This window comes from Pseudomonas veronii, assembly GCF_001439695.1.
GTDB lineage: Bacteria > Pseudomonadota > Gammaproteobacteria > Pseudomonadales > Pseudomonadaceae > Aquipseudomonas > Aquipseudomonas veronii.
The window spans coordinates 1-56,034 of record NZ_JYLL01000014.1; the positions used below are offsets into that span (position 1 = coordinate 1).

Annotated in this window: 56 protein-coding genes and 3 pseudogenes (1 of these 59 only partly in view); 15 read left to right on the forward strand and 44 right to left on the reverse strand. The window is 56.9% G+C overall.

The features are described from left to right. The 4 genes from TU80_RS17710 to TU80_RS17725 all read left to right on the forward strand — a co-directional run. The coding region (locus TU80_RS17710) for an alkaline phosphatase D family protein (protein ID WP_057005068.1) at positions 1-1,281 on the forward strand (1,281 nt) is incomplete at its 5' end. Between the two features lie 449 nt (positions 1,282-1,730). After that, complete coding sequence (locus TU80_RS17715) at positions 1,731-4,109, forward strand: ABC-three component system protein (RefSeq protein ID WP_169796390.1); 2,379 nt, start codon at positions 1,731-1,733, stop codon at positions 4,107-4,109. Further along, a complete protein-coding gene (locus TU80_RS17720) occupies positions 4,102-4,668 on the forward strand; it encodes a hypothetical protein (RefSeq protein WP_057005009.1) in 567 nt (188 codons plus the stop codon). Before TU80_RS17715 ends, TU80_RS17720 begins: the two co-directional genes overlap by 8 nt. Further along, complete coding sequence (locus TU80_RS17725; protein ID WP_057005010.1) at positions 4,661-7,432, forward strand: AAA family ATPase; 2,772 nt, start codon at positions 4,661-4,663, stop codon at positions 7,430-7,432. Before TU80_RS17720 ends, TU80_RS17725 begins: the two co-directional genes overlap by 8 nt. Before the next feature lie 240 nt (positions 7,433-7,672). On the opposite strand, the pseudogene TU80_RS32710 reads toward TU80_RS17725, so the two are convergent. Continuing rightward, positions 7,673-7,849: pseudogene (locus TU80_RS32710) on the reverse strand (IncC plasmid conjugative DNA transfer DtrJ family protein); the annotation flags it as partial. After that, positions 7,846-9,570, reverse strand: a complete 1,725-nt coding sequence (gene mobH, locus TU80_RS17730) for a MobH family relaxase (protein ID WP_057005011.1) — start codon at positions 9,568-9,570, stop codon at positions 7,846-7,848. The gene mobH and the pseudogene TU80_RS32710, both read right to left, overlap by 4 nt. A 221-nt stretch (positions 9,571-9,791) precedes the next feature. Between mobH and TU80_RS17735 the strand changes: the two genes are divergently transcribed. Next, positions 9,792-9,986 (forward strand): DUF7740 domain-containing protein, encoded by a 195-nt coding sequence (locus TU80_RS17735; RefSeq protein WP_020300924.1) that lies wholly within the window; start codon positions 9,792-9,794, stop codon positions 9,984-9,986. 139 nt (positions 9,987-10,125) lie between these two features. Here TU80_RS17735 and TU80_RS17740 read toward each other — a convergent pair whose 3' ends face one another. Then, on the reverse strand, positions 10,126-11,088 hold the full coding sequence (locus TU80_RS17740) for an ArdC family protein (protein ID WP_057005012.1): 963 nt from the start codon (positions 11,086-11,088) through the stop codon (positions 10,126-10,128). 135 nt (positions 11,089-11,223) lie between these two features. Then, complete coding sequence (locus TU80_RS17745) at positions 11,224-11,553, reverse strand: hypothetical protein (RefSeq protein WP_057005013.1); 330 nt, start codon at positions 11,551-11,553, stop codon at positions 11,224-11,226. A 457-nt stretch (positions 11,554-12,010) separates the two neighbouring features. Here TU80_RS17745 and TU80_RS31720 point away from each other — a divergent pair, with 457 nt between their 5' ends. Beyond that, a complete protein-coding gene (locus TU80_RS31720; protein WP_082643856.1) occupies positions 12,011-12,376 on the forward strand; it encodes a DUF3742 family protein in 366 nt (121 codons plus the stop codon). 8 nt (positions 12,377-12,384) lie between these two features. Here TU80_RS31720 and TU80_RS17750 read toward each other — a convergent pair whose 3' ends face one another. The 5 genes from TU80_RS17750 to TU80_RS17770 all read right to left on the reverse strand — a co-directional run bounded on the left by TU80_RS17750 (position 12,385) and on the right by TU80_RS17770 (position 16,959). After that, positions 12,385-13,941, reverse strand: a complete 1,557-nt coding sequence (locus TU80_RS17750) for a conjugal transfer protein TraG N-terminal domain-containing protein (protein WP_057005014.1) — start codon at positions 13,939-13,941, stop codon at positions 12,385-12,387. A 10-nt stretch (positions 13,942-13,951) separates the two neighbouring features. Continuing rightward, positions 13,952-14,260 (reverse strand): hypothetical protein, encoded by a 309-nt coding sequence (locus TU80_RS17755; RefSeq protein WP_057005015.1) that lies wholly within the window; start codon positions 14,258-14,260, stop codon positions 13,952-13,954. A 3-nt stretch (positions 14,261-14,263) separates the two neighbouring features. Then, positions 14,264-15,646, reverse strand: coding sequence for an integrating conjugative element protein (locus TU80_RS17760; protein WP_032903621.1), 1,383 nt, complete (start codon positions 15,644-15,646; stop codon positions 14,264-14,266). Next, positions 15,643-16,599 carry a TIGR03756 family integrating conjugative element protein gene (locus tag TU80_RS17765; protein ID WP_032903622.1) on the reverse strand — a complete coding sequence of 319 codons (957 nt, stop codon included), beginning with the start codon at positions 16,597-16,599 and terminating at the stop codon, positions 15,643-15,645. The genes TU80_RS17760 and TU80_RS17765 overlap by 4 nt, the downstream gene beginning before the upstream one ends. Positions 16,600-16,704: 105 nt before the next feature. Next, a complete protein-coding gene (locus tag TU80_RS17770) occupies positions 16,705-16,959 on the reverse strand; it encodes a helix-turn-helix domain-containing protein (protein ID WP_020300913.1) in 255 nt (84 codons plus the stop codon). A gap of 169 nt (positions 16,960-17,128) precedes the next feature. On the opposite strand from TU80_RS17770, the gene TU80_RS31725 reads away from it, so the two are divergent. The 3 genes from TU80_RS31725 (at position 17,129) to TU80_RS17780 (ending at position 18,731) form a co-directional block, all read left to right on the forward strand. After that, positions 17,129-17,386 (forward strand): LasR-specific antiactivator QslA, encoded by a 258-nt coding sequence (locus TU80_RS31725; RefSeq protein ID WP_076964374.1) that lies wholly within the window; start codon positions 17,129-17,131, stop codon positions 17,384-17,386. Between the two features lie 365 nt (positions 17,387-17,751). Next, positions 17,752-18,000, forward strand: a complete 249-nt coding sequence (locus TU80_RS17775) for a hypothetical protein (RefSeq protein ID WP_020300912.1) — start codon at positions 17,752-17,754, stop codon at positions 17,998-18,000. Continuing rightward, on the forward strand, positions 17,997-18,731 hold the full coding sequence (locus TU80_RS17780) for an ATPase (protein WP_020300911.1): 735 nt from the start codon (positions 17,997-17,999) through the stop codon (positions 18,729-18,731). The genes TU80_RS17775 and TU80_RS17780 overlap by 4 nt, the downstream gene beginning before the upstream one ends. Positions 18,732-18,768: 37 nt before the next feature. Here the strand turns inward: TU80_RS17780 and TU80_RS17785 are convergent, their stop codons facing one another. Genes TU80_RS17785 through TU80_RS17825 form a run of 9 tightly spaced genes read right to left on the reverse strand, consistent with a single transcriptional unit; the run spans position 18,769 to position 26,239 of the window. After that, a complete protein-coding gene (locus TU80_RS17785; RefSeq protein ID WP_020300910.1) occupies positions 18,769-21,522 on the reverse strand; it encodes a conjugative transfer ATPase in 2,754 nt (917 codons plus the stop codon). Continuing rightward, entirely contained in the window at positions 21,522-21,938 is a 417-nt protein-coding gene (locus TU80_RS17790) for a TIGR03751 family conjugal transfer lipoprotein (protein ID WP_032903625.1), read from the reverse strand. The genes TU80_RS17785 and TU80_RS17790 overlap by 1 nt, the downstream gene beginning before the upstream one ends. Beyond that, positions 21,901-23,421 (reverse strand): TIGR03752 family integrating conjugative element protein, encoded by a 1,521-nt coding sequence (locus tag TU80_RS17795; RefSeq protein ID WP_020300908.1) that lies wholly within the window; start codon positions 23,419-23,421, stop codon positions 21,901-21,903. Before TU80_RS17795 ends, TU80_RS17790 begins: the two co-directional genes overlap by 38 nt. Next, entirely contained in the window at positions 23,411-24,223 is an 813-nt protein-coding gene (locus TU80_RS17800) for a TIGR03749 family integrating conjugative element protein (RefSeq protein WP_020300907.1), read from the reverse strand. The genes TU80_RS17795 and TU80_RS17800 overlap by 11 nt, the downstream gene beginning before the upstream one ends. After that, positions 24,220-24,861 (reverse strand): PFL_4703 family integrating conjugative element protein, encoded by a 642-nt coding sequence (locus tag TU80_RS17805; protein WP_020300906.1) that lies wholly within the window; start codon positions 24,859-24,861, stop codon positions 24,220-24,222. The genes TU80_RS17800 and TU80_RS17805 overlap by 4 nt, the downstream gene beginning before the upstream one ends. Continuing rightward, complete coding sequence (locus tag TU80_RS17810; protein ID WP_020300905.1) at positions 24,858-25,271, reverse strand: TIGR03750 family conjugal transfer protein; 414 nt, start codon at positions 25,269-25,271, stop codon at positions 24,858-24,860. Before TU80_RS17810 ends, TU80_RS17805 begins: the two co-directional genes overlap by 4 nt. 7 nt (positions 25,272-25,278) lie before the next feature. Then, positions 25,279-25,650 carry a TIGR03745 family integrating conjugative element membrane protein gene (locus TU80_RS17815; RefSeq protein ID WP_020300904.1) on the reverse strand — a complete coding sequence of 124 codons (372 nt, stop codon included), beginning with the start codon at positions 25,648-25,650 and terminating at the stop codon, positions 25,279-25,281. 17 nt (positions 25,651-25,667) lie between these two features. After that, complete coding sequence (locus TU80_RS17820; RefSeq protein WP_020300903.1) at positions 25,668-25,907, reverse strand: TIGR03758 family integrating conjugative element protein; 240 nt, start codon at positions 25,905-25,907, stop codon at positions 25,668-25,670. Then, positions 25,904-26,239, reverse strand: a complete 336-nt coding sequence (locus tag TU80_RS17825) for an integrative conjugative element protein, RAQPRD family (protein WP_020300902.1) — start codon at positions 26,237-26,239, stop codon at positions 25,904-25,906. Before TU80_RS17825 ends, TU80_RS17820 begins: the two co-directional genes overlap by 4 nt. Before the next feature lie 299 nt (positions 26,240-26,538). On the opposite strand from TU80_RS17825, the gene TU80_RS17830 reads away from it, so the two are divergent. Continuing rightward, positions 26,539-27,120, forward strand: coding sequence for a hypothetical protein (locus TU80_RS17830; RefSeq protein WP_020300901.1), 582 nt, complete (start codon positions 26,539-26,541; stop codon positions 27,118-27,120). A 20-nt stretch (positions 27,121-27,140) separates the two neighbouring features. Here the strand turns inward: TU80_RS17830 and TU80_RS17835 are convergent, their stop codons facing one another. The 24 genes and pseudogenes from TU80_RS17835 to istA form a co-directional block, all read right to left on the reverse strand. Further along, on the reverse strand, positions 27,141-27,872 hold the full coding sequence (locus TU80_RS17835) for a TIGR03747 family integrating conjugative element membrane protein (RefSeq protein WP_020300900.1): 732 nt from the start codon (positions 27,870-27,872) through the stop codon (positions 27,141-27,143). A gap of 90 nt (positions 27,873-27,962) precedes the next feature. After that, positions 27,963-30,068, reverse strand: coding sequence for a type IV conjugative transfer system coupling protein TraD (gene traD / locus TU80_RS17840; protein WP_020300899.1), 2,106 nt, complete (start codon positions 30,066-30,068; stop codon positions 27,963-27,965). Positions 30,069-30,076: 8 nt separating this feature from the next. Then, entirely contained in the window at positions 30,077-30,592 is a 516-nt protein-coding gene (locus tag TU80_RS17845) for an integrating conjugative element protein (RefSeq protein WP_020300898.1), read from the reverse strand. Further along, positions 30,589-31,137, reverse strand: a complete 549-nt coding sequence (locus TU80_RS17850) for a lysozyme family protein (RefSeq protein WP_020300897.1) — start codon at positions 31,135-31,137, stop codon at positions 30,589-30,591. The genes TU80_RS17845 and TU80_RS17850 overlap by 4 nt, the downstream gene beginning before the upstream one ends. Continuing rightward, the gene (locus tag TU80_RS17855; RefSeq protein WP_032903628.1) at positions 31,119-31,838 is read right to left on the reverse strand and encodes a TIGR03759 family integrating conjugative element protein; all 720 of its coding nucleotides are present in this window, start codon (positions 31,836-31,838) and stop codon (positions 31,119-31,121) included. The genes TU80_RS17850 and TU80_RS17855 overlap by 19 nt, the downstream gene beginning before the upstream one ends. 9 nt (positions 31,839-31,847) lie before the next feature. Beyond that, a complete protein-coding gene (locus tag TU80_RS17860; RefSeq protein WP_020300895.1) occupies positions 31,848-32,519 on the reverse strand; it encodes a hypothetical protein in 672 nt (223 codons plus the stop codon). After that, positions 32,516-33,058, reverse strand: a complete 543-nt coding sequence (pilL2, locus tag TU80_RS17865; RefSeq protein ID WP_057005016.1) for a PFGI-1 class ICE element type IV pilus protein PilL2 — start codon at positions 33,056-33,058, stop codon at positions 32,516-32,518. The genes TU80_RS17860 and pilL2 overlap by 4 nt, the downstream gene beginning before the upstream one ends. Before the next feature lie 106 nt (positions 33,059-33,164). Continuing rightward, positions 33,165-33,920 (reverse strand): DUF5983 family protein, encoded by a 756-nt coding sequence (locus TU80_RS17870; RefSeq protein WP_020300893.1) that lies wholly within the window; start codon positions 33,918-33,920, stop codon positions 33,165-33,167. A gap of 52 nt (positions 33,921-33,972) precedes the next feature. After that, a pseudogene (radC, locus tag TU80_RS17875) lies at positions 33,973-34,353 on the reverse strand (RadC family protein); the annotation flags it as partial. Between the two features lie 215 nt (positions 34,354-34,568). Then, positions 34,569-34,826 (reverse strand): hypothetical protein, encoded by a 258-nt coding sequence (locus tag TU80_RS33460; RefSeq protein ID WP_032903653.1) that lies wholly within the window; start codon positions 34,824-34,826, stop codon positions 34,569-34,571. 70 nt (positions 34,827-34,896) lie between these two features. Then, complete coding sequence (locus TU80_RS17880; RefSeq protein WP_020300891.1) at positions 34,897-35,478, reverse strand: STY4534 family ICE replication protein; 582 nt, start codon at positions 35,476-35,478, stop codon at positions 34,897-34,899. A gap of 897 nt (positions 35,479-36,375) precedes the next feature. Then, entirely contained in the window at positions 36,376-38,343 is a 1,968-nt protein-coding gene (locus TU80_RS17885; RefSeq protein WP_020300890.1) for a DNA topoisomerase III, read from the reverse strand. Positions 38,344-38,568: 225 nt separating this feature from the next. After that, positions 38,569-39,039: a single-stranded DNA-binding protein gene (locus TU80_RS31735; RefSeq protein WP_020300889.1), complete on the reverse strand. Its 471-nt coding sequence runs from the start codon at positions 39,037-39,039 to the stop codon at positions 38,569-38,571. Next, the gene (locus tag TU80_RS17900) at positions 39,036-39,554 is read right to left on the reverse strand and encodes a DUF3158 family protein (RefSeq protein ID WP_032903630.1); all 519 of its coding nucleotides are present in this window, start codon (positions 39,552-39,554) and stop codon (positions 39,036-39,038) included. Before TU80_RS17900 ends, TU80_RS31735 begins: the two co-directional genes overlap by 4 nt. Then, positions 39,551-40,306, reverse strand: coding sequence for a PFL_4669 family integrating conjugative element protein (locus TU80_RS17905; protein WP_020300887.1), 756 nt, complete (start codon positions 40,304-40,306; stop codon positions 39,551-39,553). Before TU80_RS17905 ends, TU80_RS17900 begins: the two co-directional genes overlap by 4 nt. Before the next feature lie 264 nt (positions 40,307-40,570). Further along, positions 40,571-41,761 (reverse strand): STY4528 family pathogenicity island replication protein, encoded by a 1,191-nt coding sequence (locus tag TU80_RS17910; protein WP_020300886.1) that lies wholly within the window; start codon positions 41,759-41,761, stop codon positions 40,571-40,573. Further along, entirely contained in the window at positions 41,758-42,306 is a 549-nt protein-coding gene (locus tag TU80_RS17915) for a DUF2857 domain-containing protein (protein ID WP_057005019.1), read from the reverse strand. Before TU80_RS17915 ends, TU80_RS17910 begins: the two co-directional genes overlap by 4 nt. Then, a complete protein-coding gene (locus TU80_RS17920) occupies positions 42,303-43,889 on the reverse strand; it encodes a ParB family protein (protein ID WP_020300884.1) in 1,587 nt (528 codons plus the stop codon). The genes TU80_RS17915 and TU80_RS17920 overlap by 4 nt, the downstream gene beginning before the upstream one ends. Positions 43,890-43,903: 14 nt before the next feature. After that, the gene (locus TU80_RS31740) at positions 43,904-44,113 is read right to left on the reverse strand and encodes a hypothetical protein (protein ID WP_076964377.1); all 210 of its coding nucleotides are present in this window, start codon (positions 44,111-44,113) and stop codon (positions 43,904-43,906) included. Between the two features lie 85 nt (positions 44,114-44,198). Beyond that, positions 44,199-45,041: a ParA family protein gene (locus TU80_RS17930; protein ID WP_020300883.1), complete on the reverse strand. Its 843-nt coding sequence runs from the start codon at positions 45,039-45,041 to the stop codon at positions 44,199-44,201. A gap of 4 nt (positions 45,042-45,045) precedes the next feature. Further along, positions 45,046-45,276: an AlpA family transcriptional regulator gene (locus TU80_RS17935; RefSeq protein ID WP_020300882.1), complete on the reverse strand. Its 231-nt coding sequence runs from the start codon at positions 45,274-45,276 to the stop codon at positions 45,046-45,048. A gap of 115 nt (positions 45,277-45,391) precedes the next feature. Further along, on the reverse strand, positions 45,392-46,144 hold the full coding sequence (locus TU80_RS17940; RefSeq protein ID WP_032903637.1) for a hypothetical protein: 753 nt from the start codon (positions 46,142-46,144) through the stop codon (positions 45,392-45,394). Positions 46,145-46,413: 269 nt separating this feature from the next. Next, positions 46,414-47,217, reverse strand: a complete 804-nt coding sequence (gene istB / locus TU80_RS17945) for an IS21-like element helper ATPase IstB (RefSeq protein ID WP_057005020.1) — start codon at positions 47,215-47,217, stop codon at positions 46,414-46,416. Continuing rightward, entirely contained in the window at positions 47,210-48,709 is a 1,500-nt protein-coding gene (istA, locus tag TU80_RS17950) for an IS21 family transposase (protein WP_134939202.1), read from the reverse strand. Before istA ends, istB begins: the two co-directional genes overlap by 8 nt. Positions 48,710-48,806: 97 nt before the next feature. On the opposite strand from istA, the pseudogene TU80_RS31745 reads away from it, so the two are divergent. The 3 genes and pseudogenes from TU80_RS31745 to TU80_RS17955 all read left to right on the forward strand — a co-directional run. Beyond that, a pseudogene (locus tag TU80_RS31745) lies at positions 48,807-49,335 on the forward strand (IS3 family transposase); the annotation flags it as partial. A 228-nt stretch (positions 49,336-49,563) separates the two neighbouring features. Further along, positions 49,564-49,749 (forward strand): acyl-CoA dehydrogenase C-terminal domain-containing protein, encoded by a 186-nt coding sequence (locus tag TU80_RS33725; protein ID WP_076961359.1) that lies wholly within the window; start codon positions 49,564-49,566, stop codon positions 49,747-49,749. Positions 49,750-49,812: 63 nt separating this feature from the next. Further along, entirely contained in the window at positions 49,813-51,465 is a 1,653-nt protein-coding gene (locus TU80_RS17955) for a methyl-accepting chemotaxis protein (protein WP_057005022.1), read from the forward strand. Here the strand turns inward: TU80_RS17955 and TU80_RS17960 are convergent. After that, complete coding sequence (locus TU80_RS17960) at positions 51,453-52,979, reverse strand: DHA2 family efflux MFS transporter permease subunit (protein ID WP_057005023.1); 1,527 nt, start codon at positions 52,977-52,979, stop codon at positions 51,453-51,455. The genes TU80_RS17955 and TU80_RS17960 overlap by 13 nt on opposite strands. Beyond that, the gene (locus TU80_RS17965; RefSeq protein WP_057005024.1) at positions 52,972-54,153 is read right to left on the reverse strand and encodes an HlyD family secretion protein; all 1,182 of its coding nucleotides are present in this window, start codon (positions 54,151-54,153) and stop codon (positions 52,972-52,974) included. Before TU80_RS17965 ends, TU80_RS17960 begins: the two co-directional genes overlap by 8 nt. A 376-nt stretch (positions 54,154-54,529) precedes the next feature. On the opposite strand from TU80_RS17965, the gene TU80_RS17970 reads away from it, so the two are divergent. Continuing rightward, positions 54,530-55,471 (forward strand): Rieske 2Fe-2S domain-containing protein, encoded by a 942-nt coding sequence (locus tag TU80_RS17970; protein WP_057005025.1) that lies wholly within the window; start codon positions 54,530-54,532, stop codon positions 55,469-55,471. A 17-nt stretch (positions 55,472-55,488) separates the two neighbouring features. Beyond that, a protein-coding gene (locus TU80_RS17975) for an aromatic ring-hydroxylating oxygenase subunit alpha (protein WP_057005026.1) crosses the window boundary here: on the forward strand, positions 55,489-56,034 show its 5' portion. The gene runs 483 nt beyond the window's last position; only the first 546 of its 1,029 coding nucleotides appear in the window; the start codon lies at positions 55,489-55,491; the stop codon falls past the right edge of the window.

Consider the following 56,034-nt stretch of genomic DNA (forward strand, 5'->3'; position numbering starts at 1 on the left):
CCTGGACATGCCTGGCCCAGGACTCGCGCCGCGCGTGCATCGTTTCCATGTGAATCCCCTGCTGAAAAATACAGAGGATGCGGGCAGGGGTGCTCGAGGAGAAGGTGGGCGGGCTGGACGCTTACGGAGAAAGAAATCGAGTCCTACTATTTCGGGCTCTATGCTAATCGTTGGCTGCCAGATACGCGGCGTGACTGGGGGCACCCCAAGCCGAATCTTGATGCAGCTGATGCGATGGCGAGAATCCCTACAGTGATGATGTGGGACGACCATGACATCTTCGACGGTTGGGGGTCCTACAGTCCGGCTATGCAGCACTGCGAGTTGTTCCAGGTGCTGATGCGTCATGCGCGCAAGGCTTTCTGGGTGTTTCAGTTGCAGCATGCCCTTGATGATTTGCCGCCATTGCAATTGCTCCAACGTGCAAACGTTTCCCAGCAGGACCCACAGTATGAGCCGGTGCAATGGAGTGCTCGATTAAATGGAGATCGATTGGCCTTGCCGCTCTTGGATGGTCAGCCGGGCTTTAGTTTCGGCTATCACTTGGGGCCGGTATCGTTGTTTGTTGCTGATCTGCGCACTGAGCGTTCACGTACCCAAGTACTGGGGGCCGATACCTGGACTGCTATGCAGGCTTGGCTCAACACGCTCCGTGACGGTAAGCCTGCTCATCCGGGAAGCAAATGTCAGCACTTAATCTTCATGTCCTCGGTTCCGGTCGCGCACCCCAAATTGTCGCTGGCTGAAGGGTTGCTCGATACGTTTGGGCAGGATCATGTGCTCGACAGTAATGCTGATGACCTTAAGGATCATTGGTCGCACGGGGATCACGAGGGGGAGCGTAAGCGACTCCTGGAGTCGCTGACTCGTATTGCTGAGCAGAGAATGCTGCGTGTATCCATTGCTTCCGGGGACGTGCATGTCGCGGCGTGGGGCAGTTGCTATCGTCGGGATATTCCACCGACGTCGAACTGGGCGCAGATTCAGCAATTTACTTCGTCAGGTGTGGTGCATCCGTCGTTAATTGGAGTGGCCGAACGGCTTTTTCTTCAGCTGCTGAACCACACAGCCAGCAAGGTCCAGTCTATCGATGTGCAGCACTGTGTCGAGATGATGTTGTTCCCGGGTTTTAATCGCTATGTGATGCCATCCCGGAATTGGTTGGCGTTTGAGTTGGACATGGGAGGCGAGACCGGTTGCAAGCTGTGGGCGACCTGGCGTTGTGAAACTGAGGCAGGTTTTTCCAACCATCTGCAAGCGGTGCATCCGGCTCAGAAATAGAGCTCCTCATTTGCATAGCAGTTATATCTCTCATGATGGCGATGCTCTGTAAGCGTCTGACGTACTTTCCCCTCTGTCGTCCCAGAGGTGCTGTACAGTCGAAGACAAGTGCATTGGTGCTAAGGGGCCTCGCCCTCAATTGACGTTGTCGCTCTAGGATAGGTCTCGCACATGCAGTCAGGCGGGATTAAAGCGACAAGCGAACATGCGATCGTCTGGTAAGCTCTGATGCTCCCGTTTACTATGATGCCAGTTTGGCATCGCTCCTCCCTAAAGCCATGCTGCCGGGACATGGGGGTGCATTGGTAAATGGGAGGGAACCCGCTGCCGGCGCTCAGTCGCGTCCGATCTCCTCCTGAAGAAAAAACCTGGTTGTCAGGCCGCAAGGCCTGATCAGCGCGAGTCGTGGAAGTTCACGGCATGGCCGATTCGATGCGTGGAGCAAGATTTTGACGATTCCTGATGAGATATGCTTTGACGAAGAGCATGAAGACAAGCTTCGAGAGAGTAACTCCAATACGCCAGATGTCTTTGCTTTCGACTGTGGTCAGCTTCCTTTTGAATCAATGGGCGACCATCATTTCGAGTTGCTGCTCGCTGATATTTACCGCGATAACGTTGGTGAGAAAGACTTCGATTGGTATGACGAAGCTCGGCGCCTAAACGATGGTGCTGACCAAGGGCGTGACGTCATTCTTTTTAAAGACTCTGTCCCGGTAGGTGTAATTCAGTGTAAGCGTTTGAAGTCAATCGTAAAGCGAGATGCAATCATCCAGGAAATATGCAAGTTTTTCCTGTATGCACATATTCGGCCTCAAATCGCGTCTCCAAAAGGTACGCCTTTTAGATATATATTGGCTGTTGCGGATGGCGCGGCGATTGATCTCACGGAACTCCTTGTTAACAAAGGGCGGCAGCGATTCATCGATCTTCGTGATGTCTTCGAGAGAAAAGCACTAGCAGCATGGAAAGCTTCGGAAACGCTCAAAAAACATCCGAGTTTGAAGGATCTCAAGAAGGCGCAGCTATGCGATCTAATCTGGGAACGGATCGATGACCTTCACACAAGCCTTCACAAGAAGGACGACTTGTCGAGTTTAGTTGCTAGGCATCCTATAATAAAGTCCACCTACTTTAGATTGGAGTCAGATGCTGCTCGCATCACTCAGGAAATAAAAAATCTATTTGAAGGTCGTGGGGTTAGTTTCGTCAGCCAGGATGAGAAATTCGTAAAGTCCATTAGAACTGAGTATTTTGATTCTGACTTCGGTGATCACAAAAGCTTCAACATCTCTCTGATCCAGGGCGCTGAACTGCTACCTTTTCTTCGAGGTATGCTATGCCCGTTGAATGGAACTATAAAGACCAAATTTGGCTCTCGACCGGTGGTCGTAACGGCTGGAGCACAGGCGGCTATTCCCGCGGACTGGGATGAAATTGATCGTTTAGTCAAAGATTACCCTTACTCTCTTATTTTGTTTTTGGGGTGTGGCGAGGTTGGAGGTGAGCAATTAATCGCTTGGCGGGCGTCTGACGATTTCATATCAATTGATCCTAACTTGCCAGCTGCTGAAAACCGCTTCAAAGGCGGCTGGTGCTGGGTTTCGGATCCAGACCAAGGGACATACAAATGTTATGTTTTGGTCGAAAATGAAACCGGCGATCCCACGTTGGATCACGGCAGTATGTCGCTTCGGCTTGCCTTCAAGGACGTCATTATCTGGCCAACCTTGGGTAATGATTTCACTAACCCGCTGACAAACTCACGCTCTCAATTGCGAAGACTCATCGCAAGCCACAGCGAAGACTCAGCAAATCGCCAAAATTTAGTCTTAGCCTCTCAGCATGTGGCCAGTGTGAGCAGCGTGCTTAAAGCTGCTTCCGACTACTACGGTCAACGAGCTTCTGCGGTGATTGGGATCGCCACGGCCAATAGTGCAAAACTGGCAAAATGTGATGCTCACATGTGGAGCGTCACCGGAATATTCCCGGGGACCGACAATGGGCTTTCTACCCGGTCTTCATTGCGCTTGATCGATCCCGCCGGCAGAGTCATGCGCCGCAGCTCCAGCGGTTTGCTTATGTTCTGTTTGGACTGGACTGCAGAGCCGATTCTCAAGCTCGTAAAAACTCAACGCCTGGTCGCGGGCCAAATCGTTGATGAGCTATCTCCAGAGTCATTGGAGTTTCATGAGCTTTTTGATCGGCATCCTCCCATAGACGGCTATCTCCCGGCGGTGCTTAACGAACGAAATAGTCTCAATGCGCTAGTGCAAAATGGTGTGCTCACGGACTGCAAAGGATTTAGCTATCGGGCGTGCTATGGGACAAGAACAGATAAAGAATTCTCGCCAGAGGATTTGTCTGCTGCAGGAGAGAGCGTTATGCGCTCCATTGATGCATTGAGTTTCATAAATCTTTCGCCGTTGAGTCAATGGTCGGTAGTGACTCGTCATGATGCACATATTAGCTACAGTGATCCCGTATTGGGGGAGGTAAGCATAATGGCGTGGTCGAGCTCTGATTATGCTGTTCGTGATATGGAGGCGCAGCTTTTCGAATGGGCGAGGCAGCCTAGTGCTCACCCCAGTTTGATTGTGTTTGCCGAAGGTAGGGGGAGTATAAAAGTACCTAAGCCTAGTCATGGTCGATATGACATCACCGTCACACCGCCAGTGCACCGCTCATTTACTGATACGGTGGTTCCTCGAAGTGTTTATCTTTTTGACTTGAGGAAAGTCGAGGATCAGTGCCTTCCAGATGCCGATCAAACAGCAGAGGAATTCATGGAGGCTATTATGCAGCGCAGGAATGAAATAGATGCTTAATCAATTGTTGGAAATCATGAACGAAAGAGCTTCGGATGCTCAATTTCAACCTGTGCCTGTTGAGCAATTCATGGTTGGTGACGATCAGAAGTGGACTGACGGTAAAGCTCCTGGTCAACTCGGCTATTGGGAGTCTGAGTTCGCCTCGGTACTTTTGGTTGACCTGACGAATAAGTCGGTATCCGACGTTGAGCGAATGGCCAAGCGTGCTGAAAACTATTTAGACGCGCGTATCCTGCAGCGTGAAAGGAAAAAGCCTGTAGTTGATGGTTACCTTGTGATGGCTGTATCTCCAAGCGAAGAGATACAAGGTTTTATTCTGACAATTGAAAGAAATACATTGTTTGTGCGCAAGCATGTTGTCGTTCAGGGTGACTCTAAATGGGAACGATGTGAGCGAATTACTCCGATAGGCCTGAGTCGATCGGAAACTCCCCCGGTCAGCCCGCCTTACACTCCGGATGATATGGACGCGAAGGGGTTGTTGGACGCGCTAGAAAACATGGGTAGTAAAGATCTTGCTAAGCTTCACGGAAAGGAGTGGAATCTCAATGAATAATCTCCCAATCAAATTCCTCTCTGTAGAGGTCAATAACTTTAGAGGCATTCCAGGCCAACTCGTAATCCCCTTGGACGCTCCCCTGACGGTGATTTATGCAGCCAACGGTACGGGCAAAAGTACGATCTGCTATGCGCTAGAATGGCTGATTACTGGAGAAGTAGAAGATCTAGATAGCGAACATATCAAATGTGAGTGGGGGGAGGGTGAACCACGTGTCTCTGCCACTTGCCTCATAGGGGGTATTCCCCATGAGATGAAACGGGAAAAAGGTGCCTTCTGGCTGTCCAGAGACGGAGGAAAATTCGTTAAATGCAGCGAAGAAAAGCTGCTCTCTCTGCTCACTCCTGAGTCGATCTCTGGAAGGACGACATATGCGGCCAAAAAGGCAAAGCGTGGCTGGCTACGTAATAGCCGCTGGTTGTATTCGAATTCCCTTTCGTTGCTCATCGATAATAATCGTGCTGAAGACAGGCAGCAGATTTTTGCTGACATTCTAGGCTTTGGGCACATCACCAGTACCCTTCGCGACCTGAAGGATTACAGAGGGGCATTGCCCAGTACAAGAGGGCTTCAGGATAATATTCAGCGCCTCAGTAATGACATTGAAGAAACTGAGCGCAGACTAAAGGAGAGTGTTCCAGGTAGTTCTAAAGCAATCTCCAATCTGAAAGTCGTAAGTGATCGCTTCGGCCTTTTGTCAAGTGGTGCTAATTTTGTCAGTGAACTGCGAGAAGCCAAATTGCGGGTGCGCATGTTTGAGCAGCGTGCACAGTCGCGTTTCCAAGGCCTGACAGATTTGCAGAGCCAATGGGATAATTATCATGCATCACTGAAGCAGGTCGAGGTTCTTCGTCGCTCTATCACTGAGCTCACCACTGAAAATTTGAGCCTTACGGAGCAGCAAAGAAGCAATGCTGATGCATTGAGTATTGCGAATATAAAATACGGTGATGGCGAGCGCTCGGTAGCCTGGGCTAAAGAAAAACTGGCGATTTTCAATAAGTGGCAGTCCATTGTTTCGGTTTCCAGTATTTCTGAGTACTTCGCACAAGAGCCAATTACCCAGTCATCACTATTTGGAAATTTCGTTGAGCTTAGCTGGGTAAAAACGAAACAGATTGAGTGGCGTAACTCTCTAGACGTTTTAGTGGAAAATTCGGATAAAATCCACAAGCTGGTGCAGGAGCAGCGACGCTTAGAGGCAAGTTATGTATATCCGCCTGTGGATCTACAAGGTGCTGTCAATGCTGAAAAGATCGCGAGCGAGGAGTTGATCCGTCAGAGCGCTAATTTTAATGCGTATGCCAATACAGCTGAGCGGTTAAGAGAGTTAGGCATTGAGTTGCTTAATTCTACCGATAGCCAGCATTGTCCTCTTTGTACTCACGACTGGAAAGACTCAAAACGTCTGCGAGATTCAGTTGCCGCCAGTGTGAGTTTGACTCCGGTATTGAACGAAGCTTCTGAGAAGCTCAATGTTGCTAGAGCCAATGCTAAAATAACGAGTGCGGCGCTTGCTAAGACAAAAGCTGAGCAATTCGCCCATGAGCAGTACGTCAATCAGCTATCTACATTAAAAAATGAACTTTCCTCGTTTGAGGGGAAAACTAATTATTTAAATATTATGCAAAAGCCAGACTTCTCGTCTCTGGACGTGAAGGATCTTGCATACCTGAAAGAGCGCATTTCGGCGGCGATTGATCTGGCGGGCATATTTGATGAGCTGCAAGAGCTTGAGAAATTTTTCTCTTTAATCCCAAGGGTGGACTGCGCTGCTCGTATTGAAGATGTGAAGAATGCTATAGAGAAATACTCGTCATACTATCAGGCCCAAATGGATGAGTTCAGCCCTGAGCGAATTAGACTTGATAAGATCGTGAAAGATCTGTCGGCTGCGATCAAGGAAAAGACAGCACAGATTAACTCCTATGCTGCTAGTGTGTCAGCTATGTCTGCATCCATCGATCAATTTACCAGGCTTTGGTCTGAATCCGTCGAAGGCGCTGACATTAGTCAAGAACGGCGCCTCGCTGTGCTTGAGGAGGTCGAGCTTCATCGTCGGCAGGCGAGTGACTATAAGGCATTGCTGGATGAGTGTGATATTGTGGCGAATATTGACTCTGACGCTAGTGCACTCAAAAAGCTCCACGAGGAACGCACCAGGTTCCAAGCAATGTTGGACGTGGGAACAAAATACATTCTTGATGCTGATCGAACCATTGAGCAATATGCGTCTCATGTAAAATCGCTGACCTCTGCAAGTTTGGATGTCCTGCTGGCCCCAGCCGGCGAACTGTTCTCGCGCATGCATGCGAACGAGGTTTACAAGGGGTTAGGGGTATCGCAGGGTACGGATCATTTCCACTGGACAGCTTTCGCGGATGGGCGCGAAGATGGACTCGATGCGGAAAGCAAGTTCAGCCAAGGTCAACGACAAGATCTTGCGCTTTCGCTGTACCTTGCACGTGCTCGTAATACCGGCGGGAGCTTCTTCCTAGACGAGCCTATAGCCCACTTGGATGATCTAAATCGGGTCGCGATGCTGGATATCTTCCGGCTTGTAGCCACTTCAATGCCAAATGTGAATCTTGTACTTACGACCGCGAGTGAATCCTTGGCCCGCCACATGGCTCAAAAGTTTTCAAGCATTAGCGATAGGCACCTGCTAAACATGATTCACTTAGAAGGGAATCCTCGTACTGGTGTAGAAATGTCAGTGGTAACCAATATATCTAAATCTGTTATTGTTTCAGCGGAATAGGTTTTCGCTTTGATAGTCAAAGGCCCTGTTGAGTTCGGCGGGGTCATTTATAGATGGGTGACTTGATGCTGGCCGTGCAGGGCGTGGAAGCTCAAAAGTTTACTATTGGTCTAACACGTTCATCAACGTCCAGCTGCGCCACCTTATCCTCGGCCGCCTTAGCAAGTTTCTCAAAACCATGATCTTTCCCTTGTGCTGCTCGGTTGAGAGGTGGCTTGGATGAGCTAAGCTTCATAGCTTTTAGCTTGCTTGCAGAGTGTAAAAATGGAACGTCAGTCTGAGATTTCTCATCTTTCCGATGAACAGGTTGAGGACCATACAGCCGAGCAATGTTACGCACGGTAGCAGCACCCAGTTGGGGTTAAGCGACCATGGCAGGGAAAGGTAGATCACCCAGGGACTGATGAGCGTCGTTAGCCATCATCAAGCGCGAGAAAAGGGTTATCTGGCGGTATCGATTCTAAAATTGATGTCGGCTCCGAAATCAAATACCCCTTCAAGGTCGTTTTCTTCCTGGGACCTTGCACTTTGCACGCCCAGATGTTCAAGCCGTTGCCATGCTTCCTGTGGATCTTCAGTTTTTCGAACTGCTTCTGCACCCAGCGCCATTCTTCAAGTTGTTGATCGGTCCCCTGAGAGAGGCCAGGAAACTCCTGCGCGTAGCGTTGGAAGAGACCAGGCGTGACCAGAAATACGCTGCCACTCACCGTGTGGATTTTGGCCTTGCTGTCATTGATGATCAGCTTGTGACTCAGGATGCCTTCCCTGACCCAATTCAGGAATGCCTTACCTAGGTCTTCCGACGAGGGACTCGGGATTTCGAGAGTGTTTGGTGATGATCCGTCACTGACCTCAGACTCTTCCAAATCGAATATATCCAACAGCGTGCCGAGATAGTCGTCGTCTTCTTTAGTCATGGGATCTGTCGGCGAAGAGCTGTGACGCGATCCTGTACTGACAGTCTTAGGTGCTGGTGGTGATGCCGAAACGTCATTCGAGTGACCATCGGGTGCAACGTTCACCGTTCCGCTGAAAGCTTCAGGCCGGTCTTCGTTCGCCCAAATCAACGCCGGTTGAAGGCGCAGAAAGGTAAAGCTCTGCTGCCAGTTTCCCTGCGTGACAAGTGCGGTCCAGATGGCTTTGCCTTCTGGCGTGGACTCAACCAATCCATGCGATTGCAGTTCGTCGAACACAGCAATGTTGGACGACGGAATGCCTTCTATCGCTTGTGAAAGCAAATAAGCTCGGAGTTTGTCCGTGACTGCCTTACTAACCAACCACAGGGAGTCCTGGGTCAGCCATCCCGCGGCCCCTGGCTGGTTGAGTTTCAGCTCGTGCTGAACGAGATGACGCAGTCCGCTGATCAAGTGATGTTGCAGCGTATGAATCGGCGCTTGCAACGCCTTGCTTGGGTTGCCACCGATGTTCTGTGCGGTGGAGACCCGGTCGGCTTGAATCACCAACTCGCCCAGCACGCCGGCGCGTTCATACTGGCCGGCTAGGACATACAGCAGACTCGCCCACAGCGGCGGAAAGCCACTCAGCCAATCGAGGATCGGTCGGTTGAGAATCTGGGTGTAGAGCAAGCCTGCGGCGGCGCCGTGCAGGTGATAGTCGCGACCTTTGAGGTAGCGAAAGCGGTAGGGCTGATCCAGGGGACCCTGCCAAGGATGCCAAACACGGCCATCCTGGCGTTCGACTAGCAGGTCCACGGCGATCTTGCCGATGTCATGCAGAAGGGCACCATAAGCAATACCCGCCGACCAGGCATCGGTCTGGGCGGCTTGGTCTTCGGGCGCAGCGCCGGTTGGCAGCAGATACGACTGACGCAGTTTCAAACTGCAAGCGACCAGTTCCAGTCCATGGTCGAGCATGCCGCCAAGGTAAGCATGGTGGTGCGTCTCGCTGGCAGGCAGTTGCTGGACCTGTTCGGCGTAGCGATGGATCGGATTTATATAGAGCTGGGTGAACTGCGCGTGGGAGAGGGCGGTGTACTGCCAGATGCGGTCGAGCAACTGGCGGCGGTGTTCCGCGGCTAACAAACTGTGAGCCGACTCGATGGGCAGGTAACCTTCGGCGACGTTGACGGTCGGTGGCGGAGGGGGCTTCTGCCTTTTGCGGCGAAACAGGCTGAGCATCGTGATCTCCGGGAAGTGGCTGGGTCATTGGCCTTTTAGCCTTTTCGGATAGCGCTCTTACCCTTGAGTGCCCATTCCCTTCCAACCCTTACCCGTCCTTTTGGCTCGTGTCCCTTTGTGAGGCAATCGGAATATGGATACTGCTAGGCATCGTTTTGTTGGGGGTAGTACGGAAAAGACAAGAGTCGGTACACTGCGGTGCATCTTTTTTGGGTCTTGCCATGAACCTCACTGACGCCACGCTCGTGCTGCTGCTCGCGGCACGTATCCATGGGACCGACGAAGCCGTCAGGGCTTCGGCGAAGAGCGTGGTCAAGAAGTTGCCGCGCAGTAAACGCGATCTGATCTACAAGGTGATCGACAGCCGGAGTCCGCTCGAGCTGGTGGATTTTCTGGCGCAGAACCTGGATACATAACGGCATGCTGCGGGTGTGCGCCCCTCTCTTGTTCTTTGCGTGAGGGCCCGCCGTATGATTCCGTCTGTTTTCTGGAAACAAAAAAAAGGGCTCAACTCGCGTTGGGCCCTGTGAAGCGTTTGCAGCGGTGAGGTAACGATCAAGCTCCATCGTTCATGCATAGTGAGTCATCCAAGACCGCTTGCTTCAGTTGCTGCTCCAGGTTGAGTACATACTCCGAGGCGCTTCGGGCCTGGCCACTGGCGCGGAAGATCGCGCGTTTGTCAGCCTTGAGCAGGCTGAGCCAGGAGTCGATGTAACCCTCGTGCCGCAGCTCTCCCTGTATACCGGTGTAGGCACATAAGAACGCAGCGCCCATTTCGGCGATCAACTCCTCAAACGCGTAGCTTGGCGAGCCGAACGAACAGGGTGACGTCACGCCTTCGCGCTGCAACCGAGAGTGATGCCCGGTCCAGTGTGTCAGCTCGTGAAGTGCGGTGGCGTAGTACCCACCTTCATCGTGAAATTGCGCTTTTGTCGGCAGTTGGATGAGATCCCTGATCGGGTGGTAAAAGGCTTCGTCGGCAGATCGATGAACGATGTGTGCGCCTGAACTTAACAGCAGATTTTCCGCAGCACTGTTGGCCAGGAAGGGATCGGTCGGGTCCGTATCGAGCAAGGTTTCGTTGAACGTTTCGAGCCCCTCCGTTTGCTCGATGTTGAACAGAAAATGCGTCCTGAGAATGCCAAAGTGAGCGACCTTGGGTTGACCGTTCTCATCGAGGACCGGTTGGCCTGACTCGGTCTGTTCCTCGCGCTCCATCGGCTTGTAGAGCACCGCTAGGGCACTGTGCTCACCCTTACGGATGTGCCCGCCGGCCTTTTTGGCTTGATTGAAGGTCAGCCAACGATCTTGAGTGAATCCCTGCGACCTCGCCTCGGCCCAGAGCAACGGTAAGTTGATCCCCGAGTAGGGGCGACGCGTGATGGCGTTAATGGGGAAGGGTTGATGGTGACCGACGTCAGCTGAGCCACTTGAGGACCAGGGTTTGATCCAGGGGGCAACGCCTTGGTCCAACGCGGTAACGATCTTGTCAGTCACGTCTTGGTAGATATCGCGCATGGCATTTTCCTCGAGAGAAAACGGAGGAACGCCTTGCCCGTCGGGGAGGGTTCCCCGGTGGGTGATGGTTGGATTGATGCAGGGCTTGCATGCCGTCTGAGTGTGGATCGGGGTGGTGAGTACGACCGTGTGCGTTTAGCGTTGATGTTCTCCTGCAAGCGCTATCAGTAAGGCGTTAGGCTGGCCTGGCTCGAGGAGCAGGCTTAGGCTCAGTTGCAGCAACGGGTTTTGGCGTGGATGACCCGTTGACGCGATGTGGGCTACCTCGAACAGCACATAGGGCTCGTGTGGAGAGGCCAGGTGTGCCTCGAAGGCTGCGCGCAATACGTGGCTCAGCCGATCGACCTGCAGCTTCTCAGGATGACCTGAGCGCTCGAGCAGTACCGCGTTTTGCCAAGCAGCGGGGGTGAACACAATAGGAAGCTGAAGGGTGTTCAGGGCTTTGGGTGTTAGCGAGTCGGACATGGTGTGCCTCCGTTGAAAGCGCGAAGAAACCTGTCCCGTGCGGGAGATAATTTCCCCGCGGTGGGTTGAAGAAAAACAAGAAGTTTTGTCTGGCGAGCGGAGCTCGGAAGACGCTCAGGAGAGCAGTAGGCGTTCATCACCGTAGAAACGGTGACCGTGAGAGCTACCGAACGCTAATCGCACTTGGGGAAGAACCATCACCGAAGTGACGTAGCCTTGAAGGTTCTGGCTGCCTGGGTAGGGTACTGTCGATAACAGCGATCCGTACTTTGTATTTAGCGGAGCGATTTATACGGGTCAACCTACGAAGAGAAGCTGTGTCACGAAGTTTGTCTTCTGTCTTCCAGTGGAGATTTTTTGGCTGGGCAAGCTGATAAACGGTCAAGCACGGACAGTTTTCAGTAGTAGGCTGTTACTCCTGTCTCAATCATGAAAACGCTCAGAAGAGGGCGAGACCATGCCGACTCAGAACCCTGTTAAGAATTCACGTGCCCACCGCTGGGCGTACGCCTGTGGCATGTCGGTAAAGCGTGGTTATCGCAAATTGAAAGCGTTTGAGTACCGCCTGGCTGAGCGTGCGGTGACGGCAGGTATGCCCGCAGGTAAATTAGTTGTTCGCGGGAGCTTTCTGATTGCCCAATTGGCGCTGCTCGGAGCATTTCTTTTTGTTAGCTTCTGGTTGTTTGTGCTGATGTGCACATTCGTCGCATTAGCAGCTATCCCAGTTCAAGATTCAGACACTCCAGATATTGATGATCTCGATGATCCAATGCATAGGACGTCTTGGCCTGAGCGGTACGATAAATGGGGTTCACTGAAGTAACCTTGTGGTTATTTTGAGCCCGATTTACCTGAAATAATTCTTGCTCCGCTCATCAACTGAGAGGTCCCGCTAGAGCTCGCTGTCTGCGCAGCCTGGGTTCCCCGGCTGAGCATTCCTTCTACACCTGAACCTACGCTATACCCAGCCCAGCTCATAGCGGCTAGAAAAACCATCGGCAGCACAATGAACATCGCCCCCATCACATACTCAATTACTTGCGCCGTAACTGTCCCCTCCATGAAGCCGGATGTGGGCAGCGATAACAGCACTTGATTGGACGCCGAAACCTGGTTGTACAAGGCATCGAGCATGCTGGAGTCGACCCAGCGGGCGAGTTCCCACCAGAAGCTGAGCATGTGTAAGGTGAACAGCGCGAACGTCACCGTCATGACGGTCTTCAACTGGTAGGTACTGACCAGCAGAATCAGCGGCAAACTGATGATGACGCCCATGATCAGGAAGGCTTGCACCATCGGTAAGGCGGCGCGCAGTGCATTCATCGCCGGGAAGTTGCTGAAGGAACCCAGTGCCAACCCGGTATTGGTGGCCAGATTATTGAGCCCCTGATTGATAGAGCCGCCACGAGCGCTGGAGCCATAGTCCTGGTACACCTGTCCGGGCGACATGGACATCGATTGCTGACGCGGGCTGACCTGCTCACGCAGGGTGGCATCCTCGATCTCGTTGCTCGAACGACCAGTCAACCAACCTTTCAGTTGAGTCAGCAGCGAGGGATCGACCTGCTGGATCAAACGCTCGCGCAACCCAACACCGCTATCACTCCACCACTGCTTGCAGGTGGGGTAACCTGCGCCATTCTCCAGCCGAGGTAAGGAAACATCTCGGCTTCCGTCATACGGCCAGCTGACGCGCGGTGTGTGTGAGCGATCCGTATCGTAGTAGCCAGGCGTATCAAGAAAATAGCTTGAGCCGATCCAGGACGCGTCGTGACTTTGTACCTTGTCCAACTGGGGACGGTTGGTAAACAGCCGGGAGCGAGAATAGCCATAGCAGTCGCGGGTGAAGTCGGCGACTTCCTGCAGCAGTACCTGGCTGTCGATGCGCGAACTGTCGATCTCCATGCGCATCTGCCGGATATCCGGTGCACAGGGGATGGCAGCGGTGGCCGCAGCGGTCACCCCTTTACTCAAGGCATGCACCAGAAACCACCAGATCGGTACGTTGGCGGAACGTTCGCCGATGGTATTGAAGGTGGCACTCCAGGCGGTTTCCGCCGGCTTGGCCACACTGACACCGCAGCGCTGGCTCGCCGCATCGTCGAACGCCATTGACGAGAGGCTCAGCGGAAAGACCGGTGCGCAGCCGAACAACACAACGATGTAGGCCAGCCACAGCCGGTTTTCAATCCGCGGCACCGAGAGCAGGCCCTTGTTGCCTTCATCCGCGCCTTGCTGACGGGCCGACAACCATTCTTGCAAAATGATTGCGCCAAAGGGCGCGGCGAACAGTCCGGTGTCGGACAGGACGCTCCAGAGGCCGTTGTTGATGATCCAGGCCAGCAGGGAGAGGTAAAACTCCAGGTAGCTGTTGGTGCTCATGAGCATAGTGGTGACCTCACAGTCGGGTGAACTCGACGACGGTCAAGAGCACGAGCCCTAATGTCCCGATGTGCTTCACACGCAGTCGATCCTGTGGTCGATGTCGGTAGCGCCGAAGCAGATCCCACCAGAGCGCAAAGAGGGCGCCGTAGAGCAGGGCACGCCACCACCGTAGATAGGACCGTGCGGATTCGAATGCCTGCTGCCAGGCCTCGAAACTACCCAACGCAGTGCGGCCGATCCAGGCGACCAGTGCAGCGGTCAGGATCATCACTGCGGCAATCCCCAGACTCGAAAGCAAAGTGAATAGCGGTGAGCGTTTCATGGCTCACTTGCGCCTGGCGTCAGCGTCATTGAGTCGGCCCGGCTCAGGGTCGCCTTGCTCGACGGTGCGCGAAGCATCAGCACCGCCGGCATGCCGATCGAGCACTAGGCTGGCGGTATTGGTGGCCAGCATCTGCCGGACCTGCAGTTCGGTCTGCAGCAGGCGGATTTCGCGCTCCAGAGCGTCGATGTTTTTCGTCAAGGCGGTTTGGGCCGGCTCGGCGGAGGCGATGTTCGGTTCGTGACTGCCCGCCAACAGGGTGCGCAGTAGCAGCAACGCTTTGTCGAGCACACTGGACAAGGCCGTCTCACTGGCCAGGCGCCGTGCCAACAGATCCTGGTCGGGATCGTCGCGCAGGGCTTCGACCACGCCACGGGTTACCGGCAGCATTGGGCTGGAGGCTTTAGCCAGATTGTCAGGGGTAGGCGGCAGTGAGCCAGACAGCAGCCCTTGCAGGGCCTTGAGGCGTTCGCTGTAGGCCTCCTGGATCAGCGGCGTCAGTCCGCTGCCAGCGGTCGCACGCAGGGTTTCGCAGGTATCGCAGGTCGTGACTTCAGTTTCGCCCAGCACGCGAACGGCCCATTCGGATTCCTCCTGGGGCGAAGCCCAGGTCTGGCAAATGGCCCCACCCAGGCAATCGCTATTACTAATCGAGGCATTGTCATCCATCGACCGGTTATGCAGCAGGTTGTAGCCCGCGCGCACTACGTCGGCGGTCACCCGAATGGGCGTCTGCCCATCACCGCCAGCCTTCGAGCCGCCGACCCAGGACACCCCCTTGTTGCCGTTATGGGCCTCGGTGTTTTTCACCGCGGCCACCGCATCACCGCCGGTTTGCTCCAGATTGCCCTGCATCTCCTGGTTCTTGGCCAGCGCGCCCCAGCCGGCTTGACCGACCTTGTCCGCCATCTTCTCGGCCATGGCCTGGCAGGTCAGCTTCGAGCGGTCGAAGTCGATACGCCCCTGCATCACCCCGTTGCTCAACAACTCATAGAGGCCGGGGTTGGCGCGTTGGATGATCAACGCCGGCAGCGACATCACGGCTTGGGTCGCGTTCTGCACGATGCTGCCCATGATCTGCTGGAAACCTTCGGTGACGCCGTTCAGCTGGTTTTGCAGGGTGTTGGTGAGGCTCATGTTTCCGCACATCATGTTCGCCCGCCATGACCCGCCGACACCGAGACCACTGGGTCGGTAGAGCGAGCTCGGTGAGCCGACTGCCGAGCCGCCACCAATGGTGTACATCACTCGGTCGTCGAGTACTTCACCTTGAGTACCCAGACGGTAATCGCCCTCGGCGGCGTAGGCATGTGTGGCAATGGCGAGCAGTCCACAGAGCAACAGACTCATCGTGCCCAACCAGGGCCGCGCGAGAAGCCGACTCATGAAGCACCTCCTTCGAAGTCGATGCTGAACAGGAAGGTCTGTCCCTCACGTTTGCAGCAGCTATAGGGACGCCACAGCGACCAGGCGTAGCCGCCATCCGCGCTCTGTACCGGATCGCTGGGGAAGATGGCGCACGTGGGCTGCACCTGGGGGTAGAGCAATTGCCATTTGTGGGTCGAAGCGTCGTTTTCAACGATCGGGCCAGGCGGCCAGTAGCCGTCGCGTTTGGCGGGCGTGAGTGGTAAGTACACATGCGGCTGCCAGTTGTGGGTAATCACATCGCCGGCGCGTTGCGCCATGACTGCGGCCGCCTTGAAATCGTCGGGCTGTACCAGAAAGCCCTGCCGGGGATAAACGTTGCCCCACATGTTTCCCGAGACCTGACGACCAATTTCACGGATCCCCGGCATGAGCGATTCGGGGTAGAAACTTTCTGGGATGCCATGGCGCCAGGCCAGTGAGTCCAGGGTACTCAGGTAGTAAGGCATTAATGCAGTTGCACCGCTGGCGCAGGCATAGCCGGATTGCGAAGCCAATTGCGTTGCGACCCAGCCACCGGGGTGGCCGATGCCATCAACGTTCTTGAATCGAGGCAGGTTGTCGCGGCGGGCGTTCGGCGTGATCAGGTTGCCGCCACCTTCTGCACCGCTGATGGGAGCGGAGAGGGTGGTCATCTCGGTCCAGGGGTTATTGCCGGTGGTGGCGTAGCTCGAGACGACCAGTTCAGGAATGAAATGACGAACCTTGGTCGAGGTTTTGACTGTGCAGCCGAAGGGCGTGCAGAGTAGCCAGAAACAAATGCCGACGACCCTGTATTCGAGACAGTTTGGCGAAAGCACGGAGGAGGTGATGCTGACGGTGTCCAGCGCCATGCTTGGGCCGCACGCCAGCAGAATGCTTAGCGCCAAGGGCCTTAGTTTTGTGGGCGGAAGTGACGAGCAGGCAACAGGCATTATCCAGGCTCTCGGTGTATGGCCTGGGCAGGTTCGGTTAGGGACTGAAGACTGTCAGTGGGAATTATGAAGGCGGATCTATCGGATTTGTGAGGCGTGGGTCTATTATTTGACGTGAAGGGAGCTGCGCAGGGTATCGGCGTCTACAAGTAGTTGATCTGTGGTGATTTCGAAAATATTGGCGAGTTTGCACAGGACCAACAGCGAGGGGTTGCCCGCGCATCGTTCGATTTGGCTGACGTAGGTGCGATCCACCTCGGCCATGAGCGCCAGCTGCTCCTGGGTAAGGTTCTTTACGCGCCGCATCCAGCGGATGTTCTCCGCCAGTTGCAGACGAAGTTGTTCGTAGTCTTGAGTCATGCGCGCAAATTGCGCCTTGAGGGACTCTCAATCCACGGGATATAGTCTACATTGGCATTCAACTAGGCCATTTGGTGTTCATGCCTGGTATCGAGCGTTCATTTGGTGTCGTTACGCTTTTCGAAGCTGCGCCCAGCATCTAACAATAAATCAGAAATTTAGGGTGTGTATGGACCAAAACTACATTTCAATTCCTGCGGCGGATGGTTGCCCAAGTCTTCTGACACCTTGGGGCAGCGAATTTTCGCCGATGATCGAGCGTGGTGTGCAATGTGCCCAGGCTTGGCTTGAGGCAACGACCGATATTCCTTTGTGGTGGGAACTGGCGCAAACGCGCAAGACCTTTCCTGTCGGTGACTGCCAAGATGCCTTCGAAGCCGGTTTTCTGTTGAGAATTCAGCAACGGCTTCGGAGCGTGTCACAGTAACCCTGTTGCTTATGGGCGATTGCATCGTCTTGATCGCCCGTTTGCACTCAACCTGGCTGCATCGACACAGACCACGCAGTTTAAGAACGATTGCCGCTTCGCTGGCGCGTTTTTTCCACCGGCTGAACAACTCGGTGGGGGATTGTGCTTCCCTTATTTGGGCGCTGCACCAAGGGCGGCACTTGCTTCAAATGCCACCGGTCATGCATCGAACGTGAAAATCTCTTGAAAGGTATGGTTCCAGACGCCATTCCTCTAGAATGAAGGCTGACAGAAGTAGCTTTCGCCCTGTTACAAACAGGTTTACGTAGCTAAGATTCTGATTAAGTGCAGATTCTGCACGCTCTGAGAACGTGGAGCGCGATATGAAAGCCAAACGAGTGTTGAGTGACGATCTGGTGAGCCGACTGGAGGATAAGATCCCGGTCATGGCTGAAGGCGCCATCAATACCGCCTATATCAACGCCCTGGCTGCCGGCCGCAGTGTGATGGAAGTCATGAACGGCATGCTTGTTGAAACGACTGCTGACGGTAAGCACAAAGTCATTCGGGTGGCCAAGCCCAAGCACAAAGTGACTCTGGGTGGCGTCATTAAGGTGCGCCGTTGCTCATGACTGTCCCTCGGTTGAGGGTCTTTGCTGGACCCAACGGCTCCGGCAAGAGCACGATGAAGAGTGCCATCCCTTCCCACCTGATCGGTATCTACATTAACCCGGATGAAATCGAGAAGGCTGCCAAAGACAGCGGTCGTCTGGAGTTCAGTGATTTTCAACTGGAAGTTGAGGGTGATGAGGTCCTCGGTTTCATTAGGGAGCATCGGCTGGTCAGGTCTGCCCGGCTCGATGAGGAGGCGACCAACATAGGCTTTAGCAGCAACGGCCTGAATTTCCAGACGGTCGCGATGAACTCCTATTTTGCCTCCGTGCTCTCTGACTTCATCCGGAACAAGCTCCTCGAAGACCAGCTGTCTTTCACCTTCGAAACGGTGATGTCTAGCGACGACAAAATCGCTTTTATGCTCAAGGCAAGAGAGTCTGGATACCGAACCTACCTGTACTTTGTGGCAACTGAAGACCCTGACATCAATATCAACAGGGTCAGGAACCGTGTCGCGGCAGGTGGGCACCCAGTTCCCACAGAAAAAATTGTACAGCGCTACGGCCGTTGCCTGAGCCTGCTGCCTGTGGCTATTGCTGCTTCGGACCGGGCCTACATCTTCGATAACTCCGGTGCCGATCTGGTGCTGCTGGCCGAAGTTACGGATGGGACGGACCTTGAGTTCAAGGTTGATGAGGTCCCTGACTGGTTCATGGATGCCTACGTTGAAAAGGTGTCCAACGGCTAGCTGCCGGATTGGCCAAGCTGGGAGCGCCACACCTCCCTTATATGGGCTCTATTCCTCGTGCGCTATCGATCCGTTCAGCTACCCGGTAAGCCGCTTCCAACTCCGAACAGCCATTCTCCTGCATCAGTGTCCAGCGTTCGGCTTTTTCCTCGGGCTCTGTCATGGCCAAAGCGAGGTAAAGACTGGGTGGCACGGCTCGAAACAGCGTCTCGAGCTTTTTCGACAGCACCACTCCCTCGGTGTATTTCCCCGGCTCTTTGCTGGCGGAGAGCAACAGGGCTTTCTGCGCAGGTGAAAGCTTCTTGAACCGTGCGATTTCTTCGATTTCCGCGGGCGGCATATTCAAACAAATCCACCATTCGATCATGTTGAGCATGGTCTGCGCAGCCGTGGGAAAATCAGCAAGGTTCTGCGTCGCCAGCCAGAACCAAGCGCCGAGCTTGCGCCACATCTTCGTCCCCTTGACCACGAACGGCGCCAGCAACGGGTTCTTGGTGATGATATGACCCTCGTCGGTGACCATGATGATCGGTCGGCCCAGGTACTGGTCGCGCTCGGCGAGGTTGTTCACGGTGTTCATCAAGCTGATGTAGCTGATGGACATCTGTGCCTCGTAGCCTTCGCGCGCGTAAGTGGCAAGGTCGACAATGGTCACATCGCCCTCGGGCCAAGGCGTGCCTTCGCGATCGAACAGTTCACCCTCGAAACCCTGGCAAAATAGGTCGATGGACTCGCCCATTTCCTGGGCACGCTCGCGACGTTTCTCCGGCAAGTGCGGGTCGGCGGCGATGCCCAGCAAGGCGTCGCGTACGTCGCGGGTCAGTACCTGGCGACCCGCCGCGACGCAGGTCTGCGCCGCATCGAGAATGCACTCGCGGATCAAGCTGCGATCGGCTCGACTCATGCGCGCCTCTTCTTTGGCCTCGCCGCCGGTGATCATCAGGCGGGCAGTGATTTCCAGTTCGCCGAGAACATCGCGCTGGTCTTCGTGACTGGTTACCACCTCATCGTCCAGCTCATCGATCGACAGACTCGCCACCTGATCCGGCTGCTCGACCAGGCGCCAAGCATCGGCGAACGGGGCGAGACAGACCGAGGCGCCAGGTTTCAATTGGACCTTGTTGACCGACAGGCCCTGTGTCGCGAAGTAGTCTCCCTGCAAGCCGAATGAGTTGCCGGCCTCTACGATAAACAGGCGAGGGCGGTACACGGCCATGACCTGCATCAGTAGGGTGACCAAGGTCGCCGACTTCCCGGCACCGGTGGGGCCGAACAACAGCAGATGACCGTTCATGGCCCGATCCAGGCGTGACAATGGGTCGAAGCTCAATGGCGAGCCGCCGCGGTTGAACAGGGTGATGCCCGGGTGGCCGGTGCCGGTGCTGCGGCCCCAGACCGGAACCAGGTTCGCTAGGTGCTGGGCGAACATCAGGCGGGTGTACCAGTTACGCGTGTCGCGGGCCGGGTTGTAAGCCATCGGTAACCAACGCAGGTAGCTGTTGCAGGCGGCGACCTCATCGCCTTCACTTACCGGTTGCAGCCCCGCGCCCAACAGCGCGTTGGCCAGGCTGACCGAGCGCTGGTGCAATTGCTGTTCATCGTGACCGCGTACGTAGAACGCCAGGGTTCCTCGGTACAGCTTGTGCTGGCGGCCGATGATCGCGCGAGCCTCTTCGACATCCTGACGAGTCTGGGTCGAGGCCAGGTTTTCACCGATGGCTTTGCGAGCTAGGCGGTTCAACTGATCCTCGAGTACATCCTGTGGTTTGACCATTAAGGTCAGACTCGTCACCGTACCTTCGGGTAACTGGTCGAACAGCGCATTCACCGCGTCACCCTTGCGGGTTTCGCCGGTGAGTTGACCAATCGATGGTGCCCGCCGCAGTTTGTCCACCACTATCACCCGGTGGGGTTGATCGTCGAAAAACCAGAGTCCGTGCTGCACATCCGAACGCGGTTCGTTGAAGAACAGCCGCTCGGCAAAGTCATGATCGAAGGGCAGATCCAGCGACTCACCGTCACCCGACTCCGGATAGGCCACGCGGCGGTAGAAATTTTCGGGCGCTTCATCAGTGAGCCTGGGGGCCGGATTGAACCAGGGCAATAGCCAGGCATACAGACCTCGGCCATCGACTCGCGTTGAGTGCACCCCGCACGCCTGCAACGAAGCACGGATACGTTCGCAAGCCTGTTGCAGGGATTGCACCGGGGTGAGTCCCGTCTCCTCAGCGTCAGATTCAAGCCAGCGATAGACCACCAGACGCACCCGTCGGTTATTGCCGCGCCAGGGCAGGCGCGTCACCACCTGATCCTCAAACAGACCACCGGGCTTGGCGATGGCCTTCAGATGACGGCGGCTGAGCTGCAAATACGCCTCGGTGAAGACCGTACCTCGCGCGCTGTTCTGAATATAATCGGTGAGCTGGGTCAGGTAGGGTGTGAAGTCGTTGTCGTCTTGACAGAAAAACTGCGCCACCCAAGGCGCTTGATCCAGCTCGTCAAAGCTATCTTGCAGGGCGTCTTCGAGGGCGTCGCGGACCGCCATCAGCCAATCGGGTTCGCGCCCTTCGGTGCCGATGGGCAGCAACTCGAACACCGCACCCACCGAGCGATTGTCATCCAGTAGAAAACACTGCTCAGTGTCGAGGTATTCGACCCAAGGCAGGTAATCGGTGAAGCTGGGGTTGTGCGCATAGAGTGCGGCCTCATCGGCCAAGGTCGCGCGAGGGCGCAATGGATTGCGCCAGCCTTTCCACGTGGGAGTGCGATTGCCCGAATCGCCGCTACGCACTACAGGTCTTCCTGACGTTCACCAGGTAATGCGTACTGCACACGTTGGTAGAACGGAAAGACGGTAGAGTAACCTGGGATCGGTGCCTGCTCGGTACCACTCAGATGCGGATACACGTATAGCACCAGATCGGGATTGGGCAAGCGAGGGAACAGGTTGCGGATCTCGTTCGCCGCTGTGCGAGTGTACGGTTCCTGGAGAGAAAAGGAGAAATCTGCTTGAGCCAACGGGCGGCGTAACTGCTGCCGAGCATCCAGCAGTTGCTGCTGAGTGCCTTGCGAACCGGCGCCGTTCCAGATGTCCAGCATGGTTTGCTCTCCATGGGGCAGAAGCGTCTCCTTGTCGGTGGAGCACCCCGCCAGGACCCAGCAGAACACGCTAATCCAGGTCAGGCAGGGAGGCATGGTCTTTTTCATGGCGAACGCTCCGGCCCTTGGGCTCGTAGTCGATGGTGATCTCATGGTCGAGGTGCAGCGCGACTTGTGCTGCCGGTGGCACGTACACGGCAGCAAAGGCTTCGCCATACAGCTTGTTGACCCACTCGCGGATGTCGCTGACCCCGCCGCTGAGAATTGAATTCAGCGCGCTGTTGCCACTGCTACTGGTGACCCCGAGGGTACTGCCGCCTGAACTGATCACGCTGCTGTTGTTCCGCTCATCCCCGAGCAGGGCGGCGACACCGGCGCCGGCGGCAGTGATCAGGCTCTGGCTGCCGAGGTATTGCTGAGCGTTCGAGCGGCGCTCGCCAGCGATGCAAGGAATGCCATACGGATCGGACAGGTAACCGAGTCCGCCGCGGATCTTGTCGGTGTTTGAGCTCTGGGTGGTGGAGGCAGTGCGGCTGGCTACTGCTTTCGGCTGAGGTACCGTGCGGATGGTGCCATCGGTAAACACAAAGGTGATTGACTCGACCTGTCCACGTACGCAAGACAGGGTCCAGTCACCGGACGCGGTGCCGCTCATTACGGCACCCGCGACGTCTGGCAGGTCGATGCCGTTGGCGGTCAGGTTCTCAGGGCCGACCAGCACTTTGAAGGGATAGGGATCATTCACAGTGCCGTCCACCGGGACGCGGCCGATCAGCGCGGTCATGGCGACTGAGCCCATCAATGTCGCGTTTTCGGGGATGGTGTAGACCGGCTTCGCCCCTTCGGTTCGGTCAACGGATCGCGTCAGGTCACGCTCACCCTTGGTGACTGCACGTAGCTGTTTCTGGCTGCGATCAATAGGATTGTCTTTCAAGCCTTCCAGTGAGTTGAAGGCGGTAGGCAGACTCAATGCGAGGGAGGAGGTCTTGGTTTTGCCTCGGGTGTCGGTGCCCGAAGCATCCGAGGGTTCAATCCACTGCAGCGCATCATTGGCAGGATGCTGTCCGTCAAACTGAGCACCGTCGCCAGGCTCGAGCCCCAATCCGATTGGCATATCCTTGCCTTTGCCGGTCAGCCCCGACAACTGATCCTGCAATTGCGTGAGCAGGCCGCGAGCCTGACGACTGTCTTGTTCCGCTTTGAGTCGGGCCTCGTTGGCTTGGCGGCGGCCTTCGTCGACCTGCTGGGTCACACTGCCAAGCGCGGTCTGGATACGCGAATCGACACTGTTTTCCCGCTCGCGTAGGCGGTTGTTTTCCGTCTGCAGTGAGTCATTGTGTTTCTTCAAACCGAGCATGTCGCTGCGCATGGCCTTCACCTGGCCGACCAGGGTGGCGACCGTGTCGCGTGGGGTATCGCCCGCAATGCCGAGCGACTTGGCTTGCTCGGCGGATAATTGAATATTGCCCTGATCAACTGGGTGCTCTGGAGAAGGTGTGCTGCCACCCGGGACCCAGGTTTTCAGGATGATCAGTACCACGCCCAGCAGCGCAGCCGGTACCAGCCATTTGAGCAAGGCGTTAGCTTTCATCGTCAGCACCTCGCGCAACGGGCGGTAGCAGCACGGCTTGCTCGAGGCCGGCACCGCGGGTGACAAGGTAGGCGATCGTGGTGTCTTCAGCGCTGCCGACAGGCCCGAGGAAAGCATGCTGGAAGGCCGCGGCGAACAGCTTGGCCTGAAGTCGACGTGGATCGAGTTGCACCGTCTCTGAACCACGATTGCGCAATTTCACCGCCGTCACCCAGTAATCACCGAGTCGCCAGACGGCGATGGGTGTGCTGGACACGTTTTCGGTCGGCAGCAGGGTCGGCAGTTCGGTACGCAGCTTGAGCGGGACGCGGCGTACACCGGGCAGGGACTCCACGGTGCGCAGCGGCGCGTACAGGCTTTGCGCGGCGTAGCGCGTCAAAGCGACCGGGATCGGTGTGCGTTCTGGAACAGGGACGGTGCTAGATTCAGCCTCGGTAGCTTGCCCCTGAGCATTCTTGAGAATACGTACGGGCTCCAGCGGTTGATCGCCGGGAGTGGCCGCGATATCCAGGAGGATGATCTCGCCCGTCGTGACCGATTGCAGCTGCAGTCGGGTCGGTGCAATGGCTTCCGACGCTCGCAGGTACAGCGTGCCGCCGGTTGATTGCACACGCAGCTTGCCGGTCAGGGTTGAGGGCACACCGACGCGAACAGCCTCATCGATAAAGACCACTCGTTCCTGATTGATCACCAGCGGGACCGCGAGGGGGAGGCGTTCCCAGTGCATCAGCTCGACGGCCTGCGCTACAGCTCCCCATAGCATCAGTGCAACGGTGAGTCCCAGGGTAGAAATCCGCTTCATGGCTCACCTCCAGGCAGGGAGATTTTTTGCGGAGTGCCCTGATAACAATCCAGTGCCAGCCCCCACTTATTGCGTTCGGGGTCCAGATCAAAACGCACCACGCGCAATGGATACCGCACCACCACCCGTTTCACCGGTTCGGCGGCGTAATATTCATCGGCATTGAGATCGAGCTTGACCAGCCAGCTGTCGCGGTCGAGTTGCTTGACCCTGAGTTCCGGATCTTCGCTGTAGCCTCGGCCCAGAATTTCGTAGACGCCACGCACCCGCTGGCGCAGCTCGCCGGCGGCCTTGCGGTACTCATAATCACCGTCGAGGAAGGCCTTGCAGGCGGGTGTCAGGTAGGACTGCAAGCCATAGATGGCGCGGCGATAATCCTGCTCGCCATCCGAAGGCCAGCGGTTGAGTTGGCCAAAGATGTACAGGGCAAAGGCATAGACATTCTCTGGGGGGACATCCCACCACTTGCGAGTGCTGCCCGAGCGCAGATCCGGGGGGACATGCACCGTCAGATCGGTCGGTGCCGAGCGCCAGCCATACCAAAGTCCGGCACAGACCAGGGCCAGAATCACTACCGCCAGACGCAGGCTGAAGATGTGGGCGTGTTGGGCATCCACCTTGTTCCGAAAACGATTCATGGTTGCCACCGGAACAGGGCAGGGCGCAGTCGACGCGAACGGCGAATCGTCCAGGCGCCGGAGTGGAGAATCAAACTTCCGCGCCCCAGGCGCCAACGGCTGGCGAGTATCCATTCGAGCTTGCGGTACAACCAGGTCTCGGGGCGAGCCCGTTTGGCCCGACGCAAAAGCGTACCACCGGCAAATAACACCAGCGCCATGCTTGCGATCATGCTGGTCGGCGCAACGGCAATAGACGAGGTGACGATCCCTAGAGGAACGCCCAGCAGCAGGCCAATGGCGGCGCCAGTGCCGAGAGCTACCCACATCTCATCATTGGTCAAACCGCGCAGTACGGCAGGATCGCGGTTGAGTCGCTCCGGCAGAAAGACCAAGGTGCCGTCGGCAAGGCGTTCGATAGTGTCGTTCATGTCGACCTCACAGAATCGCGGCGGCCTTGGTCAGGAACCAGATGATGATCACCACCAACAGGGCGCCGATGCCGACCACCGCGCCGAGGTCCTTCCAGGTCTTGCGCTGGTTCTGCACGTCGGCATAGACAGTTAGGGAATGCCAAGCCACCCCGAGAAAAGCGAGCAGGGCGATCAACAAACCGAGCAGGATGCCGCCGTCATAGGCGTAGTTTTTGATCGTCTCGATCAACCCGGAACCTTCACCACGCGAAGGAGCCTCCATGGTGGGAAGCTCGGCAAAAGCCAGGCTTGGGCCGAGCACCAACAGCAGGCCGATCAAGCGCTGGCTGGCACGATCACGCAGGTTGTTTTTTAGAGGGGTAAAGCACTTGAGCATGGCAGTGATCTCCTGGATTAGGACAGCGTGAAGAACATCAGGACTAGTAGGGCGAGCAAAACACGTGCGGCGCTGCCGCCAAACGCGCCGAAGCGCACACTGCCGGTGGCCCAGCCCCGGTAAGCCGTCCACATCACCCAGGTGCACCAGAGCAAAGCCAGGACGAGAACCAGGGACAACCAGAGTGTCGAACTGCTCTGTGCCGAGAAACCGGAGGCGTTTTGGAACGCTGCGGTCTGAGCGTCGGTCATGCTCATGGCGACGGTTCCACGGACGGGATGTCGAGGCGGTAATCGCCGACCAGCTCACCAGCGTCGTGAGGTTGAGCACGGGAGGGCGACAGATAGTTCTGCATTCCTTGGCGAATGCGTTGGATGTCCTGAGACAGGCGGGGATAGTCGAAGCGATAGCGTTCGTTTGGTTCGGAGGTCCTGGCTACCTTAGCTTGCGCCGCAAGGCGCTCAATAGTGTCGACCTGCTGCTGAACTAGGCTGAGCTGCTCGCGCTCATGAGCAGATGCGGCATAGCCGCCGCTATGGAACGTCATCAATATGAGCAGTAGGCAGATTCGGAAAAATGTAGTCGGCATGTGGATAGCCCATTTGGAGATGGGGCCAGCATTCAACTAACGTCCAGGACTCAGCAGTAAGAAACACGAAACACGCTGCGTCATTTTATTTCGATACAGTCTCTGATCGTGGAGCGAGTTCGAACACCGTATCGAGAGCTACGAAACGCGGAAAAATGACACGATTGGACCGCAAGTACAGCATTGGTTACTCATGAAAAACGATTAGTAGCCGTTAACTTTTGATTCCGCTAACAGCATTGTTAGCGGGGCGCAGATAAGCGCGGACGAAATCAGTTAACGAAGAGTGATAGCAGAGAGTGAACATCCAACAAGCAATTCGGCGGTACCGTATTCGACAGGCCGTGGGCTTCTCCTTGATGGTCTTCGGGGGGCTATTTTATTTGGTTTCATCGTTGATTTTTCTGCACCATCAAGCAGAGACTCTCGCGAGCACAAAATTTTTTGGGCATTTGGGAGGGGTTGTGCAAAATTTAGTAGCCGATGTTTACCAGGTCACATCACCCTACATCGGTTTTGTATGGGAGCACGCGCCTACCCTCAGCCAGGAAAACCCGCTCAGCTATGGAAATTTGCTGTTTTTCGGTTTGCTGGGTGTGATGATTATTGGAAAGCAAATTCTCCTTTCCGCTAGCCAACTCAAGAGGCGTGTTCAGGTTCAATTCGAACGTCTTGAGGAAGCTCAGTGGCGCAACTCGATGCAAAATGGAGCAGCCACCCAAGTCAACGCAAATCAGATCGGGCAGATCAATTTTTATCAGCAGTCTATGCCGCCGTCCCCTAGCGGTGATTGGTGGCAGCGGCCGTTGGGTATTGTTGGTTTGTCTATTATTGGCGGTTATGTCGTCGCGATTTTGGCTAAATTCACCGGAATGGTTTAACACGTCAGCGTTACATTTTATTAAATGTATTTTTTAAACGTCGCCGCGGTGATGGCTGTCGTTATTCCGAGCATCATCGCGCAAGGCAAAAAGACGGCCATAGGATTGAGCGAAAAGGGCAGGGACAGATACATGATCCAGGGTACGAGCAGCAGGGGTATCACTGCTCGTTTAGCTCGGTGATAGACAAAACTGCTTTCTCGCCCGGCTCCAAACTTGCGCAGGTCGCGGCGCATCAAACCATCGACAAAACCGGTGAACGAGGCCAACAAAAATAGCGGTGTGGCCAGAGCCAAGATGGTTAGGCGCACTACGAAGGTAAAGGTCACATACACCGCCGCCAGTACGAAATCCTCAATGCTCACGTAGAGCTGATTCGCCCAGCTCCAGAAGCCATTGCCCTGGCCCGAAACCCGCGCCTGCCGGGCAAAATCCTCAAAGCCAGTCTTGACCAGCAGCCACTGATTGAGGAGCTCCAGCCACTGGACAATTGTTTTCCCAGGCTGTTGGATGAGAAGTGAAGCTTTGAAGTGCTCGCTGAGCCAGCCCAACTCACTGGTTAGCATAGCCTGACTATGCCGCCAGCCCTGATCACCCCAGAACAGTAGCAGCCCGGCGAACTCGATGAGGATCGAGAACAGCAACGAGGCAATCAGCAAACCGATGATGCGCAGGACTAGGCTGATCGCCGAGATGATCAATCCCGGACGCTGGATCGGTTGTGGCGGCGTGTTCTGGGTGGAAGTCGCCATAGTTCACCCCATTGCGCGCTGCAGAGTTGATGTGGGCAATACGTCTCCTGGATCGTTTTCTGCTGAATCGAAACCTGTTGTGGGGTAGGGCTACCCCACCTGATCCAGATCGAAGTTGGTAGTTGGGCCGCCACCGCTTGCGCTCCACCATTGCCCCGCCTGCGCGTTATAGGCCGCCCGCATCCGTTGAGTGAGTTCCTGTAGGTCCTTGGGCATGGCGTCGACGTTGGAGGGTTTTGGCAACGGCATGCGGACTTTCCAGAGCTGCCCACCGGCCTGGAAGGAGAACATTTGCCCCTTGGGCAAACTGACGATATGAGCAGGCTCGATCAGCGGCACACTGGTGCTGCTGACACGGTCCTGGGAGGACGAGGTGAAGTCCGTGTTGGCGTCCGGATCGGATGTGTCCGTCGCACCCGACATCAGGGTCTTGGTCAGCACGTTAACCTTGGGTAACTGCTGGGTGAGCAGTTCAGCGGTGGCGGTTTCGCGCACGCGGAGCATCTGCAGGGTGTTGAAGTTGCCAATCACCTGGCCAGCTTTGGCGCGGTTGCCGATACGTGCTTCGATATCGCTGAGGGTCTGGGTGTAGGCGGTTACCTGGATACCGGCGCCGCCACCCTTGTTGATCAGGGGGATGAACTCATCGCCCATCAATTCGTTGAACTCATCAGCGTGCAGGTTTATCGGCAGCTTGTCACTGCTGCTGCCTGATGGGGGCAGGCCGTGGTCAATGCCATGTTTGTAGATGTGGCCCGCGACCGAGACCAAATCAGCGAACATGGAGTTGCCCACAGCGGCTGCGACTTCGGCGTCGGTCAGCGCATCCAGGCCGACGTAAACGATGCCGCGTTTGCGAATGATCTGCATCCAGTCGAAGATTGGTCGCGGGTCATCTAGGTCGGTGTAGTTGGGGGCCAGCAGTTGGGCGGTCTTGCCGGTGGTGAGTTTCTCCAGCAGCGGCAGCAGCGAAGCAACGATTTTGTCGAAGTAGGTGCGGTCGTAACGTACTGCCGAGCGCAGTCCATCCAGCACCGGATCGAACACCCGTTTCACCGCCAGGTACTGTTCGATGGCCACCACACGCTTTTCGCGTCCCACCATATGCCGGGGAATGTTCTTCTCAGTGAGTTTGCCTTCCAGTTGGACGATCACTTCCCAGGCTTTCGGATCGGTCTTGGCGAAAAACTGCTGAGCGTATTCGATGAACAGCGCGTCTATATTGACCACATGTCGCTGGATCTGCAGGTAGTCTGGGCGCCGGCCCAACTCGATCAAAGCCCGGGCAATGATGTTGACAAAGCGCCAGGCGAACTCGCGAAAGGCTGCGGAGTTGCCTTCGCCACTGAGTTGCCCAGCGATGCGCGATGCTACCTCCGAGATGCGCCCGAAACGTCCCACCGCGTTGTAACGCGCGGAGATCTCTGGCCAGCCTAGATGGAAAACATAGAATTCCTTTTCCCGACCGGCCCGTTTGGCTTCGACGTACATGCGTTTGAGCAGGTCGGCATCGCCCTTCGGATCGAAGACGATGACCACCTCATGTTCGACGCGGTGAATGTCCTGGGTGATGTACACCTCGGCGAGTCGCGTCTTGCCGACACGGGTAGTGCCCAGCACCAGGGTGTGTCCGACCCGTTCGCCCAGCGGCAGACTGACTTCCGTTTCGTTGGGCTCGACCCCATGCAACAGAGGCGAGCCACCGACTGGGGGTAAAGGGCGCAACGGATTGAAGGCACTGTCCCAGGCGGTGACACGGGCCAGTATCGAGAGCGGAAACGGTGCATGCTCCAGGCGCCGTTCGAGTTCACGGGCCAGCCGGTAGTGGGTCGGTTGGTCGACATAATGGGCGACCGCCGGATCCTGGGCCTCGACCAAGCGCTGGGTGTGCAGGCGGGTCCAGCGAAAGCCGCGACCCATGAACAAACGCTTACGACTGACCGGAATCTGCCGGCTGGTCAGCTCGTAGCGGGGCAGCCGGCGGATATTGCGCCGATAGCGCAACACCTCCCAGGCTTGTCGCAGGCGGATCAGGCCGAACAGGGTATAGGCCAGCGCCGCAACCTGCCCGATCTCGGGTGACAGGGCCACGGCCCAGGGCGAGTACACGCACAACACCGCGGCGGCGATGCAGATTGTTACGGTGTACAACTCGACCGCTGGCCGGAGCTTGGACTCCATCGCATGCTCGGCCATGACCTGACTCACTGTCCCAATGAGGTGGCGGTGATCAAGACGGGGTAGTGCAAAATCTGCAGGCGGGTGGCGATGTCGTTGCCGTTGACCGGCAGGATGGTGATGTCTGGAGCGGCTGCGCGAATTCGGGCCAGGGCTTCAGTGTCGGCTACTTCGACGGCGAGGCCAGCCGCGCCCATTTCCTGCAGTTCAGCAGCGCGCTGACGCAGCCAAGTCAGCGACAGGGGATCGTCACCGACCAGAAAAAATGGCCGCAAGCCCGGCATGTTCAGGGCGCGATACGTGATCTGGCCGGGGCTCAAGTGGGGGCTACGGATGGGCAGTATCCAGGCTTCATCGGCAAACGTGGACAGGTCCGCATGCATGGCCCGATCAGGCTGGATCTTGTTGTTTATTAGCGGCCTGGCAACTTGAAAATGGTGTCGGGTGAAGTCGCTAGGCTGATCCCCGGCTACGGTCAGTTCCGGCTGGGCGAAAGATACCAAAAGCAGGATGAAATAACAGGCGATGGGGATTCGCTTCATGGTGGTGTGCCCTGTTTGAAAGAAACCAGCAACCGTTCGAGTTGCCGGGAAAAGCCGGCGCGGTAACGCGCGGCCGGCGTTCCTCCTGCCGGGCGGTGATATCGGCCGGCAGCTGATACCCAATCACCGGTGGTGGCGTGATGCTCCTGCAACAGCGCGGCGGTCACGGCGAGATTTCGGTAAGGGTCAAGGGCTTCGCAGGGGCTGGAATAACGTTGCCCGTGGTAACCCAGGTTGGTTTGTCCAAGACCGACATCGACCCGCTTGGCGTCATGTCGCGCGAGCGCCTGAAGTAAGGCGTGACAGGCGGCCTGGCGAGTGGCGAAGCGGTAGGGTATTCCGGCGATGTTCAGGGTCCAGGGCCAGGGCAGCAATCGACCACGGACGTGGATACCACTCTCCTGCAGGGCAATTGCGAATAGCACCATAGAAGGGATGTCGGCGTCATGCGCCGCCAATTGATAGGCCGGAGGCGGAAGTTGGTCGGCCTGGACGGCGAGCACCGTCAGCACCAGCGCAAGACCACTCAGTCGAGGCGTTGCCATTGTCCATTCACCTGTTGAAATGTGGCAGGCATTGGCCCCGGGGCACCCAGGCTGAACCAGCGACCACGGTCATGGTTCAGGGTGATCTGCCGGCGTTGAACCTTGACGGGATCGATGCCCGCTTGCCGAGCCCAGCTACGGACGCGTTCATCCTCGCCTTGGCTGCCCACCAGGTAGATATCGAACGCCGTGTCGCTGCTTTGCAGACGCTGGGCTTCGGCGGTACACGCTGAGCAGTGGTCCTCCACAAATAGAGCCTGGCGCGGCGCGGCCGCTGAGCTGATAGGGGGCGGGGATGCCATGCCCTGGATCGGTAGCAGCCCGGGAAACAGCTTGGTCCAGGCCGCGGCGTAAGCGTTTTGGTAGGCCAACTCGCGCTCGGCGCGTTTGGCTTCCAGCGCTACCTGTAATTCGGCATAGCGCTGGCGCTCTTGGTCGGTCTGGGCCTCAACCCCGAGCGCGGTCAACGGATCGAGGTTCGGGCTCCAGAAACCGCGTGGGCCGGATTGGATCTGTTCGAAGCGCGTCCACTCCTGCCCCGTCAGGCCCCAGCTCGCTGCCTGTTCAGAGTCAGAGCGCCCCAGCGGAGCAGACTGCGTGTCCTGGGTCTGTGACTGTGTCGTGACGGGGTTGCCCATCGCAGCGTCCATGGCCAGTAGCGAAGCGAGACAGACGACGGTGGGCAGTAGCGCTCTGTTCATGATCGCTTCTCAAGGGAGGTGCACGGTCTGGTCTGGCTGAGCGGCCACCGCGAAGATGGCTGAGTTCGGCTCCAGCACTTTCAGGTACCAGGCTCCGAGCTGCTCGCCGCTATGCAGCAGCCGAACATCTATGAGAGAGCGACTGTCATGAGGTGCGACTGCCAAAAAGCGCTCACCACCACGGGATTCGACCCCCAACACCGAGAACGGTGGCGAGAGCGGGACGGGCTTGGGGCGAGCGGTCTTTTTCGGTTTAGTCGCGGAAGGCGACGGCGGTGGGGGTGATGGCTGGGTCTTGTGCTCCTGGAACTGCTGCTCGACCTGTTCAAGGTGTGCGCGCAGCGCTGTCAGTTCTGCCACGGTGGCGCGGGCTGCCAGACCATCGCGCAGCTCCTGTATTTCTTGCGCCCACTGATCCAGCATCGGATCGAGGGTATTGGCCTGTTGCTCACTAGTATCGACCATCTGCTTCAGGTCTTTCAGCGCGTACTGCAGCTTCTCTTGTGCATCCTTGAGGGCGCTTGAATCATGTTGCAGGGTGTCCAAAGTTTGTCGGTATTGCGTGTCCGTGCTCTGCAGTTTTGCCATGCGTTGATACTGGTTATACAAACCACCGCTCAGCCCGGCGACCGCCAGGCAAAGGAGCCCGATGATGAGGGTTTGAAACGTTGAGGCTTTCATGACCGCGCCTCCGATTGATGGGGCAAGACGGGTGTAATCAGCGCGACACCGGCATCCGTTTTCTGCTGTTCGAAGCAGACCGAACGGCTGACTTCATCGGTCGTGAGTTGCCAGGCGGGGCCAGCCAGCACTTGTAGCGCGCGGCGCAAAGGGATTGGACCAAGCCGGTAATGGGCTGCAGGCAGAGGCCGGGTAAACAGCAACTTCACCGACGCAGTAACGGGGCAGAGCGAATAGCCCGAGCGCCGCAATACGTACTGCAACGCATCCTGCACTGAGGGGTTTAGGCTGGACGGGATGTTCACTTCAATGATTTGAGCGAGAAGATAGCGTTGTTCCGTGGTGGGCTCGGTGCTGACCAGCGTATAGCGGCCATAGCGGAGTTCTGTCGGATGGTTTCCTTCCGCTGTGTCCCTCGAAAGCTGGGCCCGATTGGAGCCACTGTCGATCTCTGGATGGGTTGGCAATGTATTGGGGATTTGCGCGGTGCAGGCGCTCAACAAACCCAGCAGGCAGACAGGCGTGAAAAAACGCTCCATGGAAAAAACCTCATGACAGATTCAGTGCAAAACCTGACATGAGGTGAAGGAGCAACTCAGTGAGAAAGTTGATTCAAGGCGGGTCGTGTTAACGCTGAACGCGTTGCTATTCATCAAAAATAGCGAGCCCATTCAAGACGGCAGCGTCGGGGTCGAAGATCAACAATCTCGCATCCGCCAATGCCGCCAGGTACAGTACGTTGACTAGGACTTCCGGTGTGCCTGCGTCGAGTTGCTCTTGTCTCAAGCTTGAATAACGTTTGCCCTCAATGTTCAGCAAGTTTTCGTCCGTCCATGGCGTGCCAATCAGCTTGCAACTGATGCCGCAGCAATCCGGCAACTCGAAAAGCTCGAACAAAAGGCCGGTTTGCCTCGGAGCGGAGTTACTTGCCCATCCTTCCAGATAGAACATCGCTTCTTCAGGAAGGTGTGCGGTACTGATCTCCCAGGCTCGACTGTAGTGCCCCGTTTCGAAGCTCAAGCGATGGACCATGGCTTGGGCTTCTTCCAGGGAGTACAGATCGCCGAGGTGATGCCGCTCGTTGAGCATGTCGCCCATCACGGCGTAGATCACTTGGCGCACCAACCCGGTGGACTGGCAGCGTTCATCTAATTCATCCAATTCATCCGGAATGGATTGGCCTTCGCTGATCAAGGCGAAATCGTCATTGAACAGGCAGGTGAACAGTTGCAGCTCATTGTCGGGCAGATGTGCTTGTGAGTCGTGCACTGGTCGAACGCAGGGAGGGCAGTCGTTTTCGTAGGTGATCAGTAGCAGCCGTTCGATATGAAGGTTGTCGTAGCCGCGAGCAAATGGGGTTGAGGCCATCAGCAGAGCTGGGGCTTGGTGTGCGGGGTTCATGAGGGTTCTCCAGAATGAAAATGAACAAGGCGCCCGAAGGCGCCTGTGAGGGTTAAAGCCAGCCGTATTCGGCAAGGGAGAGAGGACGACCTTCACCCACGATGAAGTGATCCAATACACGCACTTCGATCAAGGCCAAGGCCTCCTTCAGCCGTGCGGTCAAGACGCGATCCGCCTGGCTGGGTTCTGTACAACCCGAGGGATGGTTGTGAACCAAAATGGCGGCCGCAGCGTTATGCGCTAGGGAACGCTTAACGACTTGGCGGGGGTAAACGCTGGCGCCATCAATGCTGCCGTGAAAGAGGACTTCGAATGCCAGCACCCGGTGCCTGGCATCGAGAAAGATCACACCGAAGACTTCATGCTCTTGTTGCGCAAGCTGCAGTTTTAGGTAGGAGGCAACAGTGTCAGGCGACGTCAGGATAGGGCCGCGGGCGAACAGCCGACGATCCAGAATATGCTGCGCTTCGTCGATCAGCTGGTTTTCTTGGACAATGCGATCAGCCTCGAAATCCGAGGTCTCAATCAGTGTAAGTTGGGTGCTCATGGCGGTACCTCCGAAGGGAACAATCAGGGGTACACGCCCGAGGGGAGTGGTATCCCCCAAGGTGGGTGTGGAGTCTTGGGCGTTAGCAGATGGCGCGCTGTTTACAGCCGAGTGAATCGGTGGCGTTGACCGTGTAGATGTGAACCACAGCCGTCGCAAGGCGATGGAGAAAAGGTTCTTATTCCCCAGCCGGCTTCGGGATCGAAGTCGGCACTGATGGGCATCAACCGAACTAGCTCACGATGTATCGCGGCGATGCGTTGTTCGACCTCATCCTGCGAGTAATACAGCGATAAGGTGCTGTAGTCCTCGTAAGCTGTAGCGAACAGGCAGTCGTCGCAAAGCCAGAAGGATTCCATAATGGTCCCCTGTGCTGATTGAAGAAAAGGCGCTCGACGGAGCGCCTTGATGAGGAACATCGTGGACTGTTCAGGCGGACTGAACGGTACGGGTGGCATCACGGCGGGCCGTGCGCGGAGCGGGTGGAGATTCAGGTTCCACCCGAGCCTCTATTGGGTTTTCGGTATCCTCAACTTCGGCATCAGCCGACGGTGGGGATGGTTCACTGTTTGGCGCTTGCTCAGCAGGTGCTGTTGCTTCCTGCCTGGCGGGTGCTTTGTATTCGAACGTGCCGTTGATCTTGATCCAGTCGATGAACAGCAAACGACCTTTCAGGCTGGCGCCCGGTTGGCCTTGTTTCTCGCCTTTCTCATAGAGAAACGGATCGATCCACAGGTCGCCGATACGGAACGACAGCAAGACCTTTTTCTCGGCGTTGACGGCGTCCATATAGAGACGAATCAAGCGTTCAGCTTCACCCCCAGCGACTTTGCAGTCGAAGCGGGTGTACTCCACCGCATCGGTGGCACCGTGCAGGGCTGCGATATCGCAGGCAATGAATGGTTGGCCGCGGCGGACTTGGACTTCACGAACACGGTTGAGGTAGCCGATACCGACGGTGTGCAGGTTGAAGTAAGTGGTCGCTTCTTTGGATTGGTTGGCGTGGGCCATGGTGGTTCTCCTGTTTCAAGGGGAAACGGCGACGCACAGTCCCTGATGGGGAAGTGAGCCCCCGTCAGGGTGGGTAAGGTGAAGAAGAGCGATGAACGACTCACCACCGGCAAGCCGATGACGATCAGAACGATGCGTCTGGCGGAATAACGGTGCAGCTGAGGAACGTCTGCGGTAGTGGTTAGCAGACATGGGGTAGTGGGCATTCATCACCGCTGAGGCGGTAACCGTGCGAGCTTCCGAACGCTGATCGCACTTGGGTAAACCACCACGAACGTGGCGTAGCCTTGAAGGTTCAAGCTACCTGGGCTGGGCTGTCAACGACAGCAAACCACGCCCTTTGTATAAGCCTGTCACAGGGGAGCGTCAAGACGCTGCAACCCGATTTTTTATAGCCGGAATACAGTGGCAGTCACTGGACTGAAGAAAGTGAAGAGTGGGCCTGACGGGATGCCAGGCGAGGAAGAAAAAAACCACCTTTGACGGTCTTACGCAGTCGACCAGCGCCTCGCAACACTTGGTTGAACTGCGCCATGATTCGCCAACCGACCCTTGTCGTGGCCTGGGTCGGAACATGCTGGCACGCATCCGCGCACAAAAGGTGCCCAGTGTTTCCCCGGCGGGCTCCGGGACTGAATACGATCGCCGAAGCGGATGACCGCTGTTGCCGGGTAGAGGCAACAGTGGTCATCCGCCACCACGATCAGGTCAAGCACAAAACGGGAATGAAATCCCGCAGAAGAGAAGGCTCCGAACTCGACGAGTTCGACCGAGCTACCCGGAGCAAATCGGTCTTGGGTCGCCATTGGCGATGATCCTGAGGCACTACAGCAGAGAGGGTGGGACGACGTCAAGGCAGAGAACGCACCGTTCTCATAATGATCGTCCCATGGAACATCATGAGCGACGCGTATCTTTACTGATCGACACAGTGCCCTTGCAATCTGGGTAGTGGGAGCATGACCAGAACTGCCCTGATTTTCCTTTACGTCTACGCATCGAGGCATTGCAAATGGGGCAGGCCGGGCCGGCTTCGACAGGTACCGCCAAGGTGAGTGCGCCACAGTGTTCGACCAATTGTGCAATCCAGTTCGCCTGCTTGGCGACGAACGCATCAAGGGTCAGGCGTCCCGTTTCGATTTCGTCCAGGGCCTGTTCCCATATCGCGGTCATGCCCGGATCTGCGATTGCGGCGGGTACCGCCTCAATCAGGGTATGGGCCGCTGCGGAGGCCATTAAGGCGCGTTTTTTCTTCAGCAAGTAACCGCGATCAATCAACCCCTTGATGATGCCGGCTCGCGTGGCTTCGGTACCGATACCGGTAGTGTCCCGAAGTTTCTGTTTCAGGCGTGGGTCGTTGACCAGCTTGGCGACGTTTTTCATCGCCTTGATCAGATCGCCCTCGGTGAGTGGTTTGGGGGCGGCGGTGCGCATGGACTTGAGTTCGACGTCGTCCACTGCGCACTGCGTGCCCTGTTGCAAGACGGGTAAGACTTGGGACTTGTGACTGGGTTCGTCCTCCTCGGTGTTTTCGGAGAGCAAGCCTTTCCAGCCCTGGACCAGGATCTGTTTGCCAACAGCGGTCAATCGTTTTTCGCCACATTCCAGTTCGACCTGGGTTCGATCAAACTCATGAGACGGAAGAAATTGCGCGAGGTAGTGGCTACGAATCAGTTCGTAGACTTGGCGTTCTTGTTCGGACATCCGCGCAAGGTTCGCCGGCTCGGTGGTGGGAATGATGCCGTGGTGCGCGGTGACCTTGGCATCGTTCCACACGCGGGAGTGCAGTGATCGATCGAGTCTTCCGAATGCGGGCCGCAGGGTGGGATCGGTTTTGAGCAGGGCATCGAATACCCCAGATACCTCGTCGAACATACTCTCTGGCAAATAGCGGCAATCACTGCGCGGGTAGGTGGTGGCTTTGTAGGTTTCATACAGAGCCTGGGCGATATTCAGGACTTCCTGAACGCCGAGTCCCAACTTGCGCGAGCAGACTTCTTGCAGCGTGCTCAAGTCGAAGGGCAGGGGCGCCGCTTCGCGGAAATGCTCAGTCTGCAGCGAGAGTACTGTGGCGGTCTTGCTGCAAGAGATCGCTTGGACCGTTTGACTGGCAAGCGCCTGTTGCAGGCAACGACCCGCTTCGTCCTGTCCTGAGCTTGGCGGTAACCACGATGCGATGAATCGCTGACCCCTCGACGATAAGTGCACTTCAACGTTCCAGTAGGGCACCGGAACGAAACTGGCAATCGCACGATCCCGATCGACCACTAGGCGTAAAGTGGGTGTCTGTACGCGTCCAACCGACAGCACGCCGTCGTAGCCTGCCCGCCGACCGAGGAGGGTAAACAAACGACTGAGGTTCATGCCGATCAGCCAGTCAGCACGGCTGCGGGCGAGGGCTGAGTGATAGAGCGGGAAGGTCTCCTGACCAGACTTCAGCGAGGACAATGCTTTGCGAATCGACGCCTCGTTGAGTGCCGACAACCAGAGGCGCTGAACGGGGCCTCGATACTTGCAGAGTTCCAGTAACTCGCGGGCAATCATTTCACCTTCGCGGTCGGCGTCGGTCGCGATGACGACGGTGGTGGCTTTACTGAGCAGGCGCTTGATGACTTTGAACTGTGCCGCAGTCTTGGGTTTGACCTCGACCTGCCACTGCGCGGGAATGATCGGTAGATGATCTAACGACCAACTCTTGAAGTGTTCACCATAAGCTTCAGGCGGTGCTGTCTCCAGCAGGTGACCGATACACCAGGTGACGGTTGTCTCGGGTGCGATTAGGCAGCCATCGCTGCGCCGGCTGGCTCCGAGAACTTTGGCGATGTCACGACCTTGGGAAGGTTTCTCGCAGAGGAAGAGGCGCATAAGACTGCTCCGGATGGGGTCCGGAGCAGAGTTGTTGGAAACAGCAGCTACGAGATATGAGAAACCTGACTCGCAGGTACCTCATATTAGTCGGTGAGGACTGCCTTGACGATCCGATGCTGTTACCCCGTTTTAGCGTGGACGACAGTGTGGGTCTTCACGAGCAGCGAGTAGTAATACGCCAGCAACTTCGCGCAAAGGCGCAATTTTTATGCCTAATGCTCGTCATTCCGGAGGTGGCGGCCCTGTGCGCTTTTTTGGCTTCGACGCAGGTGAGCTGGCTTGCTCTGTATTTTGCCCGACGTGTTTCGCAGATGCTGCCGGTTCATTGGATCGCTCCCGCATGACCACGCTGTGCACTCGATGAGGCAGGATGCCGACTCGACGGGCCTCGATCTTGAAGGTCACCCGCGCGTTGTCTTCGCTGTCCTCCCACTCATCTCGTATCGTGCGGCCCTCGACCAGCACACGCATACCTTTCTGGTACAGCGTGCTCCAGTGTTCAGCCTCGCGGTGCCAGAGCTCAACCGGCGCCCAATAGCCGCCTCGATCTTCGTAGCCGCCCTCGCGTGGCACGGGGTTGTCGAAGTACACATTCAGCCGTAGCAAACGCCGTGGCTCGTCATTGCCTGAGGCGAATTCCTGGAACTCTGGCGCACTGCCGATGTTGCCTTCGCCGACGAAAAAAGTACTCATCGTGATATCTCCGCTGCGGTTGTGAACTGGCGCAGCAGCCGTTCGGCACTGGCCATTTTGATCGCGCAGGTCGAGGCCTGGCGGTAAAGCGAATGCACCACGCTCATCTGCAGGTTCAGTGCAATACGGTTGCATTCGAAACGGTGCAACCCCTCGCGTACGGCCTGCGGTTGGGTCTTGTTGCGGACCTGGCGTTCCCAGACCGCAACCCCCATGCGGGCGAAGTCACGGGTGCGCCAACGCAAAAAGGTGCTGCCCGCGCTGGTGTTCTGCAGCACCAATCGAATATCCAGCAGTGAGTACGGGGGCTGTCCGGCTTGCTGCACAACAGCTTCCATCAGGTGACATAACTGCGCCTCGATTTCCCTCGCCACCTGCGCCAGGTGGTCCAACTCCCCCTTACCCTTAAAAGGTTTTAAAAGGCCTTTTAGGGAGGCAGCGTGTTCGAGCTGTCGATAGGCATCCGGTGTTAACGCTTCGAAGGGCATTGGTTGAGCCGGGATCATGAGATTCATGCTTCGTCCTCCGGCTCATCCACCGTCGCAGATGGCTCTCTCGCTTCCTCTGCCAATGCGTCCGCGTCATCCACTGCCACAGCACCACGACGAATGATCGGTGGCGCGAACTGGGAGCGGCGATGACCCTCAAGAATGTCCATGGGGGGCAAACCCATCTTCTCGATGGCCGCCAGAGCACGGGCATTGTTCGCTGCCATGTCATCACGGGTGACGCCAGAATGCCGATAGCGCTGCGCCTGGCCGAACAGGCTGCGCAGCAGATGGGCGCCGTCATCGATCCAGGCTTCCATGTCGACGCGGCCGATCAAGGCTGTGTGATGGGCCAATAGGGTACGACGCACCAGGGTGTCGTAGTCGGTCAGCAGGTAGACCGCCAGAAAACCCAGCTGGCTGCCGATGTACAACGGCAAGGTGACGGGGTGGATGTTGAGGTTGTCGCCCATGTCGATCTGTGTCGGCAGGTCCTGTCTGATCCGATCCAGCTGTTGGGTCAGTTCCAGCATCCCAGCCTTGGCCTGCATCAGTTTTTCTTCGAGTTGTACGATGGCCCAGTCGGCATAGGGATCGTCCTGAGCCGCGGTTTGTTTGATCAGGTTGGTGACACTGATGTAGCCGGCCATGCCCATGATCGAGTGAACGCCTTCGCGTGCGGTCCGCCCTTGCCAGATACGGGCGGCGTGGTGAGTGTGCAGGGTCAGGGTGATGCTGCTGCGCAATGAACCCAGGTTGAGTTGGTAATGATCGGCCACGGCGTTGTCCTCGCATTCGCTTGGACGGAAACGTTGCGGCAGATGAGGGTCAAGGACAGCCAAAAAACTGAATGCGGTCTGTTCGGTTTGGTTTAAGAGGGCTAATTATGGAGACGTCAGTAGATTTGATGCCACCGGCATCAAATCTACTGACGTCTACGTTCATCGAAAGAGATGTCCCGGCTTTTCCCTAAGAGTTTCATAGTTTGGTCCGATGTGTTCGTAGAGTGGAACACCATGGATTTGATGCCACTGGCATCAAATCTACTGAGGTCCACCGCGTTTGCCACGCAGTTGGCGCAGCTCATTCAGGCACGCTTGTGCGAGGGCAGACGCGGGTTCGCCCTGTTGTCGAGATGGCCGCGAGGGAGCGGGTGGAGGTGATTCTGCAATGGGTGAAGGTTCGGCCTGACCTGCCCAAGGACGAAAGTCACCTTTCAGTGCGCGCTGGATCAGGCCCATCAGATACGCCGCTGGCTTGCGGATTCCACCGGCCGCACAACGTGCTCCCGCTTCGTTGAGCACCGCCTGCCGATCCGCTGGTTTGAGTTTGTTCAGCGCCACGGCGACGGCCTGACGCTCGCTTGGGCTCAGGTGCAGCGCAGCGGGCCAGTGCAGGTTATCCACCGCTGCGGTCGCGCGCGGTACTGTACAAATACTTTCTTTTAATACAGTACAGGCGGCGTTCGGATTCCGAACGGTGTCTGAAACATTGACGTTCAGGCCCGGTTCGGAATCCGAACGAGGGCCTGCACGATTCCGAACGCGGTGATCTTCCTCCCGTTCGGAATCGTGGAAGGCATCAACGGCTGGCTGATCCAATCCTTGCTGCGTCCAGTGTTCGCCCCAGCTGTCGAGCCGCGTCGGTAACCGATCACGATCGATATTCGTGTCCTGGCGGACTTCCTCCACAACGTGCTGAGCGACAATACGCACCGCCTTCGTCGCATGACCGAGGGCATGCCCGACCAGCGCCAGGTAATCCTGATCCAGTTCCATGGCTTCGGCGGGGGTTAACGGCTCATCGTGCAGAACATACAGAAAACCTTGAAGACGTCCGCTGAGCTGATCGCGTCCGCGACTCACCAAACTGAGCCAGCGCGTCAACCTGAGCATCGTCAACACCCGAGCAATGGTTTCACGGGAGGCTGACGCACCGTAGGGCACGCTCGACAGGTAAGGCTGCAAATCCTCATAGCGCGGCGTGACCACGCCCTGGCCTTGCAGCATGAGTCGAAACACCTGCCAGGCATTGCGTTCCAACGGCGTCAACCGACTATCCAACAGCAGCCGACGTGGCACGACTTCGTGAGATTGGCCACTGAATAGAAAGCCAGCTTGCAGGGCCTGGTTGGAGGGTTGTTCAGTGGTAGGGCGTACGGGCCAGCGTTCACTCAGATGCTGGGTGCATTGCTGCAGGACACGCTGCCAACGACTGGAAGGGGCTGTGTTCATGTGCCGTTGCTGTACTGGTCGATTTGTTGCCAGACGATGGTCAAGCTGATCTGTTGCTCGTCCGCCAGCATCATCATGGCGTCGAGCTGGTCCTCGGTACTGTCCTGAGCGCGTAGTTGGCACCAACGCTGCCAGAGCGCATGCTCCTGCGCCTCGCTCAAATTCTGAGGGCGACCTTTTCGGGTTTCTATCTTGAGCAGACGTCGACGCAGGGCGGTTTCCGAATGCGCCAAGCCAAAGCATTGGTACATGATGGTGCTGCTGGCGCCGAGCTTGAGCGCGCGGTTGATCAAGCGCTCGTTCTGCTCGTCACGTTCGGCTTGCTCGATCAACCGATGCAGCACCGGCGAGTCAATCTTGATCTCAACCCAGGGGATGGTTGCATGGGCCAGGCGCGACAACGTAGTGGGCGGTAAGGATTGCAACAGGTAGATGTCGTCCTCACCCAGTCCGAGTGCCTTGCAGCGCTGCAGGTTACCCTGGCGCAGCTCATGCAGTATCTGGGTCAGCATGGCCTGGTTGAGCACATTGAAGGACAGGTTCATGGCAGCTCCTTCGGTGAGCTATCTTCAGGGGGAATCGTTAAGTCGATCAGACGCCGGGCCAGGCGGATCAGGCGATACAGTTTGATTAACAGCCTGTCGGGCAGCCGCTCCAGTCCCACGTCCACGGCGGGACGATTTGTGAGCGGGAGTTGATAGATCCCCAGCAACAATTGGCCGAACAGCGCTGACGGCAGTTGCTTACGATCTTCCCAGTTGACGTCGTCTTGAGCGCGCAGCAGGGCCATGAGCAGTAGGTGAACGCCGGTTGCGTGAGGCGCTGCAAGATCAACTCGCTCGATGTTCAGGGCGAAGCCCAAGCCAAGCGGCTGACCGATGATGCTCTCGGGGTATCCGGCATAGGCCGCCATTTCTCGCGCCAGTCCGGCAATGGCTAAACGCAGTTGTTCGGGTGTATCCAGCGTTGGTGTGATCGTCCAGAGGTCGTCGATTGGGCAGGTTTCGACTGGAGACGTCGCTTTGGTGGCTATCTCGCGATCGATTTGCTCACGAATCTGTTGAACGCGTGATCGAGGATTGACCGCTGGTGAAACATTTGTTTCGGGTTCTGCGAGCAGTTCTTCTGAAACTGACTCTATCCTGCTCTCGACCTGGGTTGATTGTGATTCAGTGTCGGAGGAGGGCGGTTCTGCCGCGGCTTCATGTTCGCTTGGCGAATAGATGTTCTCTGAGGGCCTGGTAGTGACAGCCCCAGGCGTGGATACGACCCGTTGGGTATCGCTCAGCTCCAGGGCCAGCATACGGTAGGACTGTCCGAGCAAGCGGCTCATGCGTTCGAGTAATTCATCCTGGATCTTCTCAAGATCAAAGGATTCAGGATCGCAATCGAAGTAACCCATGGATTCCAGCCAGAACTCTGCAAATGCAACTGTGGCAGTTGGATAACGGTTCCAGATTCGCTCAGCCTGACTACGTAGACCGATCAGACGCTCTATCTGAGGCTTACCCAACCCGGCATACAGAGTTTGTGGAATGGCGGGTAATAAGTGTTCGAGGGTGTCCAGCATCCGGCTGATGTGCGACTGTGAAATCGGATAGCCCCCAGCGGCAAGACGTCGAGCCAGCTCCCGTTGTGAGAGCTGTGGGCCATCCGATTCAAGCATGGTTTTGAGTTTGGCTACCGCCAGAGCCCGTTCGATGAACGTGAGTTGGCCGTGCAGATCGCTTTCCGCCAAATGGCCGAGTAGGGCGTTGGTTTCATTGCTCCAAGGTCGGAACAGGCAGTGAATCCGAAAGAAACGCTCGTCGCGAGTTTCCTGCCACAGCTCGCCGAGAATCGCCAAGCGCGTATTACCGCCGTTGCGGATGATGAAATAGGTTTCTCCCGGGCGACGGGTAATCGGCGGTGGTTGATCCAGCCCGCGTTCACGGATCGAAGCCTTGATATCGTCATACAGCGGATTACGAATGAATCGAGGGTTGTGTTCGTAGGGCCGCAACTGCTCCAGAGTGACCAGCATAGGCGTGTCAGTAAGTGGATCGGATAGCCGCTCCAGTTCTGGACCTCGAGGGAAGTGGTCCTGGTGCAGCTTGTCGGTGATCTGCGCCTGACTGAGCTTCTTCATCGGAACAACCTCAGTTAACGCCGGTTACGCAAATGGTCACCGACCTCGAACTTGACGATCTTGGCAGTCCCCGAACCTTCGAAATGTCTGGAAAGCTCTGCGAGGAGCCAACCCATGGCCGAGCGTCCACCCTGCAGGCGAAAGACGACAGTGCAGTATTCATCGCCAGATGGGTGGTGTGGTCGAGTGAATGGTGGAGCGATGATGGGAAGTTGATCCAACATCAGAAGACTCCTTGCCAAACGCTGTTGGCTATAAGGTCGAGCAAACACAATGATTGGGCGAGAAGTGCCGGCATGGTGAATGGTGTCATTTAACCTCCGTGCACCTGCCCACCCTAGAAATCGCTTCGCGCCATTCCGGAAACAACTCGATGGCCAGCGCTTGCATGGTTTCCATCGCGGATGGCGAGCGTCGTTCCCGTGACTGGCGTGTCTCGACTCGGTGGACCGGTAGGCCAAGGGAGGCGGCGTTGAGGTACGCCACTCGCTCCGGAATTGCGGTGTCTAGAACCGAGATGTTGTTAGCCCCTGCGAAGGTCTCGCGCAGGCCACGGATGATCATCCGGGTGTCCACTCGAATGGCATTCACCTGGTTCAGGAGCAGTCGTAAGGGTGGGGGTGGAATGCCCAGGTGGCGGAAAGGTTCGAGTTCGCTGAGTAGCTTCAAGGTGCCACGCTGCAGTTCGCGGGCGGCGAGCATTTCCGGGGTGATGGGAGAGAGGGCAAGGTCGGAGGCCAGGATGGCCATCTCCAGCAGCACGCTACGCGCACCTTGGGTGTCGATCAAAAGCAGGTCGTAACGGGCGCGGAAGTTGTCGAGCAGATTGCGTAGGCGTAATCGCCCGTCAGGGGCGTGCAGCAGCAAGGTACTCAGTCGACCTTGATCGTCGTTGGAGACGATCAGATCGAGCCCTGCAATCACTGTCCTGGAAATAATCTGGGCAGGCATAGCTAGGTTGAGTGCGATGAACTCGTACGCACCGACATCAGCCTTCTGGCTCAAGGCGTAATAGCTGGAGAGGGTGGGTTGGCTATCCAGATCCAGTAGCAGGACGCGTAGGCCTGCGTCAGCCAGTAGGCCGCCGAGATTGGCGGCTACTGTGGTTTTGCCCACCCCGCCTTTGGTGGAAACCACCGATACCACACGCATGGCATCAGGCCTGTTTGCCTAAGCGTTCAACGACCCACTGCTCGATTTCTAGCGAGTCCCAACCGACTGCCCGCAATCCAATGCGTTTAGCCTGAGGGAATTTACCTTCCTTCATCAGGTTGTAGATGTGCGCGCGTTTGAAGCCGGTTTTTCGCTCCACCTCGTCACGTCGCATGATGTGGCGTTCTACCTGCAGTTGAGGTGCTTCAACGATGGGTAAGGATTGGCTGGACATGCTGGTCACTCCTGGCGCCGATTGGCGCGTGGTGGGAAGTGACCTGAATTGAATAGCAGAAGTGGGGGAGAGTCATTGCACTGCAATCAGAGGTATTGCAGTGCAATTGCTCCACTCAGATACCTTTTTTGAGTATGCGATTGGCTGCGGCGAACTTTGCATCCAGCGTGCGTTTGCTCAGGCCAGGATCGTCTTTGCGATGAGCTGAGATGGAATTGACGATGGAGGATTGACTATCAAATACTGAGTGCGGTTTACCTGATGGCGAGTGTCCTAAGATTAGTTCAAGCAACGCCCCTATGACTTTCAGGTAGCCGATTTCACTGCGGTCACTGAGTTTACTGTTGGACTTTAGTAACTGATGGATATTTTCTCTTTCCAACCCCATTGCCTCAAGCTCATCGAGTAGTTGTTGATAAGACGCTTCTATATTTTTTATCCGCAATTGCATTGCATCTCGGTCGGCTTGTAAGGCCAGATAGGTGCCAGGGCTGATAGCTCCTTGTTGGTTGAAGGACTGTTCGAAAAGAAAGCTTGGTCTTTGGTCAGGGTAGTAGCGCGCCATCCAAACTCTGAGGTCAGTATGGCGGATAGTTATCTGACTGCAATCGATGGGCGTGCCAATCGTGACCGACACGCCGAAGCAGCCATAGGCCAGGTCGCCATGGCGAATGGCATCTATAATTTTTTCGGTATTTGCCTGTAGGCACGGCCATTGGGGGAAGTATTTTGACAGGAGCGCAGGACAGTCCCAAGCCGATTCTAGTATTTGGGTTTCATGAGCCATGAGATTGCACCAGCGTATAGCTGCGTCAATGGGCCGATAAAAAATTTTTGCAAAAACGTTGTAGCTGTCGGGTTCATACATAGGAGCAGCCTCATATTCGAGGGAGCAGATCCGCTAACTACGTTTTTATGGCCTTTACTAGCTGGGCTTCCGTGCGGCAACTGTCCCTTGATTCGGTTTTTGTTGTCGCTGATTGAAAACTGACCCACCCTGCCGATTGAAAATTGACCCAGGGCGGATTGCTGATTTTTGCCCCAGCAATTGTGGATAAGCTTAGCAGTAGTGTCCTGGTTGAAGACGCATCGGGCCCCACCGCATGCAGGCATGCGGCAGGGTGTTTACGGTGCAGATCAAAACGGTTCATCGTCCTCGATACCATCTTCGTCCTTGCGCTTTCGTTCTCGCGATTTGATCTTTTTCTGGGCGGCCAAGGTGCTGTGTTGCAGGCGGTAGGACTCGTTGCCCGTTTCGACGATATGGCAGTGGTGTGTCAGCCGATCCAGCAACGCTGTGGTCATCTTGGCGTCGCCAAACACACTCGACCATTCCGAGAAGCTGAGGTTGGTGGTGATGACCACACTGGTGTGTTCGTACAGTTTTGAAAGCAGGTGAAATAACAGCGCGCCACCACTCTGACTGAAGGGCAAATACCCCAGCTCATCGAGTATCACCAGGTCTGTCCGAAGCATTCCCTGGGCGATTCGGCCTGCCTTACCATCGTACTTTTCACGCTCCAGCAGGTTGACGAGATCGACCGTGGAGAAGAACCGTACCCGTTTGTTATGAGTGGTGATTCCGGACACTGCCAAGGCACTGGCCAGGTGTGTTTTTCCGGTTCCAGGCCCACCGATGAACACGACATTTTGCGCAGTCTCCGTAAACTCAAGGCTGGATAATTCCTTGACCAGACGGGCATCAGCGCTGGAAGCGCTGAAGTCAAAGCCAGCTAAATCACGGTGCATGGGGAGCTTTGCCATGTTCATCTGATGATTCACAGAGCGCACGGCGCGATCTGCCTGCTCCTGTTGGAGCAGATGCTCAAGCAGCCATTTCGAGGATGCCGTCGAAGCTTCTCCCTGGGCCGCCAGTTCTCCCCAAGCCTGCGCCATGCCATGCAGACGCAGTTCTTTAAGCTCTGCCATCAAGTCACGCATTGCGGCTCTCCTCATCTGTTGTACGGAGTTGGTCATATCGGGCCGTGTTGGCAACGGGAGCCACCTTGAGTTGCAGGCTGGTTTCTACGGAAGGCGGTGGTGCAGTAGCGGTGAGTCGGGCGAGAACATTTAAGATGTGATCGGCGCTCAGACTTCCCGACTCGAGCACCAGTTCTACCGCTACCAGCACCGGGTCAAGACCGGCGATGGGCACGGCAGCGAGCACCTGCGTCATGATTCGATCACCGTTGCTGTGACGTCTCAGGCCCCGTTTGAGAAGCCGCAACGGATTGGGCAGATCGGCAAACGGTGCGCCATTGCGCAGCGCACCCGGCTTGCGTTCGATGAGTGGGATGTAATGCTGCCAGTCAAAACTGACCTGATCTCGATCAAAGAGGCGCTCGTGGCTGGCAATCATTGCGTCATCGGCGATGACCACGATCCGGGATGGGTAAAGACGGCTGCTGACCCACTGGCCGACTCGTTCACAAGGCACCGAATAGCGATTTCGCGCCACGCTGATCAGGCAGGTGCTGGAGACCCTTACGGTGCGCTCGACGTAGCCATCAAAGGCCGTCGGCATCGGCATCATTTCGACCTGCTCCAGCTCCAAAACTTCCGCCACCGTAAGTCCGTTGTACTGCGGATGCAGCAGCTCGCTCCAGAGCGCACGACAGCGTTGACCGAGCCAGGCATTCAGTTCCTCGAAGGTATGGAACATGCAGTTTTGAGCGTCAAGCCAAATGCGTCGTCGACTGTCTTGAACGTTCTTCTCGACAATGCCCTTTTCCCAGCCAGAGGCTACGTTGCAGAAATCCGGATCGAACAGGTAGTGCGCACACATCACGGAAAACCGGGCATTGACCGTGCGGCCCTTGCCTTTATTGACCTTGTCGACAGCCGTTTTCATGTTGTCGTAGATGCCGCGACGCGGCACGCCACCTAACGCTGCGAACGAGCGTGTATGTGCATCGAAGAGCATCTCGTGACCTTGGCTAGGGTACGCAACCAACCAGAATGCGCGACTGGCGCACAGCTTCATGTGGGAGACCTGGATGCGTCGAAACAGGCCTCCGATCAGCAGCCCTTCTTCGCTCCAGTCAAATTGAAAAGCTTCACCGAGCGCAAACGTCAGCGGTACAAAAGCACGTAAAGACTTGCCTTGTTCACCTCGCCACGAACGTACAAACGCCGTGAGCTGGCTGTAGCCGCCGTCATAACCCTCGGCCTTGATCTGCTCGAAAAGTGCTTTGGCGCTTCTGCGGTTGTGCTTTGCCCGGAACGAATCGGCTTTCAGCGCCTGTTCCAGCGTGTCGTGGAAAGGGCTGAGTTTGTTGAAGGTCGCGCACCGCTGGTACGCCGGCTGAGTAGCTTCGGGCGCTCTGACCCATTTTCGGATGGTGTTTCTCGACAGCCCGGTACGCTTGGCTATCTGGTGCAGCGAGAGCTTGTCGCGGAAGTACATCCGCCGGATTTTTCCCAACATTTCCATGCTGATCACCCTGTGTTCTCCTGCTCGGAAAATGAGCAGAAGCAGTTGAACACCTGGGTCAGTTTTCAGTCGGCAGAACAGCCTTTACTGGGTCAGTTTTCGGTCAGCGGCAACAAACAAGGCCTGGGTAGCAGACATTACCTACATCCGAACCCGCAGTGGCTGGTTGTATCTGGCTGTGGTGCTGGACTTGTTCTCACGCAAGGTAGTGGGCAGGTCAATGGCGCCGAACATGCCCGCTGAACTGGTGTGCAGTGCAATGCAGCTGGCGGTTGCTCAACGTCAACCGCCACCCGGCTTGATCGCCCACTCGGATCGCGGCAGCCAGTACGCGAGTGCGAGCTACAGAGCGCTACTGGCAAGAAGTGACATGCAGCAAAGCATGAGCCGTAAAGGTAACTGCTGGGATACGCAGTGATGGAGCGCTTCTTTCTGAGCTTGAAAATGGAGCGGGTATGGCGACGTGATTACGCCAACCATGCCGAGGCGATACGCGACATCACTGAGTACATCGTTGGGTTTACAACAACGAACGGCTGCACTCGAAACTGGGATATCTGCCACCGACCGTTTACGAACGGGCGATGGCGTCAAAATCACCTATCGAGGTGTCCGGAATTAGTTGACCACTACAGGGTGCGGGTTCCTCCCTGCTTGCCCGGTGACTCCGCATTTAGCGGAATTCCCGGCCTTCATTGAAAAACTTTCCCTCGCCTGAATAGGTAAGCACTTGCTGGAAGCCTCACATGGACGTTCGCTTACGGCTGAGCAGGTCGCCGCAGGCTCGATGAAGCCGCAGGGCTGCGGCATTCATCGGTACTGGCGGCGGAATTAATCAAGGCACTGGCGATTCTGTGGGGGGCGGTATCGAACCTGACCTTGGTCTTTGCAATGCCGCTGCTTACCTAGGCCTGTTCGTTCCAGTGCTGGTTGGCTGGCTTTGGTTACGCCAGGCGTTAGTTGCAGGGCGGAGGCAAGGCACGATGGCGGGACATCAAACTTTTAATATTGTTCTGATAATAGAATTAAATACTGTATAAAGAATAATGCAGGATAAATTGCCTGCCTAGTCACGCCCTATAAAAACAAAAACGGTAACCAACATGCCATTTCTGAAAGGCTTCTCAATCGGCGCCAAGCTCCTCGTGCTGCCCGGGTTATTTGTGCTCGCTCTTCTGGTTGTCTCGGGTCTGGCCTATCGCGGGCTGGCCAAGCAACAAGCGGTAATCGAGGAAATCGACCAGTTGCGTTTCCAGCAGTATCGGCAAGTGTTAGAAACCTCGGCCGCCTCGCAGGCGGCGATGGTCGGCGCCTATGCCACAGGCGAGCGCATCCTTGAATCCAGTGGTCAAGCTTCTGCGGAGGACCTTGAGTCATATCTTGAGGATATGCAGGCCAGTGTCGACGACATGCGTGCCGGGCTGGACAAAGTGGCCCGTGAAACTCGCTTGGGCAAAGAGGAGAGAGCGCTCTATCAAGCGGTGCAGGAGCAGGCCGCAGTGGTCGGCGAGGGGCTTGCCGAATTCAAGCGCACTGCTTTGAGCGACCAGATACAGGCTGCCTCGCTGCTGGGTCGGGTGCGTGCCGACAACAATGGCTTGCAAGGTCAATTCAACCGGCTGTTGGGTCTACAAGCCGAGCTGACCTCTGGCGCCTTCGCTGAGGCGGGCGCAACACAACAGCAGGTCTCACGGATGCTCGTGGCGGTGCTGCTGGGTGGCAGCTTAATGGCTGTGTTAGTCAGTCTTTTGTTGCGTGCGCAAATCATCCGGCCCATCCGGGAAATCGAGAGGGCGTCGATCGAGTTGCGCGATGGCGACCTGACCCGACGCGTGCGGGTCATGGGTCGAGACGAGATTGCCCATACGGCTCAAGCATTCAACGAACTCATCGATAGCTTCCAGCAGGCCATGCGCCAGGTTGCCGGAGTCGCGGCATCGGTCGGCGCCTCGGCAGAGGAGCTGGTGGGCGCTTCGGCGCGGGTGGCGCAAAGCTCTACGGCGCAGGCCGGTGCGGTGGGCGCGGTGTCGATGACCATCGAGCAGATGAGCGACGGTATTGCGGCAATCTCCAGTCATGCTGAAAGCCTGCGCAGCTGCGCCGAAGCCAGTTTGCGCGGTGCGCAGGATGGACACTTGGCCTTATCGCGACTGCTTGAGAAAATCGACAGCGTGCGCCATGCCTTCTCCGCGATCCGCGGCTCGGTGGGCGATTTTGTCGAAAGTACGACAGCGATTACCGCCAGCATCGGTCAGGTCAAGGACCTCTCCGCGCAGACGGGCATGCTGGCGCTCAATGCGGCCATCGAAGCGGCGCGTGCCGGAGAGAGGGGGCGCGGCTTCAGCGTGGTGGCCGACGAAGTGCGTAACCTGGCACAACGCTCTGCGCTGGCGGCCAACTCGATCAACCAGCTGACGTTGAAGCTGGAGAGCCAGTCCGGGATCGTCGACCAGGCATTGAGCGCGGGCACTGTGGCATTGGAAGAAAGCGGCCGGCTGCTGAGTGAGTTGGAAAGCACCCTGCAGCAGGCAACGGAACTGGTGGGTGACTCTACGCGCGGGGTTGACCGGATCGCCGATGCGGTAAGCGTGCAGAGCGAGGGTGGGCGAGGCATCGTGGCCAACGTCGAGCACATCGCACGCATGGCCGGCGAGGGTGATGCGATCACCCATCAGGTATCCGGAGCCGTGGTGTCTTTGCGCGAGCTGTCCGATGAGCTGAATGTGGCGGTGGGACGTTTTCGCTACGAGGCCTGATTCGCTTGAGACTTCGCCGTCCTGAATATCAGCAGCAGCGGTATGACGCCGATGGATAACCACATCAGCAGCTTGAAGTCATCCAGGTAAGCCACCCAGCTGGCCTGCACAGTGATCAAGCCATCCAGTGCTGCACGCCCGCTGGCGGTCAATGGATTGAGCTGATGGTTGACAGGCCAGGCATCGAACAGGCGGTTGAACGGCGTCACGTATGCACCGATTTCGGCATGGTTTATCTGGGTGTTTTGCGCCAGCAGCACCGTAACGATCGAGATGCCAACGCTCGAACCGACGTTGCGTGACAGGTTGTACAGGCCCGTGGCTTCGCCTCGCAAATGCGGGGGCAGGGTGGTAAAGGCGATGGTGGTCAGCGGGACGAACAACAGACCCAGGCTCGCGCCCTGAATAAAGCCGACGTAGATGATGGTGTCGATGGACACGGCCGGCGTCCAGCCGGTCATCATGTACATCGACCAGGCGGACAGCAACAAACCGCAAAACAGTATCCAGCGAATATCCACTTTGCCGATGATCTTCCCGGCAAGGAACATGCTGAGCATCGTCCCCAGTCCGCGTGGCCCCATGACCATGCCGGCGGTGAGCACCGGGTACCCCATCAGGGTTTGCAGGTAGGGTGTCATCAGTGCCAGCGAGGCCAGGTAGGTGATGCCAATGATAAAGATAAACACCACCGCCACCGAGTAATTGCGATCTTTGAACAGCTTCAGGCTGATAAAGGGCTTGTCATGAGTGAAGGTGTGGACAATGAAGATGTACGAAGCGACGGCGGCCACCAGCGCTTCCAGGATGATTTCCCCGGAGTCGAACCAGCCCAGTTGTTCGCCGCGGTCGAGGAACAATTGAATCGACATGATCGCCACGCTGAGCGAGCCAAAGCCCAGCCAGTCCAGGCGTGCAGTCTTGTCGGCCGGGGTTTCCCGTATGAAGCGGGTCATGCCGATAAAGGCCAGCAACCCGATAGGCAGGTTGATGAAGAACACCCAGCGCCAGCTGAGGTGTTCCGTCAGCCAGCCGCCGAGCATCGGACCTAATACCGGGCCGACCATGACCGATACCCCGAACAGGGCCACTGCCGACCCTCGGTCTTTCTGCGGGTAAATATCCAGCAGAATGCCTTGCGATAAGGGCACCAATGCCGCCCCGGCCACCCCTTGCAGCAGGCGGAACAGGATGATTTCTTCCAGGGAGCGGGCGATGCCACAGAGCACCGAGGCCAATACAAAACCGAAGATCGACCACAGCAATACGCGCTTGCGACCGAAGCGTCGGGCAAGGAATGCCGAGGGCGGCGTCATGATGGCTGTGGCGACGATGTAGGAAGTCAGCACCCAGTTAATCTGATCGGCGCTGGCCGATACGCTGCCCTGCATAAAGGGCAGTGCGACGTTGGCGATGGTGGTGTCCAGCGCCTGCATGACCACCGCCAGCACCACGCACAGTGTGATCAGTACCCGCAGCGGCGAGGGCGGCAGCGGTCCGGACACGTCATTCATGATGGCGTGCGAGCAGGTTTGCCAGTGGCTTGGGCAGGCCTCGTGCGGTGCCGGTGTCGATATCTACCACGGCGCTCATGCCATGGCGCAGCGCCGGTTTGCCGACAGCATCGTCGATATGGATGCGTACCGGAATGCGCTGCACGACTTTCACCCAGTTGCCCGTGGTGTTCTGGGCCGGCAGCAGGGAGAAGCTCGAACTGGAGGCCGGGCTGATGCTTTCCACGGTGCCATGCCAGGTGATACCCGGATAAGTGTCTACCTCGATGGTGACGCCCTGGCCAATCCGGGCGTTGGTCAGCTCGGTTTCTTTCGGGGACGCCGCGACCCACAGTCGCTCGCTGGAGACCAGGCTGAAGCCCGATTGGGGTGGTTGCAGATACGCGCCCACTTGCAGCGAGTCAACATTGGTGACGACGCCGTCGAACGGGGCGATGACCACGGAGTTTCGCAGGTTGCGTTCGGCTTCATTCAGGGCCGCCAGCGCCTGCAAGTAGGAAGGATGCTGCTCAAGTGGTCTGTCCAGGCGCCCACCCAGTTGGGCCAACGCCGCGGCAGCCTGGGCCTTGGCGACCGATACTTGCTGACGGGTATTGTCGAGGTCCTGGTGGGCGTCGTCGTAGATAGTCCTTGAGACGGCGGCAACGCTGACCAGCTTTTCCAGCCGTTGCAGATTGGTCTGGTAAAACGGCAATTTGGCTTCAGCCTGGGCGATTTCGGCCAGAGATTGGTTGTAGCTCGCCTTGAGGTAGAGGATCTGGTTGCGCGCGTTCTCCAGCTGCGCCCTGGCGCTGGCCACGGCGATTTCAAACGGCTCGGGCTTGAGGCGGAACAAGACCTGGCCTTTGCTCACGGTCTGGTTGTCACTGACTTCAATGGCCGCGACGATCCCGGCGACATCGGTTGAAACTCCCACCCGCTCGGCCTGGATATAAGCGTTGTCGGTACTCACGACCTGGCCACCCAACACATACCAGGCGGCGCAGGCCACGACACTGATCGGTGCCAGCAAAAACAGACCGATGCGCCAGCGTTGGCGCGCCGTGTCATTCGGTTCTTGAGCATCGCCATCAAGGGCGGAAGCCTCGGGCGCCTGCATCCGGGGTTTTTCCACGGGCTCGAGCGGTCGGGCTTCGGCGTGCACGGCAGGGCGCTGCAATGTCGGCTCAGCCATGTTTCACCTCGCGCGCAACGTCATGGAGGACAAAGCCGAGGGTGGATTGGGTCATCGTCAGCGCACCTTGGAGTTAATGAGCAAGCTAATGGTAATCAGGCTTATGGATTGCTCGCTAGCTATTTTCCATTAGAACATGATCACTAATAGAAGAAATGTCCATTTGTAGGTGGCCTAAAGAGCGGCAATGTGTCTATTGAACCAAGGTTCGTAGAGGGTTGTGGCCACATCTTGCGGTTTTCGTTGGCTGTAAATAATTTCAACAGAAAACAAAATACTGTTTATTTGTGTTTGCTCTCTCTGCCGCGAAGCACTACCGTTAGCGCTGACTGCGTTCAACGCATTTGCCCAAGACCAATAACAAAGAGGCAGCCCGATGATGACCCCTGGCTGGTGGGCCATGGCGCTTTGCGAGGCCGTGAAAGATCAAGTGCCATTGGCCGTGGCCTTTGCCGGCGAGGAACTGGTCCTGTTCCGAAACGCAGCCGGCCAGGTCTTTGCCCTGGAAGACCGTTGCCCACATCGGCGGGTGCCGCTGGCTTTGGGGCGAGTCGTCGAGTCCGGTCTGCAGTGCGGTTATCACGGCTGGACCTTTGATGGCGCCAGTGGTGGCTGTACGCAGATCCCCAACCTGCATACCGATGAGCGTGTGCCTGCACGTTATGCCGCGCGTGCCTTTGCGGTCAGCGAGGCGAATGGTTTTGTCCATGTGTGGTTGGGTGAAGGGGCACCGCAAGGGCAATTGCCCAGCAGCGACTACCAACCGGGCGGACGCGAATTTACCGGTTCCACCATCGTCAACATGAGTCACGACCAGTACCTGGACGCGATGCTCGACGGCCCGGAATGCTTGCTCGGGTTTGCCCATGTGCGCCTCACCGATTTTTTCCTTGGCGATCTGCGCAGCGAGCAGGGGCGGGTGGTTCTGGAGCGAGGTGCGGTATGGACCACACAAATCCTGCCTTCGCAGTTTGTGGTGGATTACCCCTTGATCGTGCGCACCGCGGTCCCCTTTAACGGCGGTACTGTTCGAGTGGATTTGCTGAGCGAAGATGAATTGCCGCTGGTGACGCTGATGATCGCCACCGGTGCCAACCGTCGTGGCACAACCAGTTTGTGCTGGCGTGGTTTTGTGCATGAGCACGTACACCTCAGGGCACCCCTGCGTTGGCGTCTGGCCCGCCTGCGCAAACAGGCGCCGTTCCAGGTGAACAGCCGGATCGACGGCACAGCCGTCGCGGCCTTGTTGCAAACCTCATCCCGCGAACTGCGTGAGTTGCGCCAACCGACCCTGATTCCCGTCAGCGCAGTCGTCTGAGCACAGGAGCTCCCACCATGCATGCCGTGCCTTCCTCCACCGATACGATCCCTGGCAAAGTTCGGGGTGACTGGACGCCAATCAACTACGACCTGCGTGACACCTGGTTCCCGGTGTCCCATAGCCGCGACCTGGGTACCCGGCCCATTCGCCGGATCATTCATGCTCAGCCCTATTACCTGTGGCGCGACAACGGGCGTGCGGTGGCGGCCGAGTTTCACCCGCATTTCCCCCATAAAGAGCTGACACTCACAGCGTTTACCGGGGGACGGGGCTTTTATCCGCTGGTTGAGCGCTACGGGTACATCTGGGTCTGGTACGGTAATCCGGACGCTGCCGACATGCAGTTGCTCCCGCATATTCCGTTTCTACCCCAGGATGGCAGTCTTCCCGGTTACACCCAGCGAACCGTGCGGTTTGATGCGACCTCGGCGCTGTCGGTGGAAAACCTGATTGATCTGACCCATGCCGATTTCCTGCATGCCAATACCATTGGCGACGGTGTAAGCGAGTCGGACGTGGTGGAAGTGCAATGGACCTCCGAGACCGTGACTCGCACCCGT

Coding starts and splice junctions, on each gene's coding strand:
- TU80_RS17720 (WP_057005009.1), top strand. CDS start 4,102: ATGCTTAATCAATTGTTGGAAATCATGAACGAAAGAGCTTCGGATGCT.
- TU80_RS17725 (WP_057005010.1), top strand. CDS start 4,661: ATGAATAATCTCCCAATCAAATTCCTCTCTGTAGAGGTCAATAACTTT.
- mobH (WP_057005011.1), bottom strand. CDS start 9,570: ATGCTCAGCCTGTTTCGCCGCAAAAGGCAGAAGCCCCCTCCGCCACCG.
- TU80_RS17735 (WP_020300924.1), top strand. CDS start 9,792: ATGAACCTCACTGACGCCACGCTCGTGCTGCTGCTCGCGGCACGTATC.
- TU80_RS17740 (WP_057005012.1), bottom strand. CDS start 11,088: ATGCGCGATATCTACCAAGACGTGACTGACAAGATCGTTACCGCGTTG.
- TU80_RS17745 (WP_057005013.1), bottom strand. CDS start 11,553: ATGTCCGACTCGCTAACACCCAAAGCCCTGAACACCCTTCAGCTTCCT.
- TU80_RS31720 (WP_082643856.1), top strand. CDS start 12,011: ATGCCGACTCAGAACCCTGTTAAGAATTCACGTGCCCACCGCTGGGCG.
- TU80_RS17750 (WP_057005014.1), bottom strand. CDS start 13,941: ATGCTCATGAGCACCAACAGCTACCTGGAGTTTTACCTCTCCCTGCTG.
- TU80_RS17755 (WP_057005015.1), bottom strand. CDS start 14,260: ATGAAACGCTCACCGCTATTCACTTTGCTTTCGAGTCTGGGGATTGCC.
- TU80_RS17760 (WP_032903621.1), bottom strand. CDS start 15,646: ATGAGTCGGCTTCTCGCGCGGCCCTGGTTGGGCACGATGAGTCTGTTG.
- TU80_RS17765 (WP_032903622.1), bottom strand. CDS start 16,599: ATGCCTGTTGCCTGCTCGTCACTTCCGCCCACAAAACTAAGGCCCTTG.
- TU80_RS17770 (WP_020300913.1), bottom strand. CDS start 16,959: ATGACTCAAGACTACGAACAACTTCGTCTGCAACTGGCGGAGAACATC.
- TU80_RS31725 (WP_076964374.1), top strand. CDS start 17,129: ATGGACCAAAACTACATTTCAATTCCTGCGGCGGATGGTTGCCCAAGT.
- TU80_RS17775 (WP_020300912.1), top strand. CDS start 17,752: ATGAAAGCCAAACGAGTGTTGAGTGACGATCTGGTGAGCCGACTGGAG.
- TU80_RS17780 (WP_020300911.1), top strand. CDS start 17,997: ATGACTGTCCCTCGGTTGAGGGTCTTTGCTGGACCCAACGGCTCCGGC.
- TU80_RS17790 (WP_032903625.1), bottom strand. CDS start 21,938: ATGAAAAAGACCATGCCTCCCTGCCTGACCTGGATTAGCGTGTTCTGC.
- TU80_RS17795 (WP_020300908.1), bottom strand. CDS start 23,421: ATGAAAGCTAACGCCTTGCTCAAATGGCTGGTACCGGCTGCGCTGCTG.
- TU80_RS17800 (WP_020300907.1), bottom strand. CDS start 24,223: ATGAAGCGGATTTCTACCCTGGGACTCACCGTTGCACTGATGCTATGG.
- TU80_RS17805 (WP_020300906.1), bottom strand. CDS start 24,861: ATGAATCGTTTTCGGAACAAGGTGGATGCCCAACACGCCCACATCTTC.
- TU80_RS17810 (WP_020300905.1), bottom strand. CDS start 25,271: ATGAACGACACTATCGAACGCCTTGCCGACGGCACCTTGGTCTTTCTG.
- TU80_RS17815 (WP_020300904.1), bottom strand. CDS start 25,650: ATGCTCAAGTGCTTTACCCCTCTAAAAAACAACCTGCGTGATCGTGCC.
- TU80_RS17820 (WP_020300903.1), bottom strand. CDS start 25,907: ATGAGCATGACCGACGCTCAGACCGCAGCGTTCCAAAACGCCTCCGGT.
- TU80_RS17825 (WP_020300902.1), bottom strand. CDS start 26,239: ATGCCGACTACATTTTTCCGAATCTGCCTACTGCTCATATTGATGACG.
- TU80_RS17835 (WP_020300900.1), bottom strand. CDS start 27,872: ATGGCGACTTCCACCCAGAACACGCCGCCACAACCGATCCAGCGTCCG.
- traD (WP_020300899.1), bottom strand. CDS start 30,068: ATGGCCGAGCATGCGATGGAGTCCAAGCTCCGGCCAGCGGTCGAGTTG.
- TU80_RS17845 (WP_020300898.1), bottom strand. CDS start 30,592: ATGAAGCGAATCCCCATCGCCTGTTATTTCATCCTGCTTTTGGTATCT.
- TU80_RS17850 (WP_020300897.1), bottom strand. CDS start 31,137: ATGGCAACGCCTCGACTGAGTGGTCTTGCGCTGGTGCTGACGGTGCTC.
- TU80_RS17855 (WP_032903628.1), bottom strand. CDS start 31,838: ATGAACAGAGCGCTACTGCCCACCGTCGTCTGTCTCGCTTCGCTACTG.
- TU80_RS17860 (WP_020300895.1), bottom strand. CDS start 32,519: ATGAAAGCCTCAACGTTTCAAACCCTCATCATCGGGCTCCTTTGCCTG.
- pilL2 (WP_057005016.1), bottom strand. CDS start 33,058: ATGGAGCGTTTTTTCACGCCTGTCTGCCTGCTGGGTTTGTTGAGCGCC.
- TU80_RS17870 (WP_020300893.1), bottom strand. CDS start 33,920: ATGAACCCCGCACACCAAGCCCCAGCTCTGCTGATGGCCTCAACCCCA.
- TU80_RS33460 (WP_032903653.1), bottom strand. CDS start 34,826: ATGGAATCCTTCTGGCTTTGCGACGACTGCCTGTTCGCTACAGCTTAC.
- TU80_RS17880 (WP_020300891.1), bottom strand. CDS start 35,478: ATGGCCCACGCCAACCAATCCAAAGAAGCGACCACTTACTTCAACCTG.
- TU80_RS17885 (WP_020300890.1), bottom strand. CDS start 38,343: ATGCGCCTCTTCCTCTGCGAGAAACCTTCCCAAGGTCGTGACATCGCC.
- TU80_RS31735 (WP_020300889.1), bottom strand. CDS start 39,039: ATGAGTACTTTTTTCGTCGGCGAAGGCAACATCGGCAGTGCGCCAGAG.
- TU80_RS17900 (WP_032903630.1), bottom strand. CDS start 39,554: ATGAATCTCATGATCCCGGCTCAACCAATGCCCTTCGAAGCGTTAACA.
- TU80_RS17910 (WP_020300886.1), bottom strand. CDS start 41,761: ATGAACACAGCCCCTTCCAGTCGTTGGCAGCGTGTCCTGCAGCAATGC.
- TU80_RS17915 (WP_057005019.1), bottom strand. CDS start 42,306: ATGAACCTGTCCTTCAATGTGCTCAACCAGGCCATGCTGACCCAGATA.
- TU80_RS17920 (WP_020300884.1), bottom strand. CDS start 43,889: ATGAAGAAGCTCAGTCAGGCGCAGATCACCGACAAGCTGCACCAGGAC.
- TU80_RS31740 (WP_076964377.1), bottom strand. CDS start 44,113: ATGTTGGATCAACTTCCCATCATCGCTCCACCATTCACTCGACCACAC.
- TU80_RS17930 (WP_020300883.1), bottom strand. CDS start 45,041: ATGCGTGTGGTATCGGTGGTTTCCACCAAAGGCGGGGTGGGCAAAACC.
- TU80_RS17935 (WP_020300882.1), bottom strand. CDS start 45,276: ATGTCCAGCCAATCCTTACCCATCGTTGAAGCACCTCAACTGCAGGTA.
- TU80_RS17940 (WP_032903637.1), bottom strand. CDS start 46,144: ATGTATGAACCCGACAGCTACAACGTTTTTGCAAAAATTTTTTATCGG.
- istB (WP_057005020.1), bottom strand. CDS start 47,217: ATGCGTGACTTGATGGCAGAGCTTAAAGAACTGCGTCTGCATGGCATG.
- istA (WP_134939202.1), bottom strand. CDS start 48,709: ATGGAAATGTTGGGAAAAATCCGGCGGATGTACTTCCGCGACAAGCTC.
- TU80_RS17955 (WP_057005022.1), top strand. CDS start 49,813: ATGCCATTTCTGAAAGGCTTCTCAATCGGCGCCAAGCTCCTCGTGCTG.
- TU80_RS17960 (WP_057005023.1), bottom strand. CDS start 52,979: ATGAATGACGTGTCCGGACCGCTGCCGCCCTCGCCGCTGCGGGTACTG.
- TU80_RS17965 (WP_057005024.1), bottom strand. CDS start 54,153: ATGGCTGAGCCGACATTGCAGCGCCCTGCCGTGCACGCCGAAGCCCGA.
- TU80_RS17970 (WP_057005025.1), top strand. CDS start 54,530: ATGATGACCCCTGGCTGGTGGGCCATGGCGCTTTGCGAGGCCGTGAAA.